We start from the raw sequence: 56708 nt of genomic DNA, 5'->3' as shown, positions 1-56708 counted from the left end.
CCTCGGTCCCGATCAGAAGATCGACCTTGTCATAGGGAAAGACCCGGCCCGTTATCACGGAGTGCCCAGGGAATCCGGTCTCGACGGCCTTCCAAAGCGCCGAATTCTGCCGGACTGCGGGAAACGCGAGTTCGAGATGGCGAGGCTGCTCGCGTGCCGCTTCCTGCAGCAATGCCGAAAGCGCGCCAGTCGCGTGCTCCGGCGAGAGCACGACGTCACCTGAGTCGGTGAGATTGTCGAAGGGAGTCTGAAGCAGCGGGACCGAAAGGCCGAAGAAGGGATGCGGTTTGACGATGACCGGCAACACGCCAACGAGTTCGTCGCCGACATAGGCAAAGCTGCAGAACCAAGACTCGCCTTCCCGAACGCGATGCTTCAAAAAGGCCTCAGTCCAAGCGGGAAGCAGCGATGGAAGGGCCTGGGGCGCGTTCCAGGCCAGGCGATCCCATGCCTCGGCATGAGCGGCAAGCCCCTGCAGGTCTCGGACCGTGATCGTCCTTGCCGGAATGCCGTCCGTGAGACTCATCGCGCTTCGTTCCGTGACCGGAAGACCTGTGCATGGGTGTCCGAGCCGAGCCATCACGGTCAGCTATAATGGCCGAGCTGCATCGGCTTGAACAAATATAAGTCCAACTACAGTGGATCAATGCATTGAATATTTAACTATTAATGTATAAAACATAACAAAAAATTCTTATAATCTGGAATAGATGTAGGATAGCGGCGTGCAACGACGTCAGCCGAGCGGGATTGGCATCTCGAGGTCATGCTCTGCTTCTCCACGGAGAAGCGCCGCGTTTCGGGAAATATGCACAGCTGGTTCGGGCACCCTTACATACTCCAATGGGCGGAATGGATTGACCACGGCGCTGCTTCGTCGACAAGCTCACCAGCGGTCAGATGCCGGATGGCTATCTCAACAGCTGGATCTCGGTTTCCAGCCGCAGCCGCTGCGCCTGCCCCGCTCGTCCGAGATCGCGGCCCGCTACGAGCCCGAGCTTTTCTCCGGAGCCGTGTCGCTCACCGAGCCCGCCCTGAAGGCCGAGGCGGCGGACCGGGTCGACGGATTCTGCGCCAGCCTGCCGCCCGTGAAGGTGCCCGCGTCCTTCAAAGCCGTCCCTTATCACCTCTGGGCCGATCGCGAGGCGGGAGCCATGCTGGTTTGGCTGGTCGAACACGAGGACGCTCGAGATGGCCCGATCGCGCCTGCGCGGGCGGGCGCTGACGCCGAGCGCAGGCTGACCGACTCTGAGTTATTCAAAGATGGCGTTCGCGCTCTGGAGAAGCGAGGATCAATCCAGCATGCCTTCGGTCCCTTCCGCGCGCAGACATTCGGTCACAGCGCGGACAGGCGCCGATGCCTTCATATCCGTGTGGAAGACGAGCCAGACTTCGCGCAGGAGCGGCGGAACGTCCGGACAGGCAGGCACGAGAGGGGCACCCTCGCCAATGAGGAAATCCGGCAGCATGGCGATGCCCGCGCCGGCCCGCGCCAGCGAGACCTGGATCTCGACATGGTCGGCGCGGAAGCCGAACCGCTCCCTTCCGGCGAAACGCTCCAAAGCCGCCTGTTGTGGCGAGCTCGCCATCGGCCCCTCGTTGCCGATGAAGAACCAGTCCGCCCGCCGTGTCTTGGCGAGATAGGCTACGTCGCCGTAGAGGCGAAAGCTCATGGCGCCGATCCGCACCGCCGTGAGGTCGCCGCGATCCGGACGGCTGAGGCGAATGGCGACGTCGGCCTCGCGATGCTCCAGGGAAGCGGTGCGCGCTTCGCCGAGAAGCCGCACGCTGAGACCGGGGTGGCGCTCCCGGAGCCTCGCAAGCCTTGGAGCGAGAAAGCCGGCGGCATAGGCCGAGGGCGCGCTGATCGTGACCTCGCCCTCCAGGTCCGAGCGCGAGCCGGCTGCGAGCCGCTCCACGGTGCGGACCTCTTCGCCCATGCGCTCGGCGAGCGCTGCCACCCGCTCGCCCTCCGACGTCAAGATCAACCGCCGACCGCGCCGATCGATCAGCTTCAGGCCCAGCGTCGCTTCGAGAGCCGCGATCCGCCGTGCGACGGTCGCATGCTCGATCCGCAGCTCGCGCGCGGCGCCGGAAAGGCTGCCGGCAGTAACGAAGGCAGCGAAATGGCGAAGGTCGTCCCAATCCATCAGCGATTTTCTCCCAAGCGCTGCGCGAAATCGGGGAATTCATAGACGATCAGACACGACGTAGTCCTTACCCCGAACGAGAAAGGACGACGACATGGACAACAAGAATGCCGACAAGGCTGTCCGGCTGATCCGGCCGGGCGGCGTCGAGCAGCTGGTGGCGGTGGATTGGCCGGCCGAGGCGCCGGGACCCGGCGAGATCCGCCTGCGGCACGAGGCGATCGGCCTCAACTTCATCGACATCTATCACCGCACGGGGCTCTACCCGCTCGCCGACCCCGCCATTCCCGGCGTCGAGGGTGTCGGCATCGTGGAAGCGCTGGGGGAGGGCGTTTGCGACCTTACCGTCGGCCAGAGCATCGCCTATGCCGGGCTGCCCGGCGCCTATGCCGCGACGCGACGCCTGCCGGCTTGGCGCGCCGTCCCGCTGCCGGAGACGATCCCGCCACGAACGGCGGCCGCCTCGCTCTTTCGTGGACTGACGGCGCACATGCTGCTGACGCGCATCCATCCCGTCTTGCCCGGCGATACCGTCCTCGTCCACGCGGCGGCGGGCGGGCTCGGCGCGGTGCTGACGCGCTGGATCAGGCATCTGGGTGGCACGGTGATCGGGACGGCCGGCTCGGAAGCAAAGGCCGAAGTCGCCCGCGCGAACGGCGCCGATCACGTTGTCGTCGGTCGAGAGGCGGACGTCGTCGGCGAGGTCGCACGGCTGACGGCCGGTCGGGGCGTCGACTTCACGGTGGACGGCATCGGCGGAACGATGCTGGCGCGCAGCTTCCTCTGCACTCGCCGCTTCGGCGTGGTGGCGAGCATCGGACAGGCCGCAGGCCCCATTCCGCCGGTCGCGGTCGAGGAAATCGGGCCGATGCGATCGCTGATCTTCGCCCGCCCCAGCGTCATGGCCCACTGCGCCGAGCGTGAACTCTATCCGGACGCGGTGCGTGCGGTGTTTGCCATGATCGAGGCGGGCATCGCCGCCGGCAGCGGCCCCACCTACGCCCTCGCCGACGCCGCAAAGGCGCAAGCCGATCTCGAGGCCGGGCGCATCACCGGCAGTGCCGTTCTTCTTCCCTGAAGTTCCACGGCCTTTCCGGAGATGACCGTGATACCCCGAACCCTATTCCAGCTTGCCGGCCGCGAGCCGCGACCGCCACGGCTCGACGAAGCCGTGCTGGTCCTGATCGACTACCAGAACGAATATCTGAGGGAACCACTCCGGCTCGATGGAGTCGACGACGCCGTCGATCGGGCGGCCGAACTCCTGGCCGCCGCACGCGCCGCCGGCAGCCGCATCGTCCATGTCGCCCATCGTGGTGCGTCGGGCGGCTTCTTCGACCGGGGCGGGGATCGCGGTGCCTTCATACCCGCGCTTCGCCCAATGAACGGCGAGGCGGTCGTCGAAAAGATCCGGCCGAACGGCTTCTCGGAGACCGATCTTGCGCAGCGGATCGGCCCTTCGGGCACTCCCGTCCTGATCGCCGGCTTCATGACGCACAATTGCGTCTCCTCCACCGTCCGCGCGGCGCTCGATCTCGGCTACGCGATCGCCGTCGCCGCCGATGCATGTGCGACCCGCGACCTGCCCGGACCGGACGGCGCGATACCCGCCGCATCCATCCAGGCGGCCGAACTCGCCGCCCTGGCAGACCGGCATGCGTTCATTGGGACCGTGGCGCACTTCACCGGACGCTGACCGTCTTCGTCAGACGGGTGGGTGCCCTCGGGACGGCTCGCTTCAAGCTGACAAGGAGGCCATCGGCGGAACGGAGGGCCTGGTCGGAATAGTGGCAGTCGCTCTTTTCGTCGGGCTCCAGCCTATTGAGAGACGCGATGCAAGTCCTCGCGACGAACTGGTCTTTCAGGCTACGGCCGGCTTCAAGGGTGACGCGGCGCGCAGGCGCTCGACATCGACGCGCGGCGCGCCGAACTCCGGATCGTCGGCGAACAGTCCTTCGATTTCGGCCGCGACCGCCAGCACGCCGAGATCGTCGTTGCGCGCCCCGATGATCTGCAGACCGAAGGGCATGCCGGCCTCGTCCCTGCCCAAAGGAATGGAGATCGAAGGATGCCCGGGGATGGTCGAGGCATAGGCCAAGGACAGCCAGTGATAGTAGCTTTCGGTCGGCACGCCGTCGATCGCGGTCGGATAGAGCTCATGCCAATCGCGCGGGGTGATGGTGACGGCGGGCGACAGGATGTAGTCATGGGTCTCGAAGAAGCGCTGCCAGTTGCGATGATAGACGGCCTGCGCGTTCATCGCTTCCGCCACGTCGAGCGCCGAATAGGACAGACCCTCGGCGACGTTGGCCATGATGTTGGGTCCATAGCGGCCGGGATATTTCAGGGTGTTGGCATGGTGCGCGCCGAGCATCGAAACGGCGCGCAGCACGGCGAAAATGCGGTCGGCGCCGCTGCAATCGGGTGCCGTTTCCTCCATTGCGCCGCAATAGGGCTGAAGCCGCTTGGCGCGGGCGACAAACGCGCGCCGGACGATCTTTTCGGTGAGCGCAAAGCCGAAATCCTCGGTGACCGCGATCCGCAACGACGAGAGATCGCGCCGCGGCAGCCGGGCGAAGTCGGCGGGATTCCAAAGGGTATGGCCGTCGATCACGGCCGTATAGGGGTCGAGCGCGTCGGGTCGGGCGAGCACCGACAGCATCAAGGCCGTATCGGCGACCGTGCGGGCCATCGGCCCCGAGGTCGAAAGATGCATCAATGCCATTCCGCGCGTGTCGCCCGGCACCACGCCCGGCGACGGACGAAAGCCGACGACGCCGCAGAAGGCGGCGGGATTGCGCAGGCTGCCGCCGGTGTCGGACCCCGTGCACAGCGGCGCCATGCCGGTGGCCAGGACTGCTGCCGAACCGCCGGACGAGCCGGCGACGCTTTTCGTCGGATCGTGCGGATTGCCGGTCGGCCCGTAGACGGCATTGACCGTGTTGGCACCGGCACTGAATTCGGGATTGTTGGTCTTGCCGAGGACGACTCCGCCCGCCGCGCGCATCGCGGCCACGATCGCATCGTCCTTGCGCGCGATGTTGTCGGCGAAGATCGGCGATCCGAAGGTGGTCGGCAGGCCGGTCACGTCGATCATGTCCTTGACGCCGAAGGGCAGGCCGTGCACGGCGCCGAGCGGCTTGCCCGCCATGACCGCCGCCTCGGCGTCTCTAGCCTCGTCGAGCGTGCGGTCGAAGTCGTGGGCGACCAGCGCGTTGATGGCGTGATTGACCGCCTCCACGCGGGCGATGCAGGCCTCGGCCAACTCGACGGGAGACAGGACACGCCGGGCGATCAGCCGGCGCGCTTCGATGGCGGTCAGGTCGGCGGGATCCGCTTTCATCCGATTTCCCTCGTTCAGAGTTCGGTCGCTTGCCAGGTGCTCGGGGTTCGATGCAACGTCCGATCGAAGGTTCCCGAAGGTGCCAACGGTCGTTTCAGACGGTCTCGCTTGCCGCGCCGATATCCCAGAACAGTCCGGTCATCATCGCCAGCGCTTCCCGCGTCGTCGACAGGAGCAGATGCTCGCCCGGCGCATGTTGCGAGCAGCCGGGATAGGAGTGGGGCAGCCAGACCGTCGGCAGCCCCAGCGTCTCCGAAAAGCATTCGTTGGGAAGGGAACCGGCGAGGTTCGGCAGGATGGCGGGGTCCTTGCCGGTGGTCTGCTTCACCGAGGCCACGGCTCGCCGCACCCAGGGATGGTCCGGATCGAGCCGCGTCGCGTGGAAGAAGCCGCGCTCGGCCGGAATGATGTCCACCTGCGAAAAGCCGTGCGCATCGAGATGGCGCCGCAGCGCCGGGAGGATGTCAGCCGGATCGGTGCCGACCACGTACCGCAGCTGGCAATGGGCGTTGGCCCAGGCGGAAATGGCATTCACCGGCGCTTCCGGCACACCGCTCTTCTGTGCCAGCACGGCGAAGGAATTCCAGCCGAAGACGCGCTCGGCCGGCGTCAGGCTCTCTTCGCCCCAGTCGGGGTCGATCGACGGCCCGTCGAAGCCGCCTACGGGGCAGTCCTCCAGCACCTTGCGGATCGCGGGCGTCAGGCTGGTCGGGCGCCATTCCGGCACCTGGATCTGGCCGCGCCGGTCGACGATCGAAGCGATCGCGTGGGCCAGGATGGTCGCCGGGTCCTTCAAGAGGCCGCCCCAATTGCCGGAATGATGCGCGCCCTCGCGCAGCGCGACGCGCAGGTCGAAGTTGATCGCGCCGCGCGAGCCCATGAACAGGGTCGGCCGCTCCGGGTGGAGTCGTGGCCCGTCCGAGGCGACCAGCACGTCGGCGGCAAACAGGTCTTTGTTCGCGGAAAACAGCGCGTTGAGGCCGGGCGAACCGCATTCCTCGCCCATTTCCAGAATGATCTTGCAGTTGAAGCCGAGCCGGCCGCGCTCGGCGAGCACGGCGCGAAGCGCCGCCAGATTGATGCAGTGCTGCCCCTTGTTGTCCGCTGTGCCGCGGCCATAGACCTTGTCGCCTTCGACCACGAGCCGAAACGGATGAAGGCGTTCCGGCCACTGCTCGACCTGGGCGCGGATGACGTCGCCATGACCGTAGACCAGCACCGTCTCGTAGGACGGATCTTCGAGCCGCTCGGCATAGAGGAACGGGATGGCGGCATCAGCCGGATTGTCCAGAAAGCGGTGCGAAAACCCCATCGCGTCAAGCTTCGGCACGATGATGTCGACGAGATAGCGAGTGAGTTCGGGACGCTTGCCCGGATCCTGGCTCTCGCTCTCGACGGCGATCATCGGACGAAGCTCGTCCAGGAATTCGCCCTGGTCGAGATAGGCTTCGATGCGGGCGAGGGCGGATGAGCGGGAGGTCATGTCGATGGTCTTTCGGTCACGGCGTCGCCCCAGGGCGACATGATTTCGGTGCAGCCGGTGTTCAGGCCGTTTTCCCGCATGACGCCGGCCGGGCAGGCGAAGGCGTAAGGAAAGACGGTGCGCTTGGCGGTGACGGTGGGCTGCAGCTTCGACAGCGCCGCGACGATGTCCGGCGCCAGGTCCTCGTCGGCCACGACGGTGCCGCCGCCGCTGTTGTCGATGCGCGGCTGATGGAAGGCTTCCTCCAGCGACATGTCGAAATCCATCAGGAAGGAGCTGAGGTTGAGCACCGCCGGCAGGATCTTGCGCCCGCCGGACGCGCCGATCGCAAAACGCCGGCCGGCTTTTTCGCCGATCGTCGGGCAGACGTTCATCAGGCAGCCCTTGCCGGGGGCGAGCGAATTCGGCCGGCCCGGCTCGGGATCGAACCACATGATGCCGTTGTTCATGACGAGGCCGGTCGAGGGCGAGACGACACCTGAGCCGAAGAGCGACAGCAGCGTCTGCGTCACCGCGACCATGTTGCCGTGGCGATCGACGATGCTGAAATGGGTGGTGCAGGAGGGGGCGTGTGGCGCGTCCTGATCGCCCATCTCGGCGAGCCGGCGCGCATAGGTGGCGCTCAAGGCCTCGGCCGTTGCACGATAGCTCCGCGCATCGGGCGCGGTGCCCGGCGCGAAGGCACCGTTCATCCGCGCCAGGCATTCCGCCAGGTTCGGCCCTGCGGTCAGGCCGCTGGCGGCATGGACCCGGCCGCCGCGATAGGGCGTCTCGATCGCGTCGGTGAGGTGGGCCTCATAGGCGGCGAGATCGTCGAGACCGAGGGAGCCCCCCTTGGCGGCGACGTCGGCGACCATGGCACGGGCAATCTCGCCTTCGTAGAAATCGCGGGCGCCAGCCTCGGCCAGCCGCGCCAGGGTTTCGGCCAACCGGCCTTGGTCGAGCCGAATGTCGGCCAGCGCGGTCCAGCCGGCGGCCTTCGGCCATTGCCCGTCGTCGAGAAACAGCGCCGCGGCATCGGGATCGCGGGCGAGCTCGCGGGCCGCGGAGGCGATGATCAACGAGGCGTACCAGTCGATCTGCATGCCCTCGCGTGCCAGCGTCACGGCCGGCTGAAGAAGCTCCTTCCATGGCAATCGCCCGTAGGAGCGATGCGCCAGCTCCATGCCGGCCACGGTGCCCGGCACGGCGATCGCCGTCGCGCCGCGAACATTGCGGTCATCCTTGACACTTGCCCAGGGAAACAGGTCGGAGGATCGCCCGCTGCCTTCCAGCGGATAATCGGCGGGATCGAGCGCCTTGGGCGACCGCATGCCGAAGAACAGCGTCCGGGCCTTCTGCTCGGCCTCGCGCCAGATCATCATCGCGCCACCGCCGGCCGGCCCGCTCATCCAGGGCTCGGCGACGCCGATGGCGAAGGAGGTGGCGACGGCCGCATCGATCGCGTCGCCGCCGGCCTCCAGGATCGAGGCGCCGACCTTGGCCGCACGCCGGCTCTGGGCTGCGACGACACCCAACGACGTCGCGACCGCTGGTTTGCGCACCCGTTGGCTCTGCGAAAAGCTGTGGGACGTCATGGCCTATACCTGCCGAATGGACGCGCCGTCCGGCTCCGCTTGAAAGAGATGGCAATCGACATGACTGGATCGATCCCAGACATGCGGTGGCGACTGGCGGCCGCAGATCTCCATGGCGGCCGGACAGCGGGGGTGGAAATGACAACCGGGCGGCGGCGCGATCGGATTGGGGAAGGTCGTGCCGAGCCGCGTGTCGGGTACCGACAGGTTCGGATCGGGGGTCAGCACGGACTCCAGAAGCGCTCGCGTGTAGGGGTGGCGGGGGGCGGCAAAGAGCTGATGGGCCGGTGCCTCCTCGACGATACGGCCGAGATACATGACGGCGACGCGCGTCGCCAAATGCTCAACCACCGCCAGATTGTGGCTGATGAAGAGATAGGTCAGGCCGAGCTCTTTACGCAGTTCGCCGAGCAGGTTGAGGATTTGCGACTGCACCGAGACGTCGAGCGCCGAGGTCGGCTCGTCGCAGATCACGATCTCCGGGTTGATGATCAGCGCGCGGGCGATGGCGACGCGCTGGCGCTGACCGCCGGACAATTGGCCCGGATAACCGCCGCGAACCCGCTGCGGCAGGCCGACGAGGTCGAGCATTCGCGCGATGGTCTTCTGTCGCGAGGCGTGATCGCCGATATGATGGACGATCAGCGGCAGACCGACGATGTCCTCGATGGTCTTGCGGGGGTTGAGCGAGGAATAGGGATCCTGAAAGATCGGCTGGATCCGGCGGGAGAGCCGCCGGCGGTCCTGATCGTCGACCTCACGGCCCTCGATCAGCACTTGGCCGCTGGTCGGCCGTTCGAGACCGAGCAGGACCTTGGCGAGGGTCGACTTGCCGCAACCGGATTCGCCGACCAGCCCCAGCACGTCCTTCCTGCGGATGCGCAGAGAAATCCCGTCGAGAGCCTGGAGCGGCTTCGGCTTGACGAACATGCCCGCCTTGACCTGGTAGGTCTTGGTGATGGCGGTGAGTTCGAGCACCGGTTCGTTGGAGGCGAAGGCGTCCATCAGGCCGCCTCGCTCTGGTGGGGGAGGCGGATACAGCGGAAGCGGTGCTCGCCGCCGCCCTGGCGCTCCGGGATCTCGGCCGCACAGGCGCCCACGGCGAATTCGCAGCGCGTGCGAAAGGCGCAACCGTGAACCGGACCGATCAGCGAGGGCACGATCCCGGGGATGGATCCGAGCGCTTCACCCGATTTGGTGCGGCCAGGCACCGGGATGCAGCGCAGCAGCCCTTGCGTGTAGGGATGCGAGGGCGCCTCGAAGATTTCCTTCGCGGTTCCGTGCTCCACGATTTCGCCGGCATACATCACCGCCACCTTGTCGGCGATGCGCGCCACCACGCCGAGATCGTGCGTGACCAGGATGAGCGACAGGTTCATCTCGCGCTTGAGGTCGTCGAGCAACCGAAGGATCTGGGCTTGGATCGTCACGTCGAGCGCCGTGGTCGGCTCGTCGGCGATGATCATTTCGGGTTTGCACATCAGCGCCATGGCGATCATCACGCGCTGGCGCAGCCCGCCGGATAGCTGGTGTGGATATTGCGCCAGGCGGCTTTCGGCCGCGGTGATGCCGACCTTGCCGAGCAGCTCGACGGCCCTGTCGCGCGCCGCCCGTTTCGGAACTTTCTCGTGCAGCAACAGGGCTTCCGTCAGCTGGTCGCCGATGGTGTAGGCCGGGTTGAGCGAGGTCATCGGCTCCTGGAAGATCATCGCGAGCCGATTGCCGCGCAGATCCCGCATTTCGCCGGAGGATAGCGAGCGCAGGTCTCTGCCGTCGAACTCCAGCCGGCGAGCCCCCACCTTCAATCGCCGGCCGGTCAGCCCCATGACGGCAAGCGAGGTCAGCGACTTGCCGCAGCCGGATTCGCCGACGATGCACAGCGTCTCGCCGCGCTTGACCTCGAAATCGATGCCGCGCACCGCGTGCAGGGTGCCTTCGGCGAGCGGAATGTCGATCGTCAGGCCTTCGACGGAGAGAAGCGGCTCTGCCATGGTCTCAGCCGCGTCCTTCCGGCGCAGTGACGTCACGCAGGCCGTCGCCGACGAGGTTGATCGCCAGCACCAGCAGGAAGAGCGCGATGCCGGGAATGGTGATCAGCCACGGCTGGAACAGGAGCATCTGCTTGCCTTCGGAAATCATCAGGCCCCAGGAGGGCGTGGGCGGCTGGACGCCGAGGCCGAGAAACGACAGCGCGGCTTCCAGCAGGATGGCGTGGGCCATTTCGAGCGTCGCCACCACGATCAGGTTGTTGACGACGTTCGGCAGGATCTCCGACAGCACGATGCGGGTCGTGGAGCAGCCGATGGCGCGCGCTGCGTTGACGTATTCGAGGTTGCGCAGCTGCATGACCGAAGAGCGCATCACGACCGCGAAGCGGTCCCACAGCAGCAGGCCGAGCACCAGGACGACGACTTCGAGCGAGCCGCCGATGAGCGCGACCACTGCAAGCGCGACCAGCACCACCGGCATGGCGAGGCGAACGTTGACGAGAAACGTGACGACCAGCTCCGCCTTGCCGCCGAAATAACCCGCCACGACGCCCATCGTCGTGCCGATCAGCCCCGAGATCAGCGCGGCCACCACCCCGATCAGCAGCGAAATGCGGGCGCCGTAGAGAAGGCGCGCAAGATAATCGCGCCCGAGCTGGTCGGTCCCGATGAGATGGGCCGGGTCGGCCCCCGCCATCCAGAAGGGCGGCTTCATGCGCGCCATCAGATCCTGGGAGTAGGGATCGTGCGTGGCCAGCACCGGAGCCAGCACCGCCAGCGCGACCATGACGACGAGGATCACGAGCCCGATCAACAGGCCCGGATGGCCGAGCACGCGGCGGCGAAGACGAGCCGCCGGAGACACCGTCGGAATCGTTTCTTCCGGAGGGGCGATCGCTGAAACCTCGGTCATCTCAACCCACCCGCAGACGCGGGTCGAGCCAGGCGTTGGCCAGGTCCGACAGCAGGGTGAAGGCGATATAGAAGCACGAAAAGATCAGGATCAGCGCCTGCACTGTCGGCAGATCGTTGCGGCCGATCGATTCCCAGGCGAGGAAGCCGGCGCCATGCAGCGCGAACACCGATTCCACGACGATCGAGCCGCCGAGCATGAAGCCCATCTGGACGGCGGCAAGGCTGACGACGGGAACGATCGCGTTGCGCAGGGCATGCTTGAAGAGCACGCGGCGGGCACTGGCTCCCTTGGCCCGCGCCGTGCGGATATAGTCGGCGTTCAGCACCTCCAGCATGCCGGCGCGGGTCAACCGCATGATTGCCGGCAAGGCGTAATAGCCGAGCACGATCGTCGGCATGACGAAATGCCGCCACGAGGTCGAGCCGGAAGGCGGCAGCCAGCCCAGCTTGATGGAGAACAGCACGATCAGGAGAAGGCCGAACCAGAAACTCGGCATCGCCTGGCCGGCCACCGACAGAAACAAGGCGAGGCGATCCAGAAGCGAATTGGGACGCACGGCGGCGGCGACCCCGAGCGGTACGGCGATCGACAGGGCGAAGACGATGCTGGTGAGGCCGAGCAGCATCGTAACCTGCAGGCGGTCGGCAATCAGGCTCGCGACCGGCAGCTTGAAATAGTAGCTTTCGCCGAAGTCGCCGTGCAGCGCGCCCGCCAGCCAATTCCAATACTGTTCGGGCAGCGGCTTGTCGAAGCCGTACTGGACGCGGATGGTCTGGATATCTTCGGGGCTGGCGCTTTCGCCGGCGATCGAAATGGCTGGATCGCCGGCAAGATGCAGCAGCGAAAAGCTGATGATCGAAACGGTCAGCGTCACCAGCAGGGCAAGTCCCAGCCGCTTCAAGGCAAAGGCCAGCATCGGGCATGTTCCTGGTGAAGGGGTTGCCTGCGGCCGATCCCGGATCTGCTCCAGGATCGGCCGCACTCACAGCCGTTCTATTTCCACGCGATTTCGAAGAAGCGGACGATCTCGTCGGGGGTCGGCGTGAACTCGACGTCCTTCGAGAACACGTAATTGGAGTTGTAGGAGAACAACGGGATCCAATACGCTTCGTCGGCGATCTTCTTCAAAGCCTTGCCGTAGTCGGCCTTGCGCTCGGCATCGTCGACCGACGTGTCGCCTGCCTTCAGGGCTTCTTCGACTTCCGTATCGCGCGCGAAGTCCTGGCTTCCACCTTCGAAATAGATGCTGGTGATGGCGGAGACGTCGTTGATGGAGTTCGATCCCCAGGTCAGAAACGCGAAGCCGGCCTGTCCCTTCATCTGCATGTCCCGCAGGGTCGAATATTGCAGGAATTTGAGGTTGGCCTTGATCCCCACCTTGGCCAGATAGTCCATCATCGCTTCGGCATAGGGCTGGTCGCGATAGGCGTAAAAATCGGTGCTGAAGCCGTCGGGATAACCGGCCTCGGCAAGCAGGTCCTTCGCCTTCTGCGGATCGTACTCGTAGGACTTCACGTCGTCGGTGCAGCCGAACTGCGTCGGATAGCAGGCGGCGTCGACCACTTCCGAGCTTCCCTGCAACAGGCTTTCGACGATGGTCTTGCGGTCGATCGCGTAACCCACGGCCTGCCGCACCTCCTTCTTGGTGAAGGGGTTGTCGCCGGTTCGTCCGGCGGCGTCCATGGTGATATAGCCGATGCGCATGGTGGCGCCGTTGGCGACGGTGAACTGGTCCATCGTCTTGAGCTGTTCGGCCTGATCCGCCGGCACGCCCCAGATCATGTCGAGCCCGCCGCTGAACAGCTCGGCCATCTGCGTATTGACGTCGGGAATGGTGCGAATGTCGATCGTGCCGATCGAGGCCTTCGGCTTCGGCCCGTCATGATAGCCGTCGAACTTCTTGAGGACGAAGTGCTTGCCGGGCTCGAGGTCTTCGACCTCGTAGGGTCCCGTTCCGACGGGATGCAGCGCCATGCCCTTCGGCCCGGCCTCGGCGTAGTATTCATTGGGATAGATCGAGACGAGGCCCGAGAGATATTCCGGAGCGGCCGGGAAGGGGCCGTTCGTCATGATCTGGACCGTGTAGTCGTCGATCTTCTTGGCGCCCTTCATCCAGTCGACATTGCCTGGCACCACCACGTGGTTGTCCGGATTGGTAACGAATTCGACCGTATAGACCACGTCGTCGGCGTTGAAATCTTCGCCGTTGTGGAACTTGACGCCCTGGCGCAGTTTGAACTCGAGCGTGGTGTCGTCCACCCATTTCCAGGATTCGGCGAGATTGCCGACATACTCGCCGGTGTCAGGGTCACGGTAGAGCAGGCCATCCCAGATCGAGCGCGACAGCAACACGCCCTCGCGGGCGGAGTTGAAGTAGAAGTCGATCGATTCCAGCTCCTTGGTAAAGGCGACGTTCAGCGTATCGCTCGCCTTGTCCGCCAAAGCCGGGCCAACCGCCACGGCGGAAGCCGCAAGCGCAAGGCCGGCCCCCAAAATCAATCTCGTCTTGTGTACGAATGCCACGGCCAGCTCCTTTTCCGAGGGGTGGTGTATTACATTGCGATACTTTATACCGAACTGATCTTCACTGTATCGCCACAAGCCGGCGAGTCAAGCAAGTTTGCCGATTTTTGAGGCGTGCATAATAAAGGTGCAAATCGTGGATGACGCGACGCGAAAGTCGAACACGCTGTTCGTCGGTTCGTTGGAGAAGGGAATGCGGGTCCTGTCGGTCTTCGGCAGCCAGCATCCGGAGTTGAGCCTGACCGAGCTGGTGGCGCTGACGGGCCTCGACAAAAGTGCCGTGCAACGTCTGGCGAACACGCTGCACCTGACCGGGTATCTGGAAAAGGATCCCGATACCCGACGCTTCCGGCCGTCGCTGAAGTGCCTGGAACTGGGGGCCGGCTATCTCTGCTCCGACCCCTTGCCGCAACTGGCGATGCCGAAATTGATCGAGCTGAGCCGCGCCCTGGGCGAGCGCGTCAACGCGGCCCGTCTCGACGGGACGGACATCGTCTATGTGATCCGCATTCCGACCCAGTTGACGAACTTCGCCGCCATGCTGGTCGGCCGGCGCATCACCGCCTTGACGACGTCCTCCGGACGTATTCTCATCGCGAATTTCGACGCGCAACGGCGCCGGCAGGCCATCGAAAGCTGGCCGATCACGGCCACGACGCCCAAGACGACGTTGGATCGCCGGGTGATCGCGGACGAAATCGAAGAGGCGGCCGCCTCCGGCTACGGCATGACCGTCAGTCAGAACATCATGAACGAGATCGGCATTTCAGCGCCGATCTACAGCACGGCAGGAGAGCCGGTCGCCACCGTGCAGTGTTCGGTTTCAAGCCTCAAATGGAGCGTCGAGCGGGTCCGGACCAAGATCGCACCCGCTCTCATGGAGGTGGCCAACTCGATTCAGGTTCCGCGCTGAACCGGGCCACGCGGCGCAATCGGCCCGACAGCAAAGCCTGGCCGCACCACCTGCCTGCGCCTCCGGGGCCGGGACCAGGCCCGGCGGGCGGCTCGCTCAGGGGGCGGGATGCCGGTTCACCGAACCATGCACGGGCGCTTGGGATCGAAAGCCCAGCCAGGGATGAGATACTGCATTCCCTTGGCGTCGTCGCGTGCGCCCAGCGCCTTGTCCCGGTAGAGCGTGTGGGCCTCCGCTACCTGGTCCATGTCGATCTCGATACCGAGACCCGGCTTGTCGGGCACGGCCACCCAGCCGTTCTTGATCTGGAACGGCTCCTTCGTCAGGCGCTGGCCGTCCTGCCAGATCCAATGGGTGTCGATCGCCGTCACCTTGCCGGGCGCGGCGGCGGCGACATGGGTGAACATGGCCAGCGACACGTCGAAATGGTTGTTGGAATGCGACCCCCAGGTCAGGCCGTTGTCGCGGCAGGTCTGGGCCACGCGCACCGAGCCCTGCATGGTCCAGAAATGCGGGTCGGCCAGCGGAATGTCGACCGAGTGCAACTGGATCGCGTGGCTCATCTGGCGCCAGTCGGTGGCGACCATGTTGGTGGCGGTGGGAAGGCCGGTGGCGCGGCGGAACTCCGCCATGATCTCGCGGCCGGAATAGCCGGCCTCGGCCCCGCACGGGTCCTCGGCATAGGCGAGGATGCCGTGCATGTTCTTGCACAGCCGGATCGCGTCGTCGAGCAGCCAGCCGCCGTTCGGGTCGAGGGTGACCCGTGCTTCGGGAAATCGCTTGGCCAGAGCGGTGACCGCGGCGATTTCCTCCTCGCCGGAGAGAACGCCCCCCTTCAGCTTGAAATCGTGGAAGCCGTAGTGGTCGTGGGCGGCCTCGGCGAGGCGCACGATCGCCTCGGGGCTCAGCGCCTCTTCGTGCCGCAGGCGGAACCAGTCGACCTTGGCGTCCGGCTCGGCCCGGTAGGGCAGGGGCGCCCTGGTCCGGTCGCCGACATAGAAGAGGTAGCCGAGCATCTCGACCGCATCGCGTTGCTGGCCTTCGCCGAGCAGCGCGGCGACCGGCAGATCGAGAAACTGCCCGAGCAGGTCGAGCAGCGCCGCCTCGATGGCGGTCACGGCATGGATGGTCGTGCGAAGGTCGAAGGTCTGCAGGCCGCGTCCGCCCGCATCGCGATCGGCAAATTCGCGCCGCACCGCGTTGAGGATGGAGTTGTAAGCGCCGATCGGCTGGCCGACGACCAGCGGCGTTGCATCCTCCAAGGTCTGCCGGATCTTCTCGCCGCCCGGCACCTCGCCGACGCCGGTGTGTCCGGCATTGTCCTTGAGAATGACCAGGTTGCGCGTGAAGAACGGAGCATGCGCGCCGGACAGGTTCAGCAGCATGCCGTCATGGCCCGCGACCGGGATGACGCGCATCTCCGTGACTTTGGGGGCCGACGATACGGATTGGGTTGGTCCAGACATGGCATTCTCCAACGCGCGCGACGCGCGGCAAGTTCAGGCAGGTACCGCGAGGGCCGAAGGGGCCGGGCGGAGGGTGGCAAGCGGCGCAAGCGCGGGTCAGGGTCCGGAAAGCATCGAACGGCTCACGCCTTCTCAGGTCACCGGCGCGGGATTGAACAACGTCATCGCATTGCGCAGACCCCAGCGATCGGCCCAGGTCTGCTTGCGGCCGCTGGCGATCTCCAGGATGAGATGAAAGAGATCCCAGCCGATGTCCTCGATGGTCTTTTCGCCCGTGGCGATGGGGCCGGCGGACAGGTCGATGAGATCGGACCAGCGCGCCGCCAGCGTATCGTTCGTGGCGACCTTGATGACCGGCACCAGGGCGAGACCGTAGGGCGTGCCGCGCCCGGTGGAGAACACCTCGATGTTGCACCCGGCTGCCATCTGCAGCGTGCCGCAGACGAAGTCGCTGGCAGGTGTCGCGGCGAAGTTGAGCCCCTTCTTGCGGGCCTTCTCGCCGGGCCCCAGCACGTCGACGATGGCGCTCGAACCCGATTTGGCGATGGAGCCGAGGCTTTTTTCGACGATGTTGGACAGACCACCCTTCTTGTTGCCGGGCGACGGGTTGGCGCTGCGGTCGGTCTGTCCGCGACGCAGGTAGTCGTCGTACCAGGCCATCTGGTCGACCATCGCCTGTCCCACCTCCTTGGTCGCCGCGCGCGGGGTCAGCAGGTGGACGCCGTCGCGCACCTCCGAGACCTCGGAGAACATGACGGTGGCGCCGGCGCGCACCAGCAGGTCGGCGGCATAGCCGATGGCAGGGTTGGCCGTGACGCCGGAAAACGCGTCGCTGCCGCCGCACTGAAGCCCGACCACCAGATCCGAGGCCGGGCAGGTCTCGCGCCGTCGTTCGTTCAGCACCTCGAGCCGCTTTTCAGCCATCTCCATGATCAGCGCCACCATGTCGGCAAAGCCGTGGTTCTGCTCGTCCTGGAGCGTCATGATGGCGTTTTCCGGAAGACCTTCCGGCAAAAGCCTCTGCGGCAGAAGCTTCTCGCAGCCCAGTCCGACGACCATGGCTTCGCCGCCGAGATTGGGATTAAGCGAAAGGTTCTGCAAAGTGCGGATGGGAATGATCGCGTCCGGCGCGTTGATGGCGACGCCGCAGCCATAGACATGTTCCAGCGCGATCACGTCGTCGACGTTGGGAAAGCGCGGCAGCATCTCCTTCTTGATGCGCTCGATGGCGAAGCCCAGGACGCCCGCCACGCATTGAACGCTCATGGTGATGCCGAGGACGTTCTTGGTCCCGACCGAACCGTCGGCATTGCGGTAGCCTTCGAACGTATGGCCCTCGAGCGGTGCAAGCGGCTCGGGAACGGCCGTCGCCAGCGGCAGTTCGTGCAGGTCCGGCGGCGAGGGCAGCCGCACCATGTGTTCGTTGATCCACGAGCCGCGCGCGATCGGTTTCACCGCATAACCGAGGACCTCGCCGTACCGGACGATCGGGTCGCCCTCTGCGAAATCGTTCAGAGCGACCTTGTGCCCCTGCGGAATGCCCTCCAGCAGCGTCAGTTCGCCACCGATGACCGTGCCCTTGGGCAGGCCGGGGCTGTTGACCACGACGGCGACATTGTCACCGTTCTTGACCTTGATGATACGGGGCGTCTCTTGCATGGCATTGCTTCCGTGGGGGGCTTTCGCCAGGAGCGTAAAGCTCACCGATACTGATCTCTCAGGTTTTGAGTGGCGGCCCTGAACGCTCCGAGGTCGGAGCCGACTGCGACGAAGGTCGCGCCCATGTCGAGATAGCGGCGGGCGTCGGCTTCGAGGGGGGCGAGGATGCCGGACGGCTTGCCGTGGGCCTTGGCCGCTGCGAACACGGCGGCGATGGCCGCCTGCACGTCCGGATGGCCGGCGTTGCCGAGATGGCCGAGGCCGGCGGCAAGGTCGGAGGGGCCGACGAACAGGCAGTCGATGCCGTCCACCGCCGCGATGTCCGATGCCGCTTCCATCCCGGCCGTGTTCTCGATTTGCACCGCCACCGTGATCTCGTCGTTGATGACCGTCTGGTAGTCGGCCACCGTGCCGTAGCGATTGTTGCGCTGGGCCACCGACACGCCGCGCACGCCTGCCGGTGGATAGCGCGTCGCGGCCACCGCGGCCTTCGCCTCCTCCACCGACTGCACGAAGGGGATCAGGAAGTTGTAGAAGCCGGCGTCGAGCATCCGTTTGATCGTCACCGTGTCGTTCCAGGGAGGACGCACCACCGGCGCCGAGGCGCTATCCTTCAGTGCCATCAGTTGCGGGATCAGCGTCAGCACGTCGTTGGGCGCGTGTTCGGCGTCGAGCAGCAGCCAGTCGAAGCCGGCCAGGCCCAGCACCTCCATGGTGATCGGGCTGGCCAGCGCGCTCCAGCAGCCGATCAGCCGCTTGCCGGCCAGAAGGTCGCGCCGAAACTGGTTGGGAAAGGCGGTATAGGGGGCCGAACCGGACATTGTGCTCATTCTCCTTGGCTCCGGCGCCGGGCCGGAGGTTCATTGGCTTCGGCATCAGGCCGAAGGCGTCGGGTCTTGCGGGTCGCGCGTCTCGATGAGGATGGCGCGGAAATCGTTGACGTTGGTGAGCGTCGGGCCGGTGATCACCTGGCTGCCAAGCGCCTCGAAGAAGGAATGGCCGTCATTGTCGGCGAGCGCGGCCTTGGGGTTGATGCCTTGGGCCCAGGCGCGGTCCAGCGCATCGGGACCGATGACGGCGCCGGCGATCTCCTCCAGCCCGTCGACCCCGTCCGTGTCGGCCGCCAGCGCATGGACGCCGGCATGGCCGTTCAGCGCGACGGCGAGCGACAGCAGGAACTCCACATTGCGTCCGCCGCGTCCTTCGCCCGTCACCGTCACCGTGGTCTCACCGCCCGACAGCAGTACGCAAGGCGGCTCGAACGGCTGGCCGCGGCCGGCAATCTGGCGCGCGATGCCGGCCAGCACCTTGCCCACGTCCTTGGCTTCGCCCTCGATCGCGTCGGAGAGGATGCGCACCGGCCAGCCAGCCGCCTCGGCCACCACCGCCGCCGCCTCCAGCGCCGCCTGCGGGGTGGCGATCAGCCGCGTCTCGCAGTGCGCCAGGCGCTCGTCGTCCGGCTTGACGCTCTCGCCTGCCCCGCTCTGAAGAACGCTGCGCACCGAGGCGGGCACGTCGATCCGGTAGCGTTCGATGATGGCGAGCGCGTCATCGCAGGTGGTCGGATCACCCACTGTCGGACCCGACGCGATGTCGGCCGGATCGTCGCCCGGCACGTCGGAGATCAGCAGGCTGAGCACCCTCGCCGGATGGCAGGCCGCCGCCAGCCGTCCGCCCTTGACCGCCGACAAATGCCGGCGCACGCAGTTCATCTCGGTGATCGTCGCCCCCGACTTCAGAAGCGCCTTGTTCACCGCCTGCTTGTCGGCGAGCGTCACGCCCTCCAGCGGCAGCGCCATGAGCGCCGAGCCGCCGCCCGAGATCAGGCACACCACCAGATCGTCGGCCGTCAGATCCGAGACGAGGTCGAGGATGCGCCGCGCCGCCGCCATCCCGGCCTGATCCGGAACGGGATGCGCCGCTTCCACGATCTCGATCGCCGCGCACGGCACTCCATAGCCGTAGCGGGTCACCACCAGGCCGGAAAGCTCGCCGCCGGAGCCTTCGCTGTTCGACGCCGGCACGAAGGCTTTGTTTTTCCACGCCTGCTCGAAGGCGTGGGCCATCGCCGCCGACGCCTTTCCGGCGCCGATGACGACGAGCCGTCCCTTCGGCGCCGCCGGCAGATGCTTGGGGACGGCCAGCGACGGCTGCGCGGCCGCCACCGCCGCCGCGAACATCGAACGTAAAAGCTCTTCAGGCTGGCTCGTCATTCGTCGATTTCCCTCGCACGCGATGCACTCGTCATCAGGGCGCGCCCGTCGCCCGCGATCCTGCCGCCGTCATCCTCGGGACGGAGCCCGAGGATGACATTCTGATACCCTGAGGTAGCAGCCCAGGGTCGCCCCAGTCCGGCGCAGCGCCGTTGCACCGCGCCCGGCCGCCGTGCAACTCGCAGCGACTTTCGCGCCGAGCCGTCCGCCTATCGGCGCACCTCGACCTTGGCGAGCTTCTCGTAGTGACGCGCCACCGCGCTGTGGTCGCTCTCGCCCTCGCCGTCGACCTTGAGCGCCTGCATGATCTCCATGATCCCCGCCGACAGCGGCACCGGCACGTGCAGCGCGTGCGCCGTGTCGAGCGCGTTCTGCAGGTCCTTGACATGCAGGTCGATGCGGAACCCCGGCTTGAAGTTGCCCGCGAGGATCATCGGCACCTTGGCGTTCATCACCGTCGAGCCGGCCAGCCCGCCCTTGATCGCGTCGAACACCGCCTCCGGCGAAACCCCCGCCTTGGTCGCCAGGGTGAAGGCTTCCGAAACCGCCGCGATGTTCAGCGCGACGATCATCTGGTTGGCCAGCTTGGTGACGTTGCCCGCGCCGACGTCGCCGACCCGCACCACCGAGCCGCCCATCACCTGAAGGATCGGCTCGACCTTTTCGAACGCCGCCGCGTCGCCGCCGACCATGATCGCCAGCGTCCCGTCGATCGCCTTCGGCTCGCCGCCCGACACCGGCGCATCGAGCATCACCACGCCCTTTTCGGCCGCCGCCGCGCCGATCTCCTGCGAGGCGGCCGGGGCGATTGAGCTCATGTCGACGAGGATCGTGCCCGGCCTGGCGCCATCCAGCACCCCGTCCTCGCCCATCACCGCCTCGCGCACATGCGGCGAGTTCGGCAGCATGGTGATCACCACCTCGCACTTCGAAGCCACGTCCTTGCTCGACGAACCGGCCTCGGCGCCCAGCGCCAGCAGATCGTCGGCCGGCGCGAACTTGTCGTACACCACCAGCGAATACCCCGCCTTCAGCAGGTTCTTCGCCATCGGACGACCCATGATCCCAAGTCCGATAAACCCTAGCTTACTCATGTCATTTCCTCGGTTCGTGTGACGGTGTGGATTGCCGATGGCAATCCGGAAGAGCGGCTGCCGAGGCCGCGTCGAGCGCGGCCCTTCGGCCGTTCCGGATGCGGAGCGGCCACGGCATCCTGCCGGACGCATGGGTGCCTTGCGCCGAAGCCGCTAACGGTTCGCGGCCGGATGAATAGATTGGAAGGGAGACGCGACGGCCTGCTGTACGGACAGGCTGACGCCCCCGAGTTTGCCGCAAGGAGCATACGATGGCCACCATTCGCGAGCGCATCGCCACCATGGTCGACGACACCCTGACGATCGCCGGCGAAGTCCGGCGCCGGGAACGGCAGATGCGGCCCGAAGCCCGCCGCGAAGCCGTGCGCCGCTCGTAAAGCTTCCGGCGAACCGGGCCGCTCCCGGCCCCTCCACCCCATGATCATCGCGCTCATGCCGATCCTCGCGTGATGATCTCGAAGCCGATATCGACCGACCGGCTGGGAAGCTCCTCGCCGGCGATCCGCGTCAGCAGCGCTTCGGCGGCCTTGACGCCGAGCAGGTCGCGATCGATGCGAACGCTGGTCAGCGGCGGCACGATGTCCGGCGCGAAGGCCAGATCGCCGAAGCCGATCACCGCGACGTCCTCTGGAACCCGAAGTCCTCGGGCGTGAGCCTCGATGATGATGCCGTGGGCGATCAGGTCGGAGCTGCAGAAGATGACGCCCTGGGCGAAACCGTCGCTCAGGAGGCTCGACAGGGCCTCGCGTCCCCGGCGAATGCTGCCGCTTTCCGGGAAGCTGATCAGCGGCATCGGCTGAAGTCCGCGCCGCTCGAACGTTTTCAGGAAGGTGCCGGTTCGTTGCAGGGCGCGCTCGTCGCCTGCCGAGACCGCTGCCGCGTGCTTGTAGCCGCGCTCCTCGGCATAGAGCGCCACCGCTTCGCCCAGGCGCGGATTCGAAAATCCCACGCAAAAGTCGATCGGCGTCTCGGTCAGCTCCCAGGACTCGACGACCGGAACATTCGCCGACAGCAGCATCCGTCGGCATTGAGCGGTGTGCTGAACGCCCACCAGCAGGATGCCGTCCGGCCGCCGAGCCAGAAGCGAGGAAACGAGCGCTTCCTCTTCTTCGAGGGAAAAATTCGTTTCGGAGGTGATGACGTGATAGCCCGACAGCCGGATCACGTCGATGAAGCTGCGCAGCAGCGATGAGTGGTGCACGTTGGTGATCGCCGGCACCAGCGCGGCCACCAGCCGGCTGCGGCGCGAGGCAAGCGCACCGGCGACCTGGTTCGGCACATAGCCGGTGATGCGGATCGCATTCTTCACGCGTTCCAGCGTGGCGGGCGACACCTTCTTCGGATCGTTCAGCGAACGCGAGACGGTGACCGGCGACACGCCGGCAAGACGCGCCACGGCTTCCATGGTGACAGCACCGGTGCTCCGGTCGGCCGCGCCCGCGCTCGCGCCGCGGTTCGCTCCGGCAGGGGCCGCGTGCCCATGATCGTGCTGTCTGTCCACCACCGCAATCTCCATCCTACTGCTCTTGGGCTTTCGCTCCCGCGGTCGAGGCATCCGGCCCGGCAGCGGCTGCCGCGCTCTCGCGCTGCCCGTTGCGCCTTGCCAGATAGAATGAAGCCCCGACCGAGATCACGATCAGCACCCACAGGATCACGGCAATCCAGCTTTTGGTAAAGAAAATCGACAGGGTTTGAAACGACTCCAGGCTCTTGACGAAATAGACCTCCGCCGCCGGCCCGAGGATGAAGCCGATGATGAAGGGCGCGACCTCGATGCCGACCTTGGTGGCGAGATAGCCGAACAGGCCGAAGATGAGCAGGGTCCAGACGTCGAACATAACGCCGTAGTTGATGGTGTAGGCGCCGACGACGCACATCATCAGGATGATCGGGAAGAGGATGTATTTCGGCACGGCGACGACCCGCGCGATCCAGCGGATCGCCAGCATCATGACGGCGAACATGCACAGGTTTGCGACCAGCATCGCCACGATCATGCCTTGCCAGATCACCGGATTGTTGCCGATGAACAGCGGCCCGACCTGAATGCCCTGCAGCGTGAACGCGCCGATCAGGATGGCGGTGGTGCTGTCGCCCGGAATGCCGAGCGACAGCAGCGGAATGAGCGCGCCGCCGGTCAGCCCGTTGTTGGAACTTTCCGACGCGATGATGCCGGCCGGCTCGCCCGTGCCCAGGCGTTCGGGGTGCTTGGAGAAGGTCTTCTCCTGGCTGTAGGCGAGGATCGAGGCGGCGCTGCCGCCGACGCCGGGCAAGAGGCCGACGAAGGTGCCGATGAAGGACGACCGGGCCAGGTTGACGAGTTGGCCGCGAAACACCGACAGATGGAAGGGCTTTCCCTTGGTGAGCTTGATGCCCGACAGCCCCTGGCCCTCCGGCACGCCGGCCTCCGCCTCCTGCAGAATGGTGGCCAGGCCGAACAGGCCGATCAGCACCGGCAGCAGCGAAAAGCCGCTCTCCAGATAATATTCCCAGGACGGGAGCATGAGCCGCAATTCGCCATTGCCGCCGTTGGAGATGTCGTAGGTGCCGATCAGGCTGATGAAGATTCCGAGAAAACCCGAGAAAATGCCCATCAGCATGCTGCGCGACAGCGCTGCCATCACCGTCAGGGCGAACAGGATGATCAGAAACTTCTCGACGTAGGAGAACTTGATCGCGAAGTCGGCCAGGGCCGGCGCGAACAGGTAGAGGATCACCAGGCTGACGATGCCGCCGACCAGCGACGACACGATGCCGATCTTCAGCGCTCGTTCGCCTTCGCCCTTCAGCGTCATTGGATAGCCGTCGAAGGTCGTGGTGATCGAGGACGGCGTTCCGGGGATGTTGATCAGGATCGCGGGAACCAGACCGCCCGAGATGCCGCCGACATAGAGGCCGAGCAGCAGCGCCAGCCCGTCCTCCAGCCCGAGCGAATAGGTCAGAGGCAGACAGACGGCCACCGCCATCGTCGCCGTCATCCCCGGAATCGCGCCGAAGACGATGCCGATGATCGTTCCAGCCGCGATCAGCATGAAGAACGTCGGCGTCAGAGTGGATATCAGGTCCATGATGGCAGCCTTATCCGCAAACGCGCTCAGGGCAGCGAGATGTTGAAGAGCTCGGAGAGGAGGTACCAGACGACCGTCGGCGCGAGCACAGCGTTGACCGTCGGCCCGATCAGGCTGCGCGGGCTCCAGTCGTGCCGGTAGAGGACTCCCAGCAGGAAGATGTAGGGAATCGAGCAGATGTAGAAGCCCAGCCCTGTATTGGGAAACAGATCGCCGACCTCCGGCATGGCCAGGAAATAGACGATGGTGATGCCGAGCGTTCCGAAGAACCGGACGTGGTCGATCGCCATGGCGCGGCGCGGAATCGAGGGCAGGGTCTGCGCGATCGTTCTGGCACGCGTGACCAACACCACGACGAGCAGAATGGCCAGGATCGTTCCGATGATCGTCGGAAAGATCAGGTGCGACGTGTCGAAGTCGACCGTCACGTGAAACAGGGATTGCTCAGACATCGGATGGCTCGTTCACCAGGCATCAAGGCGCGGAGCGAGCGAAGGCGCCAGGGCGCCCACGCCCAGCGCTCGGACCGTCGTCCGGCGCGTGCTGGCGGCGAGGGGAGGACGCCACCAACGGTTTCGTAGGACCCCGCCTCGACGACGACTGTGCCGGCGCGGGAGTTCCGGACAATGACGCGGGCCGGCTTGTCCGACCCGTCGCCTATTCGGTGATCGCCTTGATCACCTCGGCATATTCGTCGTTCTTCTCTTGCAGATGCGCGAGAGCCTCGCCGGAGGGGCGGAAATCGGGGATGAAGAAGGATTGCGTCTGCTTCTTCTGGATTTCGCCATCGGCATAGACTTCGCCGAGCGCCGTATCGAGCGCCTCGACGATCTCCGGATCGATGTCCTTGTTGAACAGGAAGAAGAATTCCTTGTCGAAGGTGAAGTCCTTTTCGCCGTCGAGCGTCACCGAGACCTGCGGCGAAGCGAATGACAGGAGATCTTCCCGGGTGGTGTCGCCCATGCCCTGCTCGGGAGCCTGTTCGAGCGTCTCCTCGGACGAGGTGAGCCATACGAACCGCATGGCCTTCTGATCGTCGGCCGGAAGCTGGGTGAATTGCTCGTTGGCCTGGACAGACGCGTTGATGACGTCGGCCTGACCGTCGAACAGAAGCTGATTCTTGTCGGCCTGCGACCCGGTGTTCACCGCGACGATGTTCTTCTCCGAGCCGGGATTGCGAATCTCGGCCGCATTCTTCATCGCCGAGAAGCCGATCTCGGACACGCCGCCGGGCTGGATCGCGACCCGGATACGCTCGCCGTTGGCGGCCGCGGCGAAGATATCGTCCATAGTCTGATAGGGCGAGTTTTTCGGCACGGCGAAGGCGTTGCCGGGATTGATCGCGACGGTCGGTCCGATCTTATAGGTCGAAAAGATGTCCTCGTAGCCGCGGATTCCATAGAGGTTTCCGAGATAGGACTGATCGTGGAAGATCATCATGGTCGTGCCGCGGCGGTCGCGCTCGATGGCCTTGAAAGCCTCGCTTTCACCGACGGCATCCACCTTGATGTTGATCCCGAGCTTTTCGGACAGGGCTTCCGCGACGATGGCGCTGTTCTGATACGTATCGCCGCCGGTCGATTTCGAGCCGATGACAAGCCGGATGTTCGACGGCAGGTCGGCTGCCTGCGCAACGGTCGGTGCCGCCATCAGCGCCGCCAGACTGGCCGCGGTCGCGAGTGTCCTGAAAAGGTCTGACATTCCTTGCCTCCCGAAAGACAGTTGTGTGGGTGATTGAAAGTCGGCCCGTTGGGTCCCGGTCTCCCGAAAGCGCAGCCTCGATGCGGCGCACCCTGTCTCCCGGCGCTGCAATGAATGCGCTTTCATCGGCACTATCGTTGCCATGCTCCCATTTGTCAAATGATTCAAAACGGACATTGCGCCGCAGCCTGTTTTCGGCATTCTCGACAATATTGCCTGGCGAATGACGCTCGAAACGAGGCAGGCGCATTGAATGATTGCGCTATCATAGAGAGGCAACGCAGCGAGCTTTGTGACGGTGATCGGGCGACCAGAGCCGCGACCGCATCGGTGCAACGGTCCCCCAACCGGCTCCGGTGCGGGGAGGGGCGATGCCGATGCACGGCAGCTCGAGATCGCCGGGCGAGCGGCAAGCGTCTTGGCAGATGAAAACAAGTATGACAGGCTAAAGACAAGTGGGCGGATTCCCGATCGCCTGCAAGGCGCGATTCGCTCGACGAGGATGGTATGAGCAGTCTCGATAATCCGGCGCCGACCCGGCCGGAGCGGCTGGCCGTGCACGTGGCCGACATGCTGCGGCGGGACATCATTTCAGGTGGTTTCCCCATCGGTCATCGGTTGCCGAGCGAGGCCGCGCTTTGCGCGCAGCACGGCGTCAGCCGGACGGTGGTTCGCGAAGCACTGGCCACCCTCAGGGTCGAGGGGCTGGTGGAGCCGCGCAAGGGGGCCGGCGTCTTCGTCAAGGACGCCCCGCCGGCCAGTCCCTTCACCAAACTCGATACGAGCAAGATCTCTTCGGTCATCGAGCTTCTGGAGCTGAGAACGGCCGTGGAGGCCGAGGCCGCGGGCCTGGCGGCGCAACGCCATTCGGCCGCCCAGGAGGAGGCCATCGTCCACGCGCATCGCAACGTCGTTGCCTGTCTCGCAGACGGAAAACCCACGCGCGACGCGGATTTCGCGTTTCACGCCGCGATCGCCGAAGCCACCAACAATCCCCGGTTCCAGGAATTCCTGCAGCTGATCCGCAGCGGGATCATCCCGCGTGGAGAACTGCAGGGAGCGGCCAAGGGCGCCCGGCCGCTCGACTACAACAAGACGCTGGAAGAGGAGCATCACGCCATCCTTGTGGCGATCCTGGACGGCCAGGAAAGCGAGGCTCGAAATGCCATGCGGTCGCATCTCCGTGGCAGCCTTGCACGGTATCGCGAATTGCTGCGGCGAGGCTGAGGTAGAATACAAATAAATTGACACCTGTCATACAGATCGGTAGCGTGCTTTGCAACACGCTGCCGGCCACGAGCAGCGCGCACCCTGCCACGTGGAACCCATGCCATGATCATCACCGATGTCGTCGTCCGCGAGTTTTTGAGCACCACACGCCGGCATTCGGACAGCGCCGGCCACGCGCATCCGGGCGAACCGCATAAGGTCAGAACGGCGGTCCTGACCATCCGGACGGAAGACGGTCATGAAGGGCATAGCTTCACGGTGCCGGAGATCGTGCGGCCTCATCTCATCGACAAATTCGTCAAGAAGGTCCTCGTCGGCCAGGATCATCGCGACCGCGAGCGGCTCTGGCATGAGCTGGCGCATTGGCAGCGTGGCTCGGCCGCGCAGCTCACCGACCGCACGCTTGCCGTCGTCGACGTGGCGCTCTGGGACCTTGCCGGGCGCAGCCTCAATCAGCCGGTGCACAAGCTGATCGGCGCCTATCGCGACAAGGTTCCGGCCTATGGCTCGATCATGTGCGGTGACGAGATCGAGGGTGGTCTGGCGACGCCGGAGGACTATGCGCGCTTTGCCGAGCGTCTCGTGGCACGGGGATACAAGGGCATCAAGCTGCACACCTGGATGCCGCCGGTCAGCTGGGCGCCGAACGTGAAGATGGACCTCAAGGCTTGTGCCGCCGTGCGCGAGGCGGTCGGGCCGGATATCCATCTGATGATCGACGCCTTCCACTGGTATTCGCGTGTCGATGCGCTGGAACTGGGCCGAGGCCTGCAAAAGCTCGGCTTCGACTGGATCGAGGAGCCGTTGGACGAGCAGTCGATCTCGTCCTATGCGTGGCTGGCGGCCAATCTCGACATCCCGGTGCTCGGCCCGGAAAGCGCGGCCGGCAAGTTCTGGAACCGCGCCGAATGGATCAAGCAGGGCGCCTGTGACATCCTGCGCACCGGCGTCAATGATGTCGGCGGCATCACGCCGGCGCTGAAGACCATGCGGCTGGCGGAATCGTTTGGGATGGATTGCGAGGTCCACGGCAACACGGCGATGAACCTGATGGTCGTCGCCACCTCGCGCAACGCCCGCTGGTACGAGCGCGGCCTTCTCCACCCCTTCCTCGAATACGACGACGGCTTCGACTATCTGAAATCGCTGTCCGATCCGATGGACGAGAACGGCTTCGTCCACGTGCCCGACCGCCCCGGCATCGGCGAGGACATCGATTTCGACTTCATCGAGAACAACCGGGTCGCCTGAGTCGGATCAGCCCAGGGCGCCGGACAGGAACGCGGCGCCCGTTTCCTGCCGATCCGTCGGCAGCGTATGGCCCCCGGTCTCGATTGCAGCATCGAGTTGTCCGCCTGCCGCCGACCAGATGCCGGCGAGATCCCGGTAAGCCGCCTCGACGGCGGCGACCGGCATATGCGGGTCGGCATCGCCGCACCGGAACAGGGCGGGCTTGGGCGCGGCCGCACCGGCCATGTCGGGGAAGTCCGCCAGGGCGCTGAGAGCCGGATGCAGCATCCAGAAGGCCGACTGGCCGCGCGTCAGCGAATTGCCGTCCTGGAGCAGCATCAGGCGCCGGGCCATCCAGCTGAACGAGCAGAAGGCGCGCACGGACGGGCTGAGCGCCGCGACCTGCCAGGCGCGGAAACCGCCGAAAGAAAAGCCGAAGGCGCCGACGCGGCCTGCATCGATGAAATCCTGACGTGCCAGCCAGTCGGCCGCCGCCACGTCCTCCGCCGCGACGAGCTCCGCCGGCGTTTGCCCAAGCTGCATCAGATTGGCCGCGAGCGCTTGCTGACCGCCCCACTCCCCGGTCTGGCGGCTTCCCCATCCGAAGGCGTCGAGAACGAGCACCGCAAAGCCGGCGCGCGTCAGCGTTGTCGCGGGCGGTATGCCGCCATAATGCCGGGTGCGTGCGGCCTCTGCGATCGGGCTCAGATGTTCCTCGGGCGCCGATGCAACCTTGCGCCAGCCGATCCGAAACTCGCCGCCATGGTCGTGCAGGAGCAGAATGCCGGGAAACGGTCCCGATCCCTCGGGCAACTGCAGAATGCCTCGCGTGGACGCGCCATCGGCGAACCGCATGACGAGCGGAACCTGCCGAAAGCCGTCGACACGCCGTTCCGTCGTCAGGTCGACCTCAGGCACGCCGCCAAGGAACCGAACGGCGCCGGCCCAGGCGTCGCGCATACGCTGCCGCCAGACGGCGAACGCGGCCCCGTCGCCGTTCGTCGACGGCTCAAATCCGAGCGTGAAGCGCATGCCGTCCCGCCGGCGCTTCACCTCGTCCGGCAGAAGCGGCCAGTCAGCGGGCTTGTTCATAGGCGAGCGAGGCTCCGATAAGCTCCTTGGCGTAGGGCTGTTTCGGTCCCTTCTCGGCGTCGCGCGTCAACGCCTCGCAGCCGAGCACTTCCACCAGCTCTCCGTGCTGCATCACGGCCAGGCGCGTACACATGTGGTCGATGACCGCAAGGTCATGACTGACCATCAGCGCGGTGAAGCCGCGCCGTTTGCGCAGCTCCTGCAGCAGGTTCAGAACCTCCGCCTGCACCGAGACGTCGAGCGCCGACGTCGGCTCGTCGAGAAGCAGGACGTCGGGGTCTAGAATCAGCGCCCTGGCGATGACGATGCGTTGGCGCTGGCCGCCGGACAGTTCGTGCGGATAGCGGTCGAGAAAGGAAATCGGCAGCCCCACATCGGTGATGGCCTGCTTCAGCCGCTCTTCGCGGTTGCCCATGCGATGGATGCGCAGGGGCTCCGAAAGCGCGGTGCGCACCGACTGGCGCGGGTGCAGCGATCCGTAGGGGTCCTGGAACACCATCTGCATGGTCCGGCAACGCTTGGCCACGTTCATGTCCCGAACGCTCTGCCCGCCGACCAGAATGTCGCCGGTCCATTGCCGCAACAGCAACGACATGCAGCGCAGAATGGTCGACTTGCCCGATCCGCTTTCGCCCACCAGCCCGAAGCTTTCGCCGGGCTCCACGGTGAAGCTGATGTCGTCGAGGATGCGGACGGCGCGCGCGCCCTCGCCGAGGGAGATCGACAGGTTTCTGATTTCGACGCGCTTCATGCCCGAGGTCCCTGGCCTGTCGCGGCGATGGGTTCGGCCCATTCCGGCCGGCGGTGCAGCACTTCGAGGCGTCGGTGCTCGCCGATACGCGGCTGGGCGGCGATCAGACCCTTGGTATAGGGATGCTCGGCCTTGTCGAAGCAGCCGGCCACCAGTTCCTCGACCACCTGCCCGGCATAGAGGATCAACACCCGGTCGCAGAAATTGCGCACGAGGTTGAGGTCATGGCTGATCATGATCAGGCCGATGCCCCGGGTCTTCACCATGTCGTCGAGGATGCTCAGCACCTGAAGGCGCACCGTGACGTCGAGCGCCGAGGTCGGCTCGTCGGCGATCACCAGCGCCGGGTCGGTCAGAAGCATCATGGCGATCATGGCGCGCTGGCCCATGCCGCCGGAAACTTCGTGCGGATAGAGGTTCCAGACCCGCTCCGGATCGCGAAACTGGACGGCCTCGAACATGGCGAGGGTCTTTTCGCGCGCTTCGCCCTTGGAGCAGCGGAAGTGGACGCGATAGGCCTCGGCCACCTGTTCGCCGACCCGCAGCACTGGATTGAGCGAGAACTTCGGATCCTGCAGGATCATCGAGATGCGCCGGCCGCGAATGCGCAGCATGTCCTTTTCGCTGGCGCGGGCCAGATCCATGCCCTCGAACTGCATCCGGTTTGCGGTGATCTCGGCGGTCGGCAGCAGCTTGAGGATGCCGCGCCCGATCGTCGACTTGCCCGAGCCGGACTCGCCGACGATGCCGAGACGCTCGCGGCCGAGCGTAAAGGAGACGTTGCGCACCGCGGGAACGAGGCCCTGCTCGCTGCGATAGGCGATGGTGAGGTTGCGAACGTCGAGGATCGGATCGGCGACGGATTCGCTGGCAGATGCTTGCACGATCACCTCCGGTTCTTCTGCTTGGGATCGAGCGCGTCGCGCAGCCCGTCGCCGAGGAGGTTGAAGGCCAGGCTGACCGACAGGATGGCAAGGCCCGGGAAGGTCACCAGCCACCAGCTGTCCAGCATGTAGCGCCGGCCCGTCGAGATCATCGCCCCCCATTCCGGCAACGGCGGCTGCGCACCGAGGCCCAGAAAGCCGAGGGCGGCCGCGGTGAGGATCACCGTCGCCATGTTGAGCGTGAGGCGGATGAGGACGGACGGCAGGCACATCGGCACGATCGATTTCCAGATGATGCGGGCCGTAGAGGCGCCCTGCAGCCGGGCCGCGGACAGATAGTCCTCCTTGCGGATCGTCATCGCCTCGGCCCGTGCCAGACGGGCGATCGGCGGCCAGGCGGTCAGCGCGATGGCGATGATCGCATTGTTGAGGCTCGGGCCGAGCGCGGCGACGAAGGCCAGCGACAGGATCAGGCTCGGGAAGGACAGGAAGATGTCGGTGATCCGCATCATCACCTTGTCGTAGAAGCCGCCGATATAGCCGGCGGTCGCGCCGACCGCGAGCCCGATCGGGCCGACGATGACCGCCACCAGCGAGATGATCGACAGGGTGATGCGCGCGCCCCAGACCAGCCTGCTGTAGATGTCGCGCCCGAGTTCGTCTGTGCCGAAGAAATGGCCGTTGCCCGGAGGCGCCAGCGTGTTGGTCAGGTCCTGGGCATAGGGATCGTGAGTGGCGAGCAGCGGCGCCAGGATCGCCACGATCAGCAGGATCGCCACCACGATCAGCCCGAAGGCCGATGTCGGCCCGCGCAGCAGGAACCGCAGGATGGCGGCAAGCCCGCGCAACGGCGCCAGAAGGGCCATGCGCCTCGATCTTTCGCGAGGTCGTTCCATGCTGGCTGACATCTCGAGGTCGGTACTCATCAGCGTGTCCTCGGGTCGAAGACGCGGTAGAGCATGTCGGCGATCAGGTTGAGGGTGATGAACATCACGCCGACCAGCAAGACGCAGGTCATGACGGCGTTCATGTCGCCGATCAGGAGGTTGGAGGTGAGGTATTGGCCGAAACCCGGCCAGGAAAACACCGTCTCGATCAGCACCGCGCCCTCGAGCAGCGCTCCGTAGGTCAGCGCGATGATTGTGACGAGCTGGACGCGGATGTTGACGAAGGCATGGCGCCAGATGGTCTGGCGCACCGAAAGCCCCTTCACCCGCGCCGTGGTGACGTATTCCTGGTTGATCTGATCCAGCATGAAGCTGCGCGTCATGCGGGTGAGATAGGCCGAGGAGGAATAGCCGAGGATGGAGGCCGGCAGCACCAGATGCTGGATCGCACTCCAGAAGACGTCCCATTCGCCGGCGAGCGCGCTGTCGATCAACATGAAATTGGTGCGCGGCGGCACCAGGCCGATGAAGTAGTCGTCGATCCGGCCGCCGCCCGCGGCCCATCCGAGCCAGGCGTAGAAGACCACGAGCCCGATCATGCCGGTCCAGAAGATCGGCATCGAATGGCCGAGCAGGCTGAAGACGCGGATCACGTGGTCGGTGAGCTTGTCCTTGCGCACCGCCGCCAGCACGCCGAGCGGCACGCCGAGGCCGGCGCCTATCAGGATGGCGAAGGTGGCCAATTCGAGCGTCGCCGGCATGACGCGGGCGATATCGGCGATGACCGGCTGGCCCGTACGGATCGACACGCCGAAATTGCCGGTCAGCACGTCGCGCACGTAGAGGAAGAATTGCTCGATCAGCGGCCGGTCGAGGCCGAGCTGGTGATACACCTGCATGTAGGTGTCGTGTGTCGCCTCTTCGCCGACGATGTGCCGCACCGGATCGGCGGGCATCATGCGCCCGATCACGAAGGTGAGCACCAGAAGGCCGAACAGCGTGACGGCGATCGTGGCGGCCTGGCCGAGCCCGGCCCTCATCCGTTCGAAGGAAATGGACCGCGCCTTGCCGCCTTCCGAAACTCTGGATGGGTGCAGCGAGAGTTGGGCCATGGTTCCTCTCAGGATCGCTGGCGCGTGAGTGACGCTTGGTCGGCCTGCCGGGCTCGGCCGCCAAGTCCGTGAGACGGAAGTCGGGCGGCACCAGTCATGGCGCCGCCCGGCTCCGGGAGGAGGTCAGCGGTTCTTGCTGACCTTGGAGAGGTCGGTCGACCAGGACGGATTGATCACCAGTCCCTCGACGTCGTCGCGGTAGGCGGTGGTGGCGATCACCTCGGAGAACGGAATGATCGAGGGAACCAGGTCCTCCAGCCGGTTCTGGATATCGACATAGTCCTGCTTGCGCGCGGCCTCGTCGGTTTCGGCCGCCGCGTCGTCGATCATCTGGTTGAGCTTCTCGTCGAAGAAACTCGTGCGCCAGCCCTGGAAGTTGGTCAGCTTGGCCTCGTCGGCATTGTCGGGATTATAGACCAGCGCGCGCAGGTTGGAATCCGGATCCGGAAGCTGGCCGCCGCCGCCGCGACCGACGATCATCTCGAATTCGCGCGCCCGCATGGCGCCGTAGATCTGATCGCCGTTGCCGGTGACGAGCTCGGCATGAATGCCGGCCTGGGCCATGGACCCTTGAATGGCCGTCGCCAGGCTGAGGAACGGCTCGTCCGAAAGGGCCCGCAGGGTCACGTCCATGCCGTCGGGATAGCCGGCCTCGGCCAGCAACTCCTTGGCTTTGGCCGGATCGAGCTCGTAGCCCGGAGGCGGCAGTTCGCCGAGCACGCCGGAACTGAGCGAGCGTTGATGGAACTTGCCGTAGAACGGCAGGATCGCATCGTTCAGCCCCTTGTAGTCGATGACATAGCGCATCGCCTCGCGAACCTTCTGATCCTGGAAGCGCTCGTCGGCCAGCGACATGCCGAGATAGTAGAAGCCCGCCGACGGCGTCTCCTGCAGCGTGATGCCATCTTCGCTCTGCATCGCCTTGAGATCGGCGGGCGAGAGCTGGAAGGCGATGTCGATGTCGTGATGCTCCAGCTGCAGGCGTTGGCTCTGGGATTCGGGGATATGGCGCCAGATGATGCGGCGCATCGCCGGCTTGTCGCCCCAGTAGTTTTCGTTCGCGTTGAGCAGCACCAATTCGTTGGACCGCCACTGTCCCAGCGCGTAGGGGCCGGACCCGGCCGAATTGAGCGTCAGCCAGGACGCGCCCATGTCGCCGTCCTTCTCGTGGGCCATGGCTTCGACCTCGTCGATCACCGAACCGGGGCCGACGATGCCGAGGGTGGCAATGATCAGGCTCGGCGCCACCTCGCGCGGCAGTTCGACGACGACCGTGCTTTCATCCGGTGCGGTGAAGGCCGCGTCGGCGCCTTCGGCCGAGAAGCCATAGGTCTTGAGGAACGAGGCCTGCGCCAGATTGAGCTTCAGCAGCCGGCGGAACGACCACACCACGTCCTCGGCCCGAACCGGGTTGCCGGAGGCGAACTTGGCACCCTCGCGCAGCTTGAAGGTGATGGCCATCCCGTCTTCGGAAACGGTCCAGCTTTCCGCGAGGCCCGGATTGATCTTGGTGCGATCGACGGGGTCGAGCTGGATAAGTCCGTCGTAGACGTTGGCGAGAACCTGGACGGTTTCCTTGCCCGTGATCGCGGCCGGATCGAGCGTGATCAGGTTGGACATCGAAAAGCCGATGACGAGCTGGTCGTCGGGCGTATCGGCCCATGCCGGCTGTTGCGCGGCAAAGGTCAGCGCGAGCACCGAGACCGTGGTTGCAAGCGGAAGCCTCTTGATCGATCGGACGTTCACGATTTCCTCCCAGAGTTTAGCGAACGATTGAGCAATTCTGTCGTACAGCAATAGAAAGCTGTAATACAAAAAACGGACTTGTCAACCGCGTACCACGTTGGTGACCTCGATCCGCCGACACGCTGAGGGCCACGAAAGAGGTTTTGCGGACGATCGCGCAATCGAGCGCCGATGGTCGTAGGATGGACGAGGCAAACGGCCTCAAGGCGGTGGCCGGATGATCTCTGCGGCGCATCTGCATGCCGGCACCGCGCAGGAGGCGGCTGCAATCCTGCGTCATCTGGCCGAGGCCGAAGCCCACGTGCATGGGGTGCCGCTCGATCGGGTGCATTTCCACGAGATCGCCGACTGGGATTCGCTCATGGACATCGTAGCGGCCGGCAGCATCGCTGCCGCTCTGGCGCCTGTGAGTTGGAGCGTCTCGGACCTGCCGACCGGACGCGGGCTGGTCGAGACCAGTCATGGCCTGCTGCCCGTTCCGGCGCCGGCGACGAGCGAACTGCTGCGCGGTTTTCGCTGGCGCGACGACGGCATCGGCGGCGAGCGCGTTACGCCCACCGGTGGCGCCATCCTTGCTCACCTGGTCGACGGACCGGGGAAGGGCGTGCCGCGCGGCATGCTCGCGGCGACCGGCATCGGCGCCGGCACCCGCGACCTTGCCGGCCTCCCGAATATCGTACGCGCCATGATCTTTACCCAGGACGAGGCGGAGACGGCCGGGACGCCGGACGAAGTGGTCGTCCTGAGCTTCGACATCGACGACATGACTGGAGAGGAAATCGCCGTCGCCGCCGACCGGCTGCGGGCGGCTGAAGGCGTCGTCGATCTGAGCATTGGCAGCCGGCACCGCAAGAAGGGCCGCCCGGCCCATGACTTTCGCCTTTTGGTCGATCCCCGCTTTCGAGACCCGCACCGGAGTGCCCGAGGCGATCCTGTGCGACGGCAAAAGCGCGGCGCAGATCGATGCGATCCTGGCGGCGGCCGGCGACCGCCCGTTGCTGCTGACGCGCCTTTCCGATCGCAAGCTCTCCGAATTGTCCGCTGTCGCGCGGCGCGCGCTCGACTACGATCCGCTGTCGCGAACGGCCTTTCACGGGGCGGCCGCTACATCCAGGCGCCGAGGAGCCGGCATCGTATGCGCCGGCACCTCGGACCTGCCGGTGGCGCGCGAGGCGGCGCGCATGCTGACCTTTTCCGGCTTCGAGGCGCCGATCATCGCCGATGTCGGCGTCGCCGGGCTGTGGCGGCTGATGAACCGGCTGGACGAAATCCGCTCGTTTTCGGTCGTCATCGCCGTCGCCGGAATGGAGGGGGCGCTGTTCAGCGTTCTGGCCGGGCTGATCGCCGCGCCGGTCATCGCGGTTCCGACCTCCGTCGGCTATGGCGTCGCATCGGGCGGCCGGGCAGCGCTTTCCAGCGCGTTGGCCTCCTGCGCCTCGGGGCTGGTAGCCGTCAACATCGACAACGGCTTCGGCGGTGCCTGCGCCGCCATCCGAATGCTGCGGCAAACCTGGGAGAAAGCGGCGCCGAAGACTTCGTCATGACGCCCCTGCACGGCGTGGCATGCGTCTCGGTACCGGAAGGAGGACCCCCTCGTGAAGATCGTTATTGCTCCGGACTCGTTTAAGGAAAGCCTTTCGGCCGCCGACGTCGCGAAAGCGATCGAGGCCGGTTTCCGCGAGGTCTTTCCTGATGCGGACTATGTCCGGATCCCCGTCGCCGACGGTGGCGAGGGCACGGTGGAGGCGATGGTGGCGACGACCGGCGGGGCGATCATGCGCCAAAGCGTCACCGGCCCGCTCGGCGAACCGGTCGAGGCGTTCTACGGCCTCAGCGGCGACGGTACGATGGCGGTGATCGAGATGGCGGCGGCGAGCGGCCTGATGCAGGTCGAGCCCGGCCGCCGCGATCCGCTCACCACCACCACCTACGGCGTGGGCGAGTTGATCCGGGCGGCGCTCGATCATGGCTCCCGCCGCTTCATCATCGGCATCGGCGGCAGCGCCACCAACGACGGCGGCGCGGGCATGGTGCAGGCTTTGGGCGGGCGCCTTCTCGACGGCGATGGCCAGGACCTCGGTTTTGGCGGCGGCGCGCTCGGGGCGCTCGCTCGCATCGACGTGACGGGTATGGATCCGCGGCTGGCCGACTGCCGGATCGAGGTCGCATGCGACGTCGACAATCCGTTGACCGGGCCAAAAGGCGCTTCGGCGATCTTCGGCCCGCAGAAGGGCGCCACGCCCGAGATGGTCGAGACGCTCGACGCCAACCTTTCCCATTATGCCGAACGGATTGCGGCCGATCTCGGCATCGACGTGGCCGAACAAACCGGCGCGGGTGCCGCGGGCGGGCTGGGCGCGGCCATGCTGGCTTTTCTGAAGGCCGAATTGCGGCCAGGCATCGATATCGTTACCGAGGCCGTCGGATTGGACGCGGCGGTGGGCGACGCCGATCTGGTGATCACCGGCGAGGGCCGGATCGACGCGCAGACGGCGCATGGCAAGACGCCCATCGGCGTCGCCCGGGTCGCGCGGCGGCATGGCAAGCCGGTCATCGGCATCGCGGGATCGCTTTCTGCCGACGCAGGCGCCGTGCACGCGCACGGCATCGACGCCGTGTTCAGCGCGATCGACCGTATTACGGCGATCGATGAAGCGATGGCGGAAGCCGCGACAAACGTGCAGTCGCGCGCGCGCAATGTCGCTGCGACGCTGAGGCTCGGAGCCATGATCGCCGACCGCGCGGCGGCTGACACCAGAGGCGGCAGATGAACGTTGCCGAGGAACGGCGACCGGCGGCACTCCTAAGCGGACCGGCGGTCGCGGTGGTCGCCGACGATTTGACCGGCGCCACGGATAGCGGCTTACAGTTCGCGAATCTGGGACTTCCGACCACGGTCTGCCTCGACGAATTTCCTGCTGCCGCAGACGGTGCCGCGGTGGTCGTCGTGGATACCGAGACCCGTGCGCTGGAGCCCGCCGCGGTGCGCCCTGCGCTCGCCGCGGTAAGCCGGCAAATTCTGCAGGCTGCCCCGCGCCACGTCTACAAAAAGATCGATTCCACCATGCGCGGCCATGTCGGCGTCGAACTCGATAGCGTGGCGGCGGCAATGGGCGCCGGGATCGTCATCCTGACGCCGGCCTTTCCGGCCATGGGGCGCACCGTCGAGGACGGGCGTCTGTTCATCGAGGGCCTGCCTGTGGGGCGCACCGCCATCGCCCGGGATCCGGGCTGGCCGGTCCGCGACTCGCGCCTTGCGTCTTTGCTGGCGCCTCACATGCCGGACGCTGCCGTCGTCGCCGTTTCGCGAGAGGCGCTGGACGAGCCGGCACGGCTGCACGCACGTTTGCAAGAAGCCTCTCACGGCAAGGCGCGGGTCTGCGCGGTCTTTGATGCATCGAACGACGACGATCTCGCCCGCATTGCCGGTTTCGGTACGACCCTGGCACAGGAGAACGATACGCGTGTGCTGTGGGCCGGTTCGGCCGGACTTGCCGCCCATCTCCCAATAGTTTGGGGGCTCGCCATAAAGTCTGCCGGCGCGCCTCACCTGCCGGCGACCGAGCGCCCGCCGCTGCTCGTCGTTGGCAGCGTCAACCCGACGTCGATCGACCAGTTGGCGAGGGTGACGCACGACCTGCGCCTGCAAGCCGTTGTGCTGTCGCCCGACCGGGTGCTCGGTCCGCCGGACGAGTGCGACCACGAACTGGTGCGCGCCGTTGCGATGCATCGGGACCAAAGTGTGGCCGGATGCCGGGCACTGGTTCTGACCACCGCCCATGACGAAAGCGACGTGGCCCGCATCGTCGCATTGGCCGAGCGCCAGAACCTGACACGTCGCCAAGCCGGACGCCGCATCGCCGAGAGCCTCGCCGCCGTCACCCGAAAGCTGTTGGAAGGCAGCATAGTCGACCGGCTGGCCGCAACCGGCGGCGACACCGCTCGCGCCATCCTCGACGCTGCCGGAATTCGCGCGCTGCGCGTCGAAGGCGCTGTCGCGCCGGGCATGCCCCTGGTCACCACGCAAGATGGCGGGCGGCGATCCATCATGACGAAGGCGGGTGGCTTCGGCTCACCCGACGCGCTCGTCAAAGCCATGACTTTTCTCGCAGACGGGAGACTTTCATGAAACCCTTCATCGGCATCACGATGGGCGACGTTTGCGGTATCGGGCCGGAGATCGTCGCCAAGAGCCTCGCAGCCTCCGAGATCTACGAACTGTGCCGTCCGATCGTCGTCGGTGACGTTAGCGCTCTGGAGCGCGGCCGGGGCGTGGCCGGCGCCGATTTCGCCGTCACCCGCCTCGATCCCGACCGACTGGCCGCTGCCAATCCCACTCAGCAGCATGCCTATTGCGTCGATCCGGAGCTCGACGTCGGCGACCTGCCCTACGGCCACGTCCATCCCGCCGCCGGCCACGCCGCCTTCGATTCGCCTTGATGGCCGAGCGCTTTCCTGACGTGCCGCTGTCGATGGCGCATATGGGCTTTTTCTGGTCGGTCGATCGGGCCATCGCCTTTGCGCGCCAGTACCCGAATCTCTATCTTGAGACCTCGCGGGCGCCGATCTTCGAAATTCAGACGGCGATTCTCGAACTGGGTGCGGACAAGGTCATTTGGGGGACCGACTCCCCGTTTGTCGACTATGAGTTCGAATTCCAGAAGATGGAGCGTGCCACCGACGATTCCGAAGGTTACCGGAAGATCGTCGGCGGCAATATTGCACGCATTCTCAAGCTCTAAATCCGGTTCGGGAGAACACAGGAACGATGGCGCAGCGCTCGAGAGCCGGCAATGGTGGCGACAAGGCCGAACGTCGACTTGACCTTGCCGCACGCACTGCGTGGCTATCCTATGCCAAAAACCGCACCCAGGATCAGATCGCGGTGGAACTTCAGGTTTCCCGACAGGTCGTCCAGCGGCTCATGGCACTGGCCCACAGCGCCGGACTGATCGAGTTTCGCCTCAATCATCCGCTCACCGACTGCATCGAGCTGGCCGAACGGCTGAAGGAACGGTTCGGCATCCGCTATTGCGAAGTCGCGTTGAGCGAGAGCGAGTCGACGGAAGACCTTCTGTCCGTCGGCACGCTCGGCGCACGCCATCTCGAGACGGCCCTGCAGTCCGGGGAACCGATGATCATCGGGCTCGGCAATGGCAAGACGATGCGCGAGGTTTCGCGCCAGCTCAGCCGGATGGACCGGTCGGATTGCTGTTGCGTGTCGCTGATGGGCAATCTGACCCGCACCGGCAAAGCCAGCAGCCACGACGTCGTCACCTGGATCGCCGACAGGCTCGAAGCCGACAGCTATCCGCGACCGATGCCGGTCGTGACCGAGACGGTTGCCGAACGCGATATTCTGCAGGCCCAGCCGGGCTACGCCAAAATTCTGGAGCTTGTCGAAAACGCCGACCTTCTTCTCATGGGCATTGGCTATTGGGGGCCGAATGCCTCCCTCCTGCGCGATGGCTTCATCGATGAGGCTGAGTCCCGGCAGGCCATGGAAGCCGGCGCCGTGGGTGAATTCCTCGGCTTCGCCATCAACGCCCAGGGTGAGATCGTCGACGCCGATTATCACGATCGGCTGACGTCGTACTAGCCGACGCCGGAACAGGACCGGCCGGTGGTGATCGTCGCCTCCGGAGTCCTGCGGGTCGAGGCGGTCAAATCCGCCATGGCCGGACGTCTGGCAAACGGCCTGATCACCGACGAGAACACGGCTCGGCTCCTGCTCGCGGACAAGCGCAGCCCGATCTGGTGAGGCGTTACCGGATGCTGTGTCGCCTCTGCGGCGGGGTTCATGCGGCGCGGCTTCATGAACCGGCGAGGCGCGCTAGGCGCCGATCCCGAGCAGCGCGACATCAGGGGAACTCAGCCGCTCCCTGATATCGGCAAAGCGCGTCGAATATCCCGTGTCGCCGCCGAGATGGACGCTTACCCCTTGGATCTGGATGAAATAGCGTCCCCATAGCGTCTTGTCGCGGTCGAACAGACCTCGCGCCGAGGAATGCTGCGCCGGGGTAGAGCTGAGACGCGTGTCGCGACCGATCGTGACACCACCCCACCAGCCGAGCTCTTCGACGCCCTTTGCTCCGGTCGATTCCGCCAAGGATTTGGCCCCCAGCGGAACCGGAATCTTCGGACAGAAGCGATGAACTCCTATCGAAAGACCCGCCCGCCCCGAACCTCATCGGACAGCTCTTCGCCAAGCTCAAACCTTTGCCGCGAAAGGCCGCCGAAGGAACGACGAGTGCTCCAATTATTTCGTTAACCCGGGCGCAGACCCGAAGAGCCGAACGCGGCAGCCGCATGCACACCGCATCGCAAGTAACACCAACGGCGTGCTGCTTTTCGGATCGGCATCGGCCGGCGTCGCTTCAGACGAGACGCGCCGATACCGTTCCCACGCCTTCGACGAACCCGTGCATCGTCTCTCCGCGCTTCACCGCACCGACCCCTTCCGGCGTGCCGGTGAAGATGAGATCGCCCGGCGCCAGCCGCACCGATGCCGAGAGGTGGGCGATGGTCTCCGCGACGCTCCAGATCATGTGCGAGAGGTCGGAGGACTGGCGGACCTCGCCGTCGACCTTGAGCTCGATCCGGCCTGTCGCGGGATGGCCGATCGTGGCGGCCGGCACCAGGTCGCCAATGGGCGCCGACCAGTCGAACCCCTTCGACAGGTCCCAGGGCCGGCGCATCGACTTCGCCGTATCCTGCATGTCGCGGCGGGTCATGTCGATACCGACGCCATAGCCCCAGACGTGGGAGAGGGCGTCCTCGACTGTGATGTCCGCGCCGCCCGAGCCGATGGCAGCGACGAGTTCGATCTCGAAATGCAGGTTCTCGGTCTGCGGCGGGTAGGGCATGTCACGGCCGTCCGGCAGCAGCGCGTCGGCGGGCTTGGAAAAGAAGAAGGGCGGCTCGCGATCGGGGTCAGCGCCCATCTCGCGAGCGTGGGCGGCGTAGTTGCGCCCGACGCAGAAGATGCGCCGCACGGGAAAGAGACCGCCGCCGGAGACGGGAATGGCGACGAGGGGCGGCGGAGCAATGACGAATTCGTTCATCGGAGGGGCTTTCGAAAGACGAGAAAAGAGGAAAGCGGAGGAGAGGTCTGTTCGACCCTCAAATGCCGCGGATCATGCCGCCGTCCACCCTGACGCTCGATCCGGTGATGTAGGATGCGCGCTCGCTCGCCAGAAAGGCAACGGCATCTGCGAATTCTTCCACCTTACCATAGCGGCCGGCCGGAATTGTCGCGCGGGACGCCTCGGCAACCGCCTCGGGCGTCCGGCCGGTGCGCTTGGCGGCGGCTGCATCCAACTCGTCGACCCGGCTGGTGTGGATGCGTCCGGGAACGATGGTGTTGACCGTGATCCCGTCCTTGGCGACTTCGCCGGCGAGCGTTTTCGCCCATCCGACGATCGAGGCGCGAAGCGCATTCGACAGTCCGAGATTGGGGATCGGCTGCTGAACGCCGGAGGAGACGACGGCGAGGATGCGGCCGAAGCCGCGCGCCTTCATGCCGGGCAACAAGGCGGCGGCGATCGACAATGGCGCCGCGACCATCGTCGCGAAATGCCGCGACCACGTTTCGGCGCCGACCTCGGCGACAGGGCCGGGAGGAGGGCCGCCGCCATTGAGCACCAGGATGTCGACGCCCTGGTCCTTCAATTCGGCAATCAGCGCGTCGACGGAGGCCGGATCCGAAAGGTCGAGGATCACGCCTCGCGCGGTGGGGCCGAGAGCATTGACGGCGCCATCCAGAGAGGCCTTCGAGCGGCCGGTGAGGATCACTTCAGTCCCCTCGTTCGCCAATGCGGCCGCAATGCCGTGGCCGAGACCACGGCTGGCACCCAGGATGAGAGCTGTACGTCCTTTCAGACCAAGATCCATGGAGAATCGTTCCTTATCGCGTGTTCGAGAATTGACGTGCCGCCTTGAGGAAGGCGGGAAAGACCGGATGCGGCTTTCCGTCCGGCGCGCCGAGTTCGGGATGGCCTTGAAGGCCGAGAAAGAACGGGTGGTCCGGCCATTCCGCGGCATCGGCGATGCGGCCGCCATGACTGTCGGCGCAGACCACCAGGCCGGCGCGTTCAAGCCTCGGACGGAGGCCGGGCGACAGGCGGTAGCGGTGGTTGGAGCGGATCGTCATCGTCGCCGCAGGCATCAGGTCGGCGAGCCGCGTCCCGGTCCGAAGCCGGACCTCGACGTCTCCGGATCGGTGAACGGGCAGGGGCGGCATGTCCGCTTCATCCGCTTCGGCCATGGCGACAAAGCTTTTGTCGGGCGCATCGGGATCGGCTTCTGCGAGGGCGACGTCGATGAGCCCCGCGACCGCATTGGCAAAGGCGGTGGCCATCGTCTGCATGCCGAGGCAGAGGCCGAGAACCGGGACACGGCTGTGGATCGCGAATGTCGCGGCCACCAGTTGGCCGGGAACATTGGTCATGTCCGATCCGCCCGGAAGCACGATGCCGTCGGCCTCTTCGAGATCGGCCGGGCCGCCTTGGGCGAGGGCTATCGGATCGACGAAGCGGATGTCGACGGCAACGTCGGTGCATAAGGCGGCGTCGTTAAGCGAGACCAGCGCCGCCGGATAGACCCTGCAGTGGTCGTGCTCGCGGCCGACGAGCGCGATCCGCAGTCGCGGGCCCGGCAGAACCGCGTGGCTGTCGGCTGATGCCGTTTCGCCGTCGCAATCGATCTGGCGCCACGCGCCCCCCGCCCGATCTGCCGATTGGACGAAACTATCGACCTCCTGTCCAAAACGCGGGTGAACCGGAACGACGACCTCCGTCGTGCCCGCCGCCGTAACGATCTCCTCGATCGAAGCGGTCGCTTGGATGGCACCGGCAAGGATGCGCTCGGCGAAGAACAGCCCGCTCGGTCCGAGCCCGCCACCGGCAAAGACGTATTGGGCGGCATCGGCATCCCGTGCCAGATCGAAGGAGGCGCGGCTGTGCATGAAACGAGCGCCGAGACGCTCGGCGAGCCGGGCGGCCGCGACGCCGAACTGGGCAGGACTGTCGGTGGGGTCGACGACGAGGATGAGCGACATCGGAGATTCGGACGAAAGAAGCGGATCGGTACAAACCAAGAGTCAGAGATAGGCGACACCTGATCGGAATACCGCACTTTCATAGCGGTCCCATATTGATCGAAGTGTGTCAATCAATACAATACGGCTTCCATTCGAGCAAAGGCCGACTCCATGACTCAATCCCGTTTAGCCCCGCGCATGCGTTCCGTCGGCGTTTCGCCGACGGCCGAGATTTCCAACAAGGTGCGGGCAGCGCGGGCGGCGGGTATCCCGGTGACCAATCTGGGCGAGGGCGAACTCGACTTCGCAACGCCGGAGCCCATCGCCGAGGCGGGCATCCAAGCGATTCGCGCTGGCGAGACGAAATACACCGCCGTGTCCGGCACAGCGGACCTCAAGGCGGCCATCGCCGAAAAGTTCAGCCGCGAGAACGGGCTCTCCTACCAGGCGGACGAAATCATCGCCGGGACGGGCGCCAAGCAGCTTCTGTTCAACGCCTTTCTGGCAACGCTCGGGGAGGGAGACGAGGTCATCGTCCCGGCGCCCTACTGGGTCTCCTATCCCGACATGGTGAGGCTTGCCGGCGGCGTGCCGGTGATCGTCGCCACGCATCGCGCTGAGCGCTGGGTTCTGACGCCTGAAGCGCTCGAAGCGGCGATTACGCCCAAAACGCGGTGGGTGGTGCTGAACTCGCCCAACAATCCGACGGGCACGGTCTATTCGCCGGCCGAGATGAAGGCGCTGACGGATGTCCTGGAGCGCCACCCCCAGGTCATGGTGATGGCGGACGACATCTACGAGCATGTTCGTTACGGCGGCGCATTCGCCACGCCCGCCGCGGTCGCGCCCTCGCTTGGCGAGCGCACGCTGACCGTCAATGGACTGTCGAAGGGCTATTCGATGACCGGCTGGCGCATCGGCTATGCCGGCGGCCCGTCCTGGCTGATTTCGGCGATGGACGTGCTGCAGTCGCAAAGCACGTCCAACCCGTCGTCGATCAGTCAGGCGGCGGCGGTCGCCGCCCTGTCGGGAGGCCTGGGGTTCATGGAAGGCTGGCTCAAGACACTGAAGGCGCGCTGCGACATCGTCATGAGGATGATCGATGCCGTCGACGGGCTGGAGGCGGACGTGCCGGACGGCGCCTTCTACGTCTTTGCCGAATGCACGAGGCTTATCGGGCGCCGCACCCCCGGCGGGCATGTTTTGCAAAGCGATCTCGATGTCGCGAGCTTCCTTTTGGAAGAGGCACAGGTGGGGCTCGTGCACGGCTCGGCCTTCGGCATGCCGGGACATCTGCGGATCGCCTATGCGGTGGAGACCGAGACGCTAGAGGATGCCTGCCGGCGGATCGCGGCGGCCGTCGCCAAGCTGGAAGCTCGAAAGGCGGCCTGAGCCGCCTTCGCCGGACGACGACTGTCGAGGTTCGAAGCAAAAGGACCGGCGGAGCGATCCGCCGGCCTATTGGGGTTGTGGTTCAGGCGGCCAGGGCGAGCTTGGCGGCGGGCTCGCCCGCCAGCGTCTCCAGCACCTTGGCGATCTCGGCCTTCTCTTGGGCCGAGACGTTGCGCAGCGGCATGCGGAGATGGCCGCCATCGAAGCCGCGAAGGTTCATCGCCGCCTTGGTGGTCTGCGGCTGGCCGAAGGCGCGCGCCAGCGCCCGGAAGTCGTACCAGAGGCGATGGAGATCGCGGGCGGTCGCCGCATCGCCGCGCTCCAGCGCCCGATAGGAATCGAGGATCAACTCGGGCAGGGCGCAGCTGTTGGTCGAGGAGATGCCGTCGAAACCCGCCATCATCGGCCCGAGAAAGGCGAGGTCGGAGGCGCAGAAGAGCTTGAGCTTGCCCGACAGGCGGTTGGCGATCCGGTCGATGGCGGTGACGTTGAGATCGCCCTGTTTGACCGCGACGGCGCCCGGAATGTCGGACAGGCGCTCCAACAGCGCCGGCGACAGGGTGATGCCGATCCCCGGCGCGTTATAGACAAGAAATCCGGTCTTCGACTTGGGGGCGATTTCCTCGAAGAAGGCAACGATCTGGTCGTCGGTGACCTCCGAGACATAGGGCGCGGTGACCATGGGGATGCCGCCGATTTCACCGGCGAGCGTCGTCAACTCGCTGACGAGACGCGCATCCGACCCGGCGGTGCACAGCATGACCGGGACGCGGTCGCCGACGACCTCCATGACATGGCGGAAGAGATCGGCGCGTTCGTCGCCGGTCATCGCCGGGAATTCGCCATAGGTGCCGCCGATCAGAAGCCCGTCATAGCCGAGGCCGATCATGCGCTCGATGGTGCGTGCGATGCCGGCCTTGTCGATGGCGCCATCGGCGGCAAACGGCGTCACGGTGATGTTGAAGATGCCCTTCAAGCGGGCGCGGCTTTCCTCGATGTCTTTCATCGCTGGTCTTTCATGTCATGTTGAATGGCGGGCAGGGGTCAATCGACGACCTTCAATGCCCTGTCGATGGTGCCGAGAGCCCGGCAGCCGGTTTCGGTGACGACGATCGTCTCGCTGACGCCAACGGTGAACCGGCCATAGACGCGCAAGGCCGGTGGCAGATGGAAGGACATGCCCGGCTGAAGCTCGGTGGTGATGCCCTTGTTGAGGCCGAGGATCGCTCCCTCGCCCCAATCGGGAGCGAACGAGATGCCAACCGAATAGCCGAGCCGTTTTCGGAAGGCGTCGGTGTAGCCGGCTCTGTCGATCACCGCCTGGGCGGCGAGATGGGGGGCCTCGCAGGTCACGCCCGGCTTGATCGTGTCGAGCGCCACGAACAGGGCCTCCTGGCAGACCTTCATCATCTCGGTGGCCTCGGCCGGCGGCGTGCCGAGCCAGGCCGAGCGCATCAGCGCGGCATGATAGCGATCGTGGCAGGCCGCCATTTCGAGGAAGGCGGGATCGCCGGCTGCAAGGCGCCGCCGCTTCCAGGTGCCATGGGGCACGCCCGACCGTGGACCGGAGGAGACCAGCGGCTCCATGCCCATATATTCCGAGCCGGCAGCGATTGCTGTGCCCATCATGGCGGCGACGAGATCATTCTCGCTCGCGCCCACCATCACGGCCTGAAGGCCGGCGGCCATGCCGGCATCGACATAGGACGCGGCGCGCTCCAGCTTTTCGATTTCGGCCGGCGACTTGATCGCGCGCAGCTTCTCCACGACGCCCGCCGCGTCTCCGATCGCTCCGAGTGCCGACTGCAGCGCCTCGTAGACGGCAATAGGCAGAAACCAGCCCCGCTTGTCGATGGCGATGCGTTTGCCGTTCCAGCCCTTGTCGGCGATGACCTTCGTCAAGAAGGCGATCGGGTCTTCATGGTCCTGATAGACCGCGGCACCGGAAATGAAGGTGTTGGCGATGAAGTTGAAGACTTCGAGCTGGCGCACCACGAAAACCGTATCGCCGTCGACCGGCAGCACCAGGGCCTGAAAGGTGTAATAGCCGGGCGTCTGCTGGCCGGTGAGATAGAAGATGTTCTCGGGGCCGGTGACGATCATGACGTCGAGGCCGGCGGCGGCCAGCCCCTCGCGCGCCTTGGCGACGCGCGCGTCATATTCCGCTTTCGAAAAGGCCGATTCCGAGCCTTGGACGACGTTTGCCATTTCCATCACTCAATTCTCCCAAAGGGTGCGGGTGCGCCCGGCCTGAAAGGCGAGGCCGAGGCCCGGCTCGGCTGGTGCGGCGACCGTGCCGTGTTGGTAGGAAAGACCTTCGGCGGGGTCGGCCAGGATGCCGTCGGCGCCATAGAGCTCGGCGAATTGGGGCTTGAGCGCCGTGCTGGCGTGGAGCACGGCGGCGGTCGCCAACCCGCCTTCGTTCATCTGCCCGATCATGATGGGGACACCCTCTGCCTTCAGGGCGCGAGCGGCGCGCACTGTCGGAGCAATGCCGCCGAGCTTGACGAGCTTCAAATGCGCCATCAGCCGGTGGCCTCCCGTTGCCAGAGCCATCGCTGCGGCTTCGCTGTCGATGCCCTCGTCGAGCATGATCGGCACCGGGCTCGCTTCGGCCAGCCGTGCGAGTTCCGCGAGCCGGGTGGGCGCGACCGGCTGTTCGACATAGGAAAGATCGAACGGCGCCAGCATCTCCAGATGATGGAGCGCCGCCTCGAAGCCCCAGGCGCCGTTGGCATCGGCGGCTATCTTGACGTTCGCCGCAAAGCGCTGTCGCAAGAGGGTGATGCGGCGAAGATCGTCGGCTATATCGCCGGCGCCGATGCGCACTTTCAGATCGACGAAGCCGCGCGCCACATAGGCCCCGGCCTGGGCGAGAAAGGTCTCATCGTCGCTGATGAAGAGGGTCTGGTTGGTCGGGTATGCCACGGCCTCGCTGGAATCGAGCCCGAGGAGGCCGGCAAGCGGGAGGCCTCTTTGCTTGGCTGCCCGATCGTGGAGCGCCATGTCGATCAGCATCCGCACCGGGGCTTTGGCTCCCGCCAGAGCCGGCGGTGGGTCGGCCAGAAGTGCCAGCGGATCGGGCGAAAGATCCAGCGTTTGGAGCACCGATTGCGCTTCGGCAAGGACGGCATCGGGCGACAGGCCGTTCAGATAGGCGATGTTGATGCGGACCTCGCCGACGGCCTCGATCCCATCCCTGTCCCGCAGACGCAGATAAAGAGTGTCGAGGCCCGCGACGGGTCCGGACGAAGCCGTATGAAGCGTCAGCCCGCCGCCGTAGGACAGCATGGTCCGGTGGAGCGAGAGATGCATGGCGGCCGGCCTCACGCCCGCAGCATGGCGGCGGCAACGTCGCGATAGATGAGGCTGGAGGTTACCAACTCGTCGCGCGGCACGAACTCGTCGGCCTTGTGCGCGACCGCCAGCGAACCGGGACCGATTACCACACCTTCCGCACCCGTCGAGCGAAAGTGCACGAGATCGCAGCCGCCTTGGAAGCCGAACGGGCCCGGTTGACCAACCCCAAGGCTGCGGGCCACCGCGAGACTCGTCTGGACGATCGGGCGGTCGGCATCCGTTTCGGTGGCGCTGCCGGTTGTCGGCTTGTAGCCGATAATTTCGGCGCGCAGACCGAAGCGACGATGCGCGCGATCGAGCAGATCGGTGATCTCGGCCTTGACCGTCTCCTCGCTTTCGCCGGGCACCATGCGGCGGTCGAAAAGGATGTCGCAGGCGCCCGGCAGAACGTTGTCGGCATGGCCCCCGGAAATACGCGTCACGGTGAGGCTCGCCTCGCCTACCAGCGGGTGGACATGGGTTTTGACCCGGAGTTCGTGCTCTTCAAAGATCATCGACAGAAGCTCGCCGGCTCGCAGGATGGCGTTTTCGCCCAGATGCGGCGTGCCGGAATGGGCCGGAATGCCGTGAACACGCACCAAAGGGCGAAGGCTGCCCTTGTGGGCGCTGTAGATGGTGTTGGAGGTCGGCTCGCCGACCACGGCGAAATCGATCTTGGGGCGCTTTGCCGCAAAATGCTTGGCGCCCTCGCTGGCGATCTCCTCGTCGGCGACGAAAATGGCCAGAAGCGTGCCCGACCAACTGCTGCGGTCGGCCGCCAGCATGCGCACCGCCTCCAGCATGGCGGCAAGCGGGCCTTTGCAGTCGCAGGCGCCTCGGCCGAAGAGCCTGCCGTCGCGCTCGGTCAGCACGAACGGGTCGCTCGACCAGCCCTCGCCAGCCGGAACGGTGTCCATGTGGGTGTTGAAGGCAAAGACGGGGCCGGGACCATTCTCCAGGCGCGCCTCGACGTTGACGCGGCCTGGCTTGTAGGCATCGAAGGCGACGGAAAGGCCCATGTCTTCGAGCCGTTTTGCCACGAAGTTCGCGGCCTCGGCCTCGTTTCCGGGCGGGTTTTCGCTGCGGATGGCAACGAGGTCGGCAAGGTCGCGCACCAGGCGCTGGGCATCGGGTGAGGTCATGAAAGCGACTCGTTCAGGTGAGCCGGCAAGGGATGGCGCCTACCACCCCATGTCGAAAAGGATCAGTGCAGGATCTGGTCGAGGAAGCGGCGGGCGCGTTCGTTGACGGTGCCGCCGAAGAAATCCGCGCCCTTGGCGGTCTCGACGATCTCGCCGGATTTCATGAAGACGATGCGGTCGGCGGCACGGCGGGCAAAGCCCATCTCGTGGGTAACGACGACGCTGGTCATGCCTTCCGCCGACAGTTCGGTCATGACGTCCAGCACCTCGCGGATCATCTCCGGATCGAGGGCCGACGTCGGTTCGTCGTAAAGCATCAGGGTCGGCTTCATCGCCAGCGCCCGGGCGATCGCCACGCGCTGCTGCTGCCCTCCGGACAGCTCGTCGGGATAGGCATCGGCCTTGTCCGGAATGTGCACCTTGTGCAGGAGGTCGACGGCGACGTCGTGAGCGTCCTTGCGCGACATGCCCAGAACCTTGACGGGAGCGAGCATGATGTTCTCTGCCGCCGTCAGGTGCTGGAACAGCTCGAAATTCTGAAAGACCATGCCGATCTCGCGGCGGATGCGATGGGCGTTCTTGAGATCGCGGGTGATGTCGCGCCCCTGAAAGAACACGTTGCCGTCGTCGGCGGGCTCCAGAAGATTGATGCAGCGAAGCAGCGTCGACTTTCCCGATCCGGAGGGACCGATCAGCACCACCGTCTCCTTGGAGTGGACGTCGAGCGAACAGCACTTGAGAATTCGGTTGTGGCCGAAGCTCTTGTCGATGCCGATGATTTCCAGGAGCGGCTGATCTTTGGCTTGAGGCGCGTGGGGCATGTCGAGATCGTGTGCAGGAGCGGGGGTATCCATGAGCGTGCCTCAGCGTGCGTCTGTGGCCGGAGCGAAACGCTCCACGGCGGGAGCGGGGCGGCGCGAGCGCCGGTTCTTCGGGTCGAGGGAGCGTTCCAGCCAGTTTTGCACGCCCATGAAGATCGTGGTCAGGATCAGGTAGTAGATGCCGGCCGCCGTCAGCGCCTCGAAATAGCGAAAATTGGCGCTGGCCGTCTGGTTGGCGACCAGCAGGAGCTCTTCGACGGCGACGACGGAAACGAGGGCGCTCGTCTTCAGCATGCCGATCATCTGGTTGCCGACCGGCGGCAGAATGATGCGCAACGCCTGGGGAAGAACGATGTGGCGCATCACGCCGGCCCGGGTCAGGCCGAGAGCGAGGCCCGCCGTGCGCTGGCCCTTCTTCACCGCCCCCAGGCCCGAGCGCAGAATTTCGGCCATATAGGCGCCTTCGTTGAGCGAGAGCGCGATCACTGCAGAGGTGAAGGCCGACAGCCGGATGCCGAAGCTCGGCAGCACGTTGTAGATAAAGATGATCTGGAAGAGCACCGGCGTGCCGCGGAACAGCCAGAGATAGATGAGGGCCAGGACACTCAGAATCTTGAGCTTGGCCTCCTGAAGCAGCGCGATGACGAGACCGGCCAGAATGCCGAAAAACAGCGATGTCACGGTGATGAGAAGCGTCATCATCGCGGCACGGAAAAAGACCGGCGACAGCAGGTAGTCGATAACGAGCTGGAGCGACATCGCTGGGTCTTCCTCGTCGTTGGGACGGCAGTGCCGCCAGGGTCGGCGCGAACGGAGATGTTCGCACCGACAGGAGCGTATGTCGTCAGTTGAAGATCGACACCGAGGCGGGCAGCTTCCACTTCTCCAGCAGTTCGCCATAGGTGCCGTCGGCGACGACCTCCTTGATCGCCGCCGTCAGCGAATCCTGGAGCGCGGTATCGCCTTTGCGCGTGGCGATGCCGATCTGCGTGTTCGCTTCGAATTCGTCGCCGACACTTTCGAACGTATCCGGGAGCTCGGACAGGAGCTTAGCCACGCCGGGCGTGGAATCGAAGATCGCGTCGGCACGACCCTGGCGCAGCGTCAGGGTCGAATCCTGCGCGGTGGGCAGGGTCATCACCTCGACGCCGTCCTTGCCGGCCTCCTTGCAGCGCGCGTCGTCGGCGCGGGCTTGGCTTTCCTGAATCCCGCCCAGCGTCACGGCGACCGTCTTGCCACACAGGCTTTCGTCGCGTCCTGTGATGCCTTCCGGATTGCCGGCACGCACGACGACGCGGTTGCCGATCTTCATGTAGGGGACGAAGTCCACCTGCTCGGCACGCTTCTCGTTGATGTACATGGCCGAGTTGATGATATCGAGGCGCCCGCCCTGGAGAGCCGGAATGAGGCCTTTGAATTCCATGTTCATGGGGGCGAGCTCGGCATCGAGCTTCTTGGCGATGGCATCGATGAAATCGATGTCGAAGCCGGTCAACTCGCCGTCCTTCTGAAACTCGAAGGGCGCGAAGGTCGCTGCGACCCCGTAGGTCAAAGTGCCGTCCGTGACGAGGCCGGTGTCCGGCAGTTCGGCGGCTGAAGCTGCTTGTCCCAGCATGAGAGGCACGAAGAACGCGAGGGCCAGTCTTTTCAACATGCCAATCTCCTTCGAAGGCAAATTGCTCTTAATGACAAAATCAATACAATACAGCCAATGCCGCTGTGTCAATCGATGGCAGCGCTTTAGAGTGCCGAAATAATAGGCATTTCCCTGCAAATGGCTTGGTCATATGGACCAAAATGCCCCGATTGACCGGCCGAAAAGAGTATGCGAGGCAGGTTCGGCGTCAGTGCACGCTTCGATCCGCCTTCGATGTCGCGGTTTGATTTTGTATCGAATGGGTCATCCATACGAAGTGGATGAGCGGAGGAGTGATGATCGAGACACCGATCCAGCGACGACATCGCCTTGCCAACCAGATTCTCGACGTCGTCCGCAACGCGCAGTTCGAGCCGGGCCATCATTTGCGGGAGCAGGCGCTCAGCGACCTTCTGGAGGTCTCGCGCACGCCCGTGCGCGCCGCACTGAAGCTTCTCGCCGAGCGCGGCATCCTCGAAGCAAGGCGGAATCAGGGTTTTTTCCTCAAAGCGCATCCGAAGGACATCAGCCGGCTCGATGTCGAGATTCCCCCCACCAGCGATCAGGATCTCTATTCCCAGATCGTGCGCGATCGCTTGGCCGAACGGTTGCCGGCTTCCTTTATCCAGAGCGATGTGGCGCGGCGTTACGACGTCGACCGCGCCACGTTCCAGCGCACGCTGGCGCGCCTCGTCGATGACGGGCTGCTTCAGAAGAACGCCGGTCGCGGCTGGAGCTTCATGCCGACGCTTGATACCGGCCTGGGATTGCGCTCGAGCTACGAGTTTCGCCGCATTGTCGAGCCGTCCGCATTGACGCTGGCCAGCTTTCGTGTCGACGAAGCGGCCGCGGAGCGCGCGCGCCTGCAGCATCTCTATCTGATCTCCCATCCGGATCTCAGCGAAGTGGATCGCCGGCAGCTCTTCGACACCGACGCGCAATTCCACGAGATGCTGGCCGAGTTCTCAGGCAATCCCTTCTGCCTCCAGGCGATCCAGCAGCAGAACCGGATGCGGCGGCTGCTCGAATTCGGAAGCTACACCAATCGCCGGCGCGTCAAGGATTGGTGTCGCGAGCATTTGACGATCCTCGAGGCGGTGACGAAGGGCGAGACCGCGAAGGCTGCCGATCTCATGACGCGTCATCTCGACAATGCGCTCGCCGTTGCCCCGTCTCTCGCGGCGGTCAAAGCCAAAGACCCGGGCGACGAACATGCCGACCACAGAGGCGATCGGCCTTGAAATGCGGCCGGCCGCATCCACAAAGCGATGATCTGCGTCTCAATGACGTCGGCAATGGTATGTCCAGAATCTTGTCGAAAGGCTGAGGCGGCATAGTCGGGCTGAACCTGACCCTCAACACTATACTCGTGTTGGAATTGGCATGGTCCGAGTCATTCTTTGGCAGGGGACGTAATCGCGCTGGGCGATTCCGGTGCCCGCAAGACGCACGGGCCTTGGCTCTCCGCCCAATTGCCTGCCAGAATGGGCCTATCGCGCCTTTGCGAAGGGTAGAGGGACGGTATCTCCGGAAAAATATACAATAATGACAATGGTTTATGGCGAGCCGTGCCGGGTGAAGATGAAAACCATGTCTACGCCATAGCCCTCTCATGATGGTCATGTCTGGATGGGCGCACGGCTATTCTGGCACCGGAACAAAAATCCGATGCAAGACGGGGAGTAAACGGCCTGGCGGGTGTGCTGCGCGTCTGATTCTGACGGCGATTGATCAAACTCTCATCCGCGGATTGGCTGCCGCACGACCCTTTTCCCTCGTGGACTTTCCTGTGGCTTCAAATCGGGCATCGTAAGATACTGCCCCAGGCCTATATAGAGGATTGTTCGCGTCAATCAGGGCGTCATCCAGTGCGTCGGTCAGCTTTCCGTCCGACAGATCATGCCAGACCGCCAACAACAGCGCTTTGAACAGAGCCAAGCGCGGCGAAGCCCGCTCGCCCTTGGCCGAGGCGCAAATCGGAGCGAGATGACGGTCGATCTCGGTCCAATCGACCAGTTCGGCGATCTGGTCCAGAGAGCCGCCGCGCCAGCCCCGACCTATTCGAGCTGCAATTCTTCCTGCCCAATCCGCCGCCGCGCCTATGGTCCAATCTCCCACCCAGGAACAGCGTGGAATCATGGGCAGAACCGGCGCTCAAGCCCTTTCGCGCCCTGGTCTCCTAGAAAAAGAGCAGCGTCACCGTCGATGCGCCCCTCAGGTCCGCCGGTGAATCTTCTCACCGTGAATTTAGCGGTACCACCCTATAGACGCCGTTGACCGACGGAGACCTGTGCAGGGAGGCCTGATTTTGCAAGGATTTCTTAAAGATGGCGGGTCCGCCGGAAAAGGCGGCATCATCTGCGGGATTGTCGCCCTGGAACCGCCGTTCGGCCGTTTGCGGTCAGATTCCACCCCTGCTCATGCCGCCCTGGCTCGCAGGATGACGCTCGAGCGCCGCAGTCTCGCACATGCCGAGAAAGACCCCGAGCCCGCGCAAGGAGACGAAGAGCAGCGGGTTTCCCGCAGGAGAAAACTTGTCGATAATGAGTTCAGAATATATCGAACTTTTTCCTGAAAGTCCGATATTGGGATTTTGGATTGTGGCTAGACGATCGGCCACGAGGGGACGCCAGGGCCGGCGGGGTGTGGAGGAGGCACCCTAAGTGGCCGAACCCATCCCCGGAGAAAGGCTCAGGGGATGATGGATCTCGATCGGACGGTGCCCCACCTGTGGACCGCCCGCTATGTGTCGATCTTAGGCAGCACCTTCATGGTCTATGTCGGATTCCAGATGCTGGTGCCGACATTGACGACCTATGTCCGGCAGATCGGCGGCTCGAATCTGAGCGCCAGTCTGGCCTATAGTGCCGCCGCCGTCGCGGCGCTCGCCGCGCGTGCCGTGGTAGGAACGACGATGGATCGCATCGGCCGCAAACCGATTCTGTGGAGCGGCGCCGCCGTCCTGATGATCGCCAATCTCTTGCTCTATCTGGTCGACCACGTCGGGACCATCTGCGTCATCCGGTTCTGTCAGGGCCTCGGCTGGGGCATGGTGTCCACTGCCTTCGCGACCGTCGTCTCCGACTTGGTCCCAAGCCGGCGCCTTGGCGAGGGCATCGGCTATTTCGCGCTGTCGATCGCTCTTGCGACGTCCCTATCGGTCATCGTCGGCATCTGGTTGATGGACCTGGCAGGGTTCGTGGTCATGCTCGGCTTTTCGACGGTCTTCTTTGCCGTGGCATTGGCCCTGGTCGGGCACATGCAGGCCGTTCCGTTTCATCGCCACGAACGCTCCGCCGGCAAGCTGCACTTCTGGTCGGACCTGTTCGAAGCGAGAGCCATGCTGCCCGCCTTCTTATGCTTTCTGCATTCGATCGCGTTCAGCGGCATCATGACCTTCATCATGGTGTTCGGGGCCGAAAGCGGAATCCGCAACGTCTTCGTCTACTTCATCGGCCACGTCCTGATGGTGATGGCGAGTCGCCCCGTCGTCGGGCGGCTTTACGACCGTCTGGGGCCGCCGGTGGTCATCATTCCAGGCGTCCTGTCGATGATCGCCGGCCTCATCCTGCTGTCCTATTCGCATGGCATCGGGCTGCTGATAGCCGCCTCGTTGTTCTATGGCCTCGGATACGGCATGGTTCAGCCCTCGCTGCAAGCATGGGCCATCGCCCGTTCGCCGCTTCACCGCAAGGGCGCAGCGAACGGAACATTCCTGTCGGCCATCGATCTGGGCTATGCGATCGGCGCCATCGTGACGGGTGCGGTCGCATCGGCGACCGACTTCGCGATGATGTACCGTCTATCGTCTCTGCTGCTCGTCTTGTTCCTGCTGATCTATGGACCCATGGTGATGCGGCAACGGCGCGCTGAAGAACGACCTGGACGGCTGTTTCTTGCCGGTCGACACCGATCGTGACAGAGGCGCTCCGGAAAACCTCACCTCGGAGTTCATCATCAGTTGTAAGCTTGTCGTTTGGCGCAGTATGCGCGGACCACGACTTCGCGTGTCTGCCTTTCGCTGGTCACCCGTGAAGAATTGGGAAGCCCTTGAAAAGGCTTCCGGATCATGGTTGGCGAAGAATTCCCTTTTGCAGGATTGGGCGGTTTTGGGGCTGATAAACTTGCAAATTGCGCTGGCTTGGTTGGCGTGATTCACTGGTTCCCGGATCGATGATCGGGGGACTTTTCGATGCGTCCGAAGGAGCGGCGGGACAGCGGGCAGAGCGATCTGTTCCGGGCTCGGCTTGATCAGATCGTCGACCCGCACCACGCGCTGGTCCGGCTCGGGCGGGCGATCGACTGGCGCTTT

The 56708-nt window shown here is 65.2% G+C and carries 52 protein-coding genes and 3 pseudogenes (1 of these 55 running past the window's edge); 18 read left to right on the top strand and 37 right to left on the bottom strand.

Features of this window, described 5'->3' with window-relative positions; genetic code table 11:
• Window positions 1-526 carry the 5' end (the start) of a GNAT family N-acetyltransferase gene (locus SMD10_RS14860; RefSeq protein WP_331686495.1) on the bottom strand. It extends 635 nt beyond the left edge of the window, so the window shows 526 of its 1161 coding nt (coding positions 1-526); the start codon lies at window positions 524-526; its stop codon lies off the left edge, out of view.
• Window positions 527-725: 199 nt separating this feature from the next.
• Here SMD10_RS14860 and SMD10_RS25600 point away from each other — a divergent pair.
• Window positions 726-1157 (top strand): annotated as a pseudogene (locus SMD10_RS25600) (hypothetical protein); the annotation flags it as partial.
• Between the two features lie 135 nt (window positions 1158-1292).
• On the opposite strand, the gene SMD10_RS14855 reads toward SMD10_RS25600, so the two are convergent.
• Complete coding sequence (locus tag SMD10_RS14855) at window positions 1293-2150, bottom strand: LysR family transcriptional regulator (protein WP_331686494.1); 858 nt, start codon at window positions 2148-2150, stop codon at window positions 1293-1295.
• A 94-nt stretch (window positions 2151-2244) separates the two neighbouring features.
• Between SMD10_RS14855 and SMD10_RS14850 the strand changes: the two genes are divergently transcribed.
• Window positions 2245-3228 carry a quinone oxidoreductase family protein gene (locus SMD10_RS14850; RefSeq protein WP_331686493.1) on the top strand — a complete coding sequence of 328 codons (984 nt, stop codon included), beginning with the start codon at window positions 2245-2247 and terminating at the stop codon, window positions 3226-3228.
• 21 nt (window positions 3229-3249) lie between these two features.
• Window positions 3250-3846: an isochorismatase family protein gene (locus SMD10_RS14845; protein ID WP_331686492.1), complete on the top strand. Its 597-nt coding sequence runs from the start codon at window positions 3250-3252 to the stop codon at window positions 3844-3846.
• 165 nt (window positions 3847-4011) lie between these two features.
• On the opposite strand, the gene SMD10_RS14840 is transcribed toward SMD10_RS14845, so the two are convergent.
• The 8 genes from SMD10_RS14840 to SMD10_RS14805 all read right to left on the bottom strand — a co-directional run bounded on the left by SMD10_RS14840 (window position 4012) and on the right by SMD10_RS14805 (window position 13980).
• Complete coding sequence (locus tag SMD10_RS14840; protein ID WP_331686491.1) at window positions 4012-5493, bottom strand: amidase; 1482 nt, start codon at window positions 5491-5493, stop codon at window positions 4012-4014.
• A gap of 94 nt (window positions 5494-5587) precedes the next feature.
• Window positions 5588-6976: a M20 family metallopeptidase gene (locus SMD10_RS14835; protein WP_331686490.1), complete on the bottom strand. Its 1389-nt coding sequence runs from the start codon at window positions 6974-6976 to the stop codon at window positions 5588-5590.
• Window positions 6973-8553: a gamma-glutamyltransferase family protein gene (locus SMD10_RS14830; RefSeq protein WP_331686489.1), complete on the bottom strand. Its 1581-nt coding sequence runs from the start codon at window positions 8551-8553 to the stop codon at window positions 6973-6975. The genes SMD10_RS14835 and SMD10_RS14830 overlap by 4 nt, the downstream gene beginning before the upstream one ends.
• A 3-nt stretch (window positions 8554-8556) precedes the next feature.
• The gene (locus SMD10_RS14825; protein ID WP_331686488.1) at window positions 8557-9558 is read right to left on the bottom strand and encodes an ABC transporter ATP-binding protein; all 1002 of its coding nucleotides are present in this window, start codon (window positions 9556-9558) and stop codon (window positions 8557-8559) included.
• Entirely contained in the window at window positions 9558-10544 is a 987-nt protein-coding gene (locus SMD10_RS14820) for an ABC transporter ATP-binding protein (protein WP_331686487.1), read from the bottom strand. Before SMD10_RS14820 ends, SMD10_RS14825 begins: the two co-directional genes overlap by 1 nt.
• Before the next feature lie 4 nt (window positions 10545-10548).
• Window positions 10549-11454 (bottom strand): ABC transporter permease, encoded by a 906-nt coding sequence (locus tag SMD10_RS14815; protein WP_331686486.1) that lies wholly within the window; start codon window positions 11452-11454, stop codon window positions 10549-10551.
• A gap of 1 nt (window position 11455) precedes the next feature.
• Entirely contained in the window at window positions 11456-12373 is a 918-nt protein-coding gene (locus SMD10_RS14810) for an ABC transporter permease (protein ID WP_331686485.1), read from the bottom strand.
• Between the two features lie 77 nt (window positions 12374-12450).
• Window positions 12451-13980, bottom strand: coding sequence for an ABC transporter substrate-binding protein (locus SMD10_RS14805; protein WP_331686483.1), 1530 nt, complete (start codon window positions 13978-13980; stop codon window positions 12451-12453).
• Between the two features lie 136 nt (window positions 13981-14116).
• Between SMD10_RS14805 and SMD10_RS14800 the strand changes: the two genes are divergently transcribed.
• Window positions 14117-14893, top strand: coding sequence for an IclR family transcriptional regulator (locus SMD10_RS14800; protein ID WP_331686482.1), 777 nt, complete (start codon window positions 14117-14119; stop codon window positions 14891-14893).
• Between the two features lie 116 nt (window positions 14894-15009).
• Here the strand turns inward: SMD10_RS14800 and gudD are convergent, their stop codons facing one another.
• The 5 genes from gudD to garR all read right to left on the bottom strand — a co-directional run bounded on the left by gudD (window position 15010) and on the right by garR (window position 21325).
• Window positions 15010-16359: a glucarate dehydratase gene (gene gudD, locus SMD10_RS14795; protein WP_331686480.1), complete on the bottom strand. Its 1350-nt coding sequence runs from the start codon at window positions 16357-16359 to the stop codon at window positions 15010-15012.
• Between the two features lie 132 nt (window positions 16360-16491).
• On the bottom strand, window positions 16492-18018 hold the full coding sequence (garD, locus tag SMD10_RS14790; RefSeq protein ID WP_331686479.1) for a galactarate dehydratase: 1527 nt from the start codon (window positions 18016-18018) through the stop codon (window positions 16492-16494).
• Window positions 18019-18059: 41 nt separating this feature from the next.
• On the bottom strand, window positions 18060-18839 hold the full coding sequence (garL, locus tag SMD10_RS14785; protein ID WP_331686478.1) for a 2-dehydro-3-deoxyglucarate aldolase: 780 nt from the start codon (window positions 18837-18839) through the stop codon (window positions 18060-18062).
• A 54-nt stretch (window positions 18840-18893) separates the two neighbouring features.
• On the bottom strand, window positions 18894-20231 hold the full coding sequence (locus SMD10_RS14780; protein ID WP_331686477.1) for a glycerate kinase type-2 family protein: 1338 nt from the start codon (window positions 20229-20231) through the stop codon (window positions 18894-18896).
• A gap of 209 nt (window positions 20232-20440) precedes the next feature.
• The gene (gene garR, locus SMD10_RS14775) at window positions 20441-21325 is read right to left on the bottom strand and encodes a 2-hydroxy-3-oxopropionate reductase (protein ID WP_331686476.1); all 885 of its coding nucleotides are present in this window, start codon (window positions 21323-21325) and stop codon (window positions 20441-20443) included.
• A 251-nt stretch (window positions 21326-21576) separates the two neighbouring features.
• On the opposite strand from garR, the gene SMD10_RS14770 reads away from it, so the two are divergent.
• Window positions 21577-21702 (top strand): hypothetical protein, encoded by a 126-nt coding sequence (locus SMD10_RS14770; RefSeq protein ID WP_331686475.1) that lies wholly within the window; start codon window positions 21577-21579, stop codon window positions 21700-21702.
• 53 nt (window positions 21703-21755) lie between these two features.
• Here the strand turns inward: SMD10_RS14770 and SMD10_RS14765 are convergent, their stop codons facing one another.
• The 4 genes from SMD10_RS14765 to SMD10_RS14750 form a co-directional block, all read right to left on the bottom strand.
• Window positions 21756-22829: a LacI family DNA-binding transcriptional regulator gene (locus tag SMD10_RS14765; protein ID WP_331686474.1), complete on the bottom strand. Its 1074-nt coding sequence runs from the start codon at window positions 22827-22829 to the stop codon at window positions 21756-21758.
• A 13-nt stretch (window positions 22830-22842) separates the two neighbouring features.
• On the bottom strand, window positions 22843-24393 hold the full coding sequence (locus SMD10_RS14760) for a tripartite tricarboxylate transporter permease (protein WP_331686473.1): 1551 nt from the start codon (window positions 24391-24393) through the stop codon (window positions 22843-22845).
• 26 nt (window positions 24394-24419) lie between these two features.
• A complete protein-coding gene (locus SMD10_RS14755; RefSeq protein WP_331686472.1) occupies window positions 24420-24845 on the bottom strand; it encodes a tripartite tricarboxylate transporter TctB family protein in 426 nt (141 codons plus the stop codon).
• Between the two features lie 205 nt (window positions 24846-25050).
• Window positions 25051-26094 (bottom strand): type 2 periplasmic-binding domain-containing protein, encoded by a 1044-nt coding sequence (locus tag SMD10_RS14750; protein WP_331686471.1) that lies wholly within the window; start codon window positions 26092-26094, stop codon window positions 25051-25053.
• Between the two features lie 507 nt (window positions 26095-26601).
• On the opposite strand from SMD10_RS14750, the gene SMD10_RS14745 reads away from it, so the two are divergent.
• Both SMD10_RS14745 and SMD10_RS14740 read left to right on the top strand, forming a co-directional pair.
• Entirely contained in the window at window positions 26602-27321 is a 720-nt protein-coding gene (locus tag SMD10_RS14745; protein WP_331686470.1) for a FadR/GntR family transcriptional regulator, read from the top strand.
• 105 nt (window positions 27322-27426) lie between these two features.
• Entirely contained in the window at window positions 27427-28575 is a 1149-nt protein-coding gene (locus SMD10_RS14740; RefSeq protein WP_331686469.1) for a mandelate racemase family protein, read from the top strand.
• 6 nt (window positions 28576-28581) lie between these two features.
• On the opposite strand, the gene SMD10_RS14735 is transcribed toward SMD10_RS14740, so the two are convergent.
• From SMD10_RS14735 to SMD10_RS14710, 6 genes are all read right to left on the bottom strand, one after another.
• Window positions 28582-29646 (bottom strand): CocE/NonD family hydrolase, encoded by a 1065-nt coding sequence (locus SMD10_RS14735; protein ID WP_331686468.1) that lies wholly within the window; start codon window positions 29644-29646, stop codon window positions 28582-28584.
• Window positions 29630-30397: an ABC transporter ATP-binding protein gene (locus SMD10_RS14730; protein ID WP_331686467.1), complete on the bottom strand. Its 768-nt coding sequence runs from the start codon at window positions 30395-30397 to the stop codon at window positions 29630-29632. Before SMD10_RS14730 ends, SMD10_RS14735 begins: the two co-directional genes overlap by 17 nt.
• A complete protein-coding gene (locus SMD10_RS14725; protein WP_331686466.1) occupies window positions 30394-31281 on the bottom strand; it encodes an ABC transporter ATP-binding protein in 888 nt (295 codons plus the stop codon). Before SMD10_RS14725 ends, SMD10_RS14730 begins: the two co-directional genes overlap by 4 nt.
• A gap of 2 nt (window positions 31282-31283) precedes the next feature.
• Window positions 31284-32177, bottom strand: coding sequence for an ABC transporter permease (locus SMD10_RS14720; RefSeq protein WP_432757252.1), 894 nt, complete (start codon window positions 32175-32177; stop codon window positions 31284-31286).
• 29 nt (window positions 32178-32206) lie between these two features.
• Window positions 32207-33208 (bottom strand): ABC transporter permease, encoded by a 1002-nt coding sequence (locus SMD10_RS14715; protein ID WP_331686521.1) that lies wholly within the window; start codon window positions 33206-33208, stop codon window positions 32207-32209.
• A gap of 195 nt (window positions 33209-33403) precedes the next feature.
• Complete coding sequence (locus SMD10_RS14710; protein WP_432757251.1) at window positions 33404-34900, bottom strand: ABC transporter substrate-binding protein; 1497 nt, start codon at window positions 34898-34900, stop codon at window positions 33404-33406.
• Window positions 34901-35243: 343 nt separating this feature from the next.
• Here SMD10_RS14710 and larC point away from each other — a divergent pair.
• The 7 genes and pseudogenes from larC to SMD10_RS14675 all read left to right on the top strand — a co-directional run.
• Window positions 35244-35864: pseudogene (gene larC / locus SMD10_RS14705) on the top strand (nickel pincer cofactor biosynthesis protein LarC); the annotation flags it as partial.
• Between the two features lie 31 nt (window positions 35865-35895).
• Entirely contained in the window at window positions 35896-36570 is a 675-nt protein-coding gene (larB, locus tag SMD10_RS14700) for a nickel pincer cofactor biosynthesis protein LarB (RefSeq protein WP_331686463.1), read from the top strand.
• A gap of 51 nt (window positions 36571-36621) precedes the next feature.
• The gene (locus SMD10_RS14695; protein WP_331686462.1) at window positions 36622-37797 is read left to right on the top strand and encodes a glycerate kinase; all 1176 of its coding nucleotides are present in this window, start codon (window positions 36622-36624) and stop codon (window positions 37795-37797) included.
• Complete coding sequence (locus tag SMD10_RS14690; protein WP_331686461.1) at window positions 37794-39155, top strand: four-carbon acid sugar kinase family protein; 1362 nt, start codon at window positions 37794-37796, stop codon at window positions 39153-39155. Before SMD10_RS14695 ends, SMD10_RS14690 begins: the two co-directional genes overlap by 4 nt.
• Complete coding sequence (locus SMD10_RS14685) at window positions 39152-39466, top strand: hypothetical protein (protein ID WP_331686460.1); 315 nt, start codon at window positions 39152-39154, stop codon at window positions 39464-39466. Before SMD10_RS14690 ends, SMD10_RS14685 begins: the two co-directional genes overlap by 4 nt.
• Window positions 39466-39768 carry an amidohydrolase family protein gene (locus tag SMD10_RS14680; protein WP_331686459.1) on the top strand — a complete coding sequence of 101 codons (303 nt, stop codon included), beginning with the start codon at window positions 39466-39468 and terminating at the stop codon, window positions 39766-39768. The genes SMD10_RS14685 and SMD10_RS14680 overlap by 1 nt, the downstream gene beginning before the upstream one ends.
• 26 nt (window positions 39769-39794) lie before the next feature.
• A pseudogene (locus tag SMD10_RS14675) lies at window positions 39795-40787 on the top strand (sugar-binding transcriptional regulator).
• Between the two features lie 72 nt (window positions 40788-40859).
• Here the strand turns inward: SMD10_RS14675 and SMD10_RS14670 are convergent.
• The 4 genes from SMD10_RS14670 to SMD10_RS14655 all read right to left on the bottom strand — a co-directional run bounded on the left by SMD10_RS14670 (window position 40860) and on the right by SMD10_RS14655 (window position 44084).
• Window positions 40860-41135, bottom strand: coding sequence for an MBL fold metallo-hydrolase (locus SMD10_RS14670; RefSeq protein ID WP_331686458.1), 276 nt, complete (start codon window positions 41133-41135; stop codon window positions 40860-40862).
• 268 nt (window positions 41136-41403) lie between these two features.
• Complete coding sequence (locus SMD10_RS14665; RefSeq protein WP_331686457.1) at window positions 41404-42090, bottom strand: fumarylacetoacetate hydrolase family protein; 687 nt, start codon at window positions 42088-42090, stop codon at window positions 41404-41406.
• A gap of 58 nt (window positions 42091-42148) precedes the next feature.
• Window positions 42149-42919: an SDR family oxidoreductase gene (locus SMD10_RS14660; protein ID WP_331686456.1), complete on the bottom strand. Its 771-nt coding sequence runs from the start codon at window positions 42917-42919 to the stop codon at window positions 42149-42151.
• Window positions 42920-42932: 13 nt separating this feature from the next.
• Window positions 42933-44084, bottom strand: coding sequence for a glutamine amidotransferase-related protein (locus SMD10_RS14655; RefSeq protein WP_331686455.1), 1152 nt, complete (start codon window positions 44082-44084; stop codon window positions 42933-42935).
• A 153-nt stretch (window positions 44085-44237) separates the two neighbouring features.
• On the opposite strand from SMD10_RS14655, the gene SMD10_RS14650 reads away from it, so the two are divergent.
• Window positions 44238-45458, top strand: coding sequence for a pyridoxal phosphate-dependent aminotransferase (locus tag SMD10_RS14650; protein WP_331686454.1), 1221 nt, complete (start codon window positions 44238-44240; stop codon window positions 45456-45458).
• Between the two features lie 82 nt (window positions 45459-45540).
• Here the strand turns inward: SMD10_RS14650 and SMD10_RS14645 are convergent, their stop codons facing one another.
• The 7 genes from SMD10_RS14645 to SMD10_RS14615 all read right to left on the bottom strand — a co-directional run bounded on the left by SMD10_RS14645 (window position 45541) and on the right by SMD10_RS14615 (window position 52414).
• Window positions 45541-46464: a dihydrodipicolinate synthase family protein gene (locus SMD10_RS14645; RefSeq protein ID WP_331686453.1), complete on the bottom strand. Its 924-nt coding sequence runs from the start codon at window positions 46462-46464 to the stop codon at window positions 45541-45543.
• Between the two features lie 38 nt (window positions 46465-46502).
• Entirely contained in the window at window positions 46503-47672 is a 1170-nt protein-coding gene (locus SMD10_RS14640; protein WP_331686452.1) for a M24 family metallopeptidase, read from the bottom strand.
• 3 nt (window positions 47673-47675) lie between these two features.
• Entirely contained in the window at window positions 47676-48773 is a 1098-nt protein-coding gene (locus SMD10_RS14635; RefSeq protein ID WP_331686451.1) for a mandelate racemase/muconate lactonizing enzyme family protein, read from the bottom strand.
• A gap of 11 nt (window positions 48774-48784) precedes the next feature.
• Window positions 48785-49939, bottom strand: a complete 1155-nt coding sequence (locus SMD10_RS14630; protein ID WP_331686450.1) for a M20 family metallopeptidase — start codon at window positions 49937-49939, stop codon at window positions 48785-48787.
• Between the two features lie 62 nt (window positions 49940-50001).
• On the bottom strand, window positions 50002-50760 hold the full coding sequence (locus SMD10_RS14625) for an amino acid ABC transporter ATP-binding protein (protein ID WP_331686449.1): 759 nt from the start codon (window positions 50758-50760) through the stop codon (window positions 50002-50004).
• Between the two features lie 42 nt (window positions 50761-50802).
• Window positions 50803-51519 carry an amino acid ABC transporter permease gene (locus tag SMD10_RS14620; RefSeq protein WP_331686448.1) on the bottom strand — a complete coding sequence of 239 codons (717 nt, stop codon included), beginning with the start codon at window positions 51517-51519 and terminating at the stop codon, window positions 50803-50805.
• 85 nt (window positions 51520-51604) lie between these two features.
• On the bottom strand, window positions 51605-52414 hold the full coding sequence (locus tag SMD10_RS14615; RefSeq protein WP_331686447.1) for an ABC transporter substrate-binding protein: 810 nt from the start codon (window positions 52412-52414) through the stop codon (window positions 51605-51607).
• Between the two features lie 278 nt (window positions 52415-52692).
• Here SMD10_RS14615 and SMD10_RS14610 point away from each other — a divergent pair, with 278 nt between their 5' ends.
• Window positions 52693-53637 (top strand): GntR family transcriptional regulator, encoded by a 945-nt coding sequence (locus SMD10_RS14610; protein ID WP_331686446.1) that lies wholly within the window; start codon window positions 52693-52695, stop codon window positions 53635-53637.
• Window positions 53638-54127: 490 nt separating this feature from the next.
• Here the strand turns inward: SMD10_RS14610 and SMD10_RS14605 are convergent, their stop codons facing one another.
• Window positions 54128-54514: a transposase gene (locus SMD10_RS14605; RefSeq protein WP_331686445.1), complete on the bottom strand. Its 387-nt coding sequence runs from the start codon at window positions 54512-54514 to the stop codon at window positions 54128-54130.
• A 172-nt stretch (window positions 54515-54686) separates the two neighbouring features.
• Between SMD10_RS14605 and SMD10_RS14600 the strand changes: the two genes are divergently transcribed.
• Both SMD10_RS14600 and SMD10_RS14595 read left to right on the top strand, forming a co-directional pair.
• Window positions 54687-54971, top strand: coding sequence for a hypothetical protein (locus SMD10_RS14600; protein ID WP_331686444.1), 285 nt, complete (start codon window positions 54687-54689; stop codon window positions 54969-54971).
• A gap of 123 nt (window positions 54972-55094) precedes the next feature.
• On the top strand, window positions 55095-56315 hold the full coding sequence (locus tag SMD10_RS14595; protein WP_331686443.1) for an MFS transporter: 1221 nt from the start codon (window positions 55095-55097) through the stop codon (window positions 56313-56315).
• Window positions 56316-56708 lie beyond the last annotated feature (393 nt).

The organism is Consotaella aegiceratis, assembly GCF_036541425.1.
Classification (GTDB): Bacteria; Pseudomonadota; Alphaproteobacteria; order Rhizobiales; family Rhizobiaceae; genus Consotaella; species Consotaella aegiceratis.
Note: the sequence above shows the minus strand (reverse complement) of the source record. Positions and strands in the feature narration are given on the sequence as shown.

Excerpts from the sequence above, each read along its gene's own strand:
- SMD10_RS14855 (WP_331686494.1), bottom strand. The coding sequence starts at position 2,150 with ATGGATTGGGACGACCTTCGCCATTTCGCTGCCTTCGTTACTGCCGGC.
- SMD10_RS14850 (WP_331686493.1), top strand. The coding sequence starts at position 2,245 with ATGGACAACAAGAATGCCGACAAGGCTGTCCGGCTGATCCGGCCGGGC.
- SMD10_RS14845 (WP_331686492.1), top strand. The coding sequence starts at position 3,250 with ATGACCGTGATACCCCGAACCCTATTCCAGCTTGCCGGCCGCGAGCCG.
- SMD10_RS14840 (WP_331686491.1), bottom strand. The coding sequence starts at position 5,493 with ATGAAAGCGGATCCCGCCGACCTGACCGCCATCGAAGCGCGCCGGCTG.
- SMD10_RS14835 (WP_331686490.1), bottom strand. The coding sequence starts at position 6,976 with ATGACCTCCCGCTCATCCGCCCTCGCCCGCATCGAAGCCTATCTCGAC.
- SMD10_RS14830 (WP_331686489.1), bottom strand. The coding sequence starts at position 8,553 with ATGACGTCCCACAGCTTTTCGCAGAGCCAACGGGTGCGCAAACCAGCG.
- SMD10_RS14825 (WP_331686488.1), bottom strand. The coding sequence starts at position 9,558 with ATGGACGCCTTCGCCTCCAACGAACCGGTGCTCGAACTCACCGCCATC.
- SMD10_RS14820 (WP_331686487.1), bottom strand. The coding sequence starts at position 10,544 with ATGGCAGAGCCGCTTCTCTCCGTCGAAGGCCTGACGATCGACATTCCG.
- SMD10_RS14815 (WP_331686486.1), bottom strand. The coding sequence starts at position 11,454 with ATGACCGAGGTTTCAGCGATCGCCCCTCCGGAAGAAACGATTCCGACG.
- SMD10_RS14810 (WP_331686485.1), bottom strand. The coding sequence starts at position 12,373 with ATGCTGGCCTTTGCCTTGAAGCGGCTGGGACTTGCCCTGCTGGTGACG.
- gudD (WP_331686480.1), bottom strand. The coding sequence starts at position 16,359 with ATGTCTGGACCAACCCAATCCGTATCGTCGGCCCCCAAAGTCACGGAG.
- garD (WP_331686479.1), bottom strand. The coding sequence starts at position 18,018 with ATGCAAGAGACGCCCCGTATCATCAAGGTCAAGAACGGTGACAATGTC.
- garL (WP_331686478.1), bottom strand. The coding sequence starts at position 18,839 with ATGTCCGGTTCGGCCCCCTATACCGCCTTTCCCAACCAGTTTCGGCGC.
- SMD10_RS14780 (WP_331686477.1), bottom strand. The coding sequence starts at position 20,231 with ATGACGAGCCAGCCTGAAGAGCTTTTACGTTCGATGTTCGCGGCGGCG.
- garR (WP_331686476.1), bottom strand. The coding sequence starts at position 21,325 with ATGAGTAAGCTAGGGTTTATCGGACTTGGGATCATGGGTCGTCCGATG.
- SMD10_RS14770 (WP_331686475.1), top strand. The coding sequence starts at position 21,577 with ATGGCCACCATTCGCGAGCGCATCGCCACCATGGTCGACGACACCCTG.
- SMD10_RS14760 (WP_331686473.1), bottom strand. The coding sequence starts at position 24,393 with ATGGACCTGATATCCACTCTGACGCCGACGTTCTTCATGCTGATCGCG.
- SMD10_RS14755 (WP_331686472.1), bottom strand. The coding sequence starts at position 24,845 with ATGTCTGAGCAATCCCTGTTTCACGTGACGGTCGACTTCGACACGTCG.
- SMD10_RS14750 (WP_331686471.1), bottom strand. The coding sequence starts at position 26,094 with ATGTCAGACCTTTTCAGGACACTCGCGACCGCGGCCAGTCTGGCGGCG.
- SMD10_RS14745 (WP_331686470.1), top strand. The coding sequence starts at position 26,602 with ATGAGCAGTCTCGATAATCCGGCGCCGACCCGGCCGGAGCGGCTGGCC.
- SMD10_RS14740 (WP_331686469.1), top strand. The coding sequence starts at position 27,427 with ATGATCATCACCGATGTCGTCGTCCGCGAGTTTTTGAGCACCACACGC.
- SMD10_RS14735 (WP_331686468.1), bottom strand. The coding sequence starts at position 29,646 with ATGAACAAGCCCGCTGACTGGCCGCTTCTGCCGGACGAGGTGAAGCGC.
- SMD10_RS14730 (WP_331686467.1), bottom strand. The coding sequence starts at position 30,397 with ATGAAGCGCGTCGAAATCAGAAACCTGTCGATCTCCCTCGGCGAGGGC.
- SMD10_RS14720 (WP_432757252.1), bottom strand. The coding sequence starts at position 32,177 with ATGGAACGACCTCGCGAAAGATCGAGGCGCATGGCCCTTCTGGCGCCG.
- SMD10_RS14715 (WP_331686521.1), bottom strand. The coding sequence starts at position 33,208 with ATGAGGGCCGGGCTCGGCCAGGCCGCCACGATCGCCGTCACGCTGTTC.
- SMD10_RS14710 (WP_432757251.1), bottom strand. The coding sequence starts at position 34,900 with ATGTCCAACCTGATCACGCTCGATCCGGCCGCGATCACGGGCAAGGAA.
- larB (WP_331686463.1), top strand. The coding sequence starts at position 35,896 with ATGACTTTCGCCTTTTGGTCGATCCCCGCTTTCGAGACCCGCACCGGA.
- SMD10_RS14690 (WP_331686461.1), top strand. The coding sequence starts at position 37,794 with ATGAACGTTGCCGAGGAACGGCGACCGGCGGCACTCCTAAGCGGACCG.
- SMD10_RS14685 (WP_331686460.1), top strand. The coding sequence starts at position 39,152 with ATGAAACCCTTCATCGGCATCACGATGGGCGACGTTTGCGGTATCGGG.
- SMD10_RS14680 (WP_331686459.1), top strand. The coding sequence starts at position 39,466 with ATGGCCGAGCGCTTTCCTGACGTGCCGCTGTCGATGGCGCATATGGGC.
- SMD10_RS14665 (WP_331686457.1), bottom strand. The coding sequence starts at position 42,090 with ATGAACGAATTCGTCATTGCTCCGCCGCCCCTCGTCGCCATTCCCGTC.
- SMD10_RS14660 (WP_331686456.1), bottom strand. The coding sequence starts at position 42,919 with ATGGATCTTGGTCTGAAAGGACGTACAGCTCTCATCCTGGGTGCCAGC.
- SMD10_RS14655 (WP_331686455.1), bottom strand. The coding sequence starts at position 44,084 with ATGTCGCTCATCCTCGTCGTCGACCCCACCGACAGTCCTGCCCAGTTC.
- SMD10_RS14650 (WP_331686454.1), top strand. The coding sequence starts at position 44,238 with ATGACTCAATCCCGTTTAGCCCCGCGCATGCGTTCCGTCGGCGTTTCG.
- SMD10_RS14645 (WP_331686453.1), bottom strand. The coding sequence starts at position 46,464 with ATGAAAGACATCGAGGAAAGCCGCGCCCGCTTGAAGGGCATCTTCAAC.
- SMD10_RS14640 (WP_331686452.1), bottom strand. The coding sequence starts at position 47,672 with ATGGAAATGGCAAACGTCGTCCAAGGCTCGGAATCGGCCTTTTCGAAA.
- SMD10_RS14635 (WP_331686451.1), bottom strand. The coding sequence starts at position 48,773 with ATGCATCTCTCGCTCCACCGGACCATGCTGTCCTACGGCGGCGGGCTG.
- SMD10_RS14630 (WP_331686450.1), bottom strand. The coding sequence starts at position 49,939 with ATGACCTCACCCGATGCCCAGCGCCTGGTGCGCGACCTTGCCGACCTC.
- SMD10_RS14625 (WP_331686449.1), bottom strand. The coding sequence starts at position 50,760 with ATGCCCCACGCGCCTCAAGCCAAAGATCAGCCGCTCCTGGAAATCATC.
- SMD10_RS14620 (WP_331686448.1), bottom strand. The coding sequence starts at position 51,519 with ATGTCGCTCCAGCTCGTTATCGACTACCTGCTGTCGCCGGTCTTTTTC.
- SMD10_RS14615 (WP_331686447.1), bottom strand. The coding sequence starts at position 52,414 with ATGTTGAAAAGACTGGCCCTCGCGTTCTTCGTGCCTCTCATGCTGGGA.
- SMD10_RS14610 (WP_331686446.1), top strand. The coding sequence starts at position 52,693 with ATGATCGAGACACCGATCCAGCGACGACATCGCCTTGCCAACCAGATT.
- SMD10_RS14595 (WP_331686443.1), top strand. The coding sequence starts at position 55,095 with ATGATGGATCTCGATCGGACGGTGCCCCACCTGTGGACCGCCCGCTAT.